The organism is Paracoccus sp. SJTW-4 (genome assembly GCF_047716885.1).
Classification (GTDB): domain Bacteria; phylum Pseudomonadota; class Alphaproteobacteria; order Rhodobacterales; family Rhodobacteraceae; genus Paracoccus; species Paracoccus solventivorans.
Genome location: NZ_CP136681.1, coordinates 2,541,167 through 2,597,403, shown reverse-complemented (window position 1 = coordinate 2,597,403; position 56,237 = coordinate 2,541,167). Strand labels below are relative to the sequence as shown.

Below are 56,237 nucleotides of genomic sequence, written 5' to 3'. Positions count from 1 at the left end.
CTTGACGATCACGTCGTAGTGTTCGGGTTTCGCGCTCATCTCATGCACCTTTGCCCAGACGGGCTTCGAGGGCCTCGACGCCCGCGCGCGTGATCACCAGCGTGTCGCGGCGCAGGATGTCGTAGACGTTGGCGCCCATCGAGGGCAGGACGTCCACGCCTTGCAGGTTGCGGGCGGCGCGGGCGAAGTTCTCGTTCACATCGGCGCCGTCGATGACCAGGACGCGCTTCCAGCCCTGTTCCTTGACCGCCTTGGCGACGGCCGCGGTCTTGGCTTCGGCCAGATCCAGGCTGTCCACGATCACCAGCTTGCCGCGGGCTGCCTTGGCCGACAGCGCATGCTTGAGCCCCAGCGCCCGGACCTTTTTCGGCAGGTCAAACGCGTGGCTGCGCGGCGTCGGGCCGGCATAGACGCCACCCTTGCGGAAGATCGAGGCCTTGCGCGACCCGTGGCGAGCGCCGCCGGTGCCCTTCTGGCGATAGATCTTCTTGGTCGAGTAGCTGACTTCGGACTTGGTCAGCACCGAATGGGTGCCGGCCTGTGCCTTGGCGCGCTGCCAGCGCACCACCCGGTGCAGGATGTCCGCGCGCGGCTCCAGCCCGAAGATGTCGTCGGACAGCTCGATGTCCCCGGCCTTGCCCGAGGAAAGCGAAATCACGTCGAGTTTCATTTGCTCTCGTCTCCCTCAGAGGCAGCGGCCTCGCCCTCGGCGGCGGTCGACGCCTGGGCCTCGGCCAGCGCAGCCTCCTGGGCGGCAGCTTCGGCCTCGGCCGCGGCCAGACGCGCGGCTTCTTCCTCGGCAGCAGCCTGGGCGGCGGCTTCCTCGGCCAGACGCTTGGCCTCACGCTCGGCCGAACGCAGCGCGGCGGGGAAGATGGTGCTTTCCGCGACCGGCTTCTTCACGGCGTCCTTGATCGTGACCCAGCCGCCCTTGGAACCGGGGACCGAACCCTTGACCATGATCAGCCCGCGGTCGGCGTCGGTGCGCACGACCTGCAGGTTCTGGGTGGTGACCCGCGCCGCGCCCATATGGCCGGCCATCTTCTTGCCCTTGAACACCTTGCCGGGGTCCTGGCACTGGCCGGTCGAACCGTGCGAGCGGTGGCTGATCGACACGCCGTGCGAGGCGCGCAGACCGCCGAAGTTGTGCCGCTTCATCGCACCGGCAAAGCCCTTGCCGATCGAGGTGCCGGCGATGTCGACGAACTGACCCGCAAAATAATGCGCGGCGATGATTTCCTCGCCCACATCCACCAGGTTCTCTTCCGACACGCGGAACTCGACGATCTTGCGCTTGGGCGCCACGTTCGCTTTCGCGAAATGGCCGCGCATCGGCGAGCTGACATTCTTGGGCTTCGCGTCGCCCGCGCCCAGCTGCAGCGCCACATAGCCGTCGGTTTCGTTGGTACGCTGCGCGACGACCTGAAGGTTGTCCAGCTGCAGCACGGTCACGGGCACTTGGCGGCCGTCCTCGAGGAACAGCCGGGTCATGCCCAGTTTCTTGGCGATAACACCAGTCCGCATGATGGCCCCCTTACACCTTGATCTCGACATCCACGCCGGCGGCGAGGTCGAGCTTCATCAGGGCGTCAACGGTCTGGGGCGTGGGGTCCACGATGTCCAGCAGCCGCTTGTGGGTGCGGATTTCCCACTGGTCGCGCGACTTCTTGTCGATATGCGGGCCGCGCAGGACGGTGAACTTTTCGATCTTGTTCGGCAGCGGGATCGGGCCGCGCACCTGCGCGCCGGTCCGCTTGGCGGTGTTGACGATCTCGGCGGTGCTGGAATCGAGCACGCGATAATCGAACGCCTTGAGCCGGATACGGATGGTCTGGCTTTGCATCAAGCATCCCTCGGATGGGGATTTCAGTCGAGAGGCTGACAGCGCACCACGCGAAGCCAGCGTCGGACCCTAAACAGAAAAACTGCAAGGCCGCCCCCATAGCGGGCGGCCTGCGCAGATGCAACCGATTCGAGTGCGTGTGGGCGGAACCGGCGGCGATGGCGGCTTATGGCGGTTGGTCGATCAAAGGTCAAGTAGCACTCGGTGGCGAACGTCTCCGGTTGGACCGATACGCTGCTAAATTTCGTTTACTGTTCGTTCATCCAAGAGATGAATTTGTCCCAACTCACGCGAACACCATTCTCCCGACGGACCTTGCCCTCACACCACGTGATACCAGCCTTCGTGATAATGCAATCACCGCGGAACTTGCCATCATTACCATAGACGTCGAACTCGACGCCTTTGTTCTTCACGTCCATCGCGACGTCGAAGCTCTTAATGCTAACTTTCATAATTACCTCTCCCTACACCGGGTTATCTTCTGCCGAGTAGCGACAGGCGCAACATCTTTCAAGAAGGTGCGCATTAGAATCCGAATCACTTGCCGTTTCGTCTACGTGACTTGCACGAAAAAAGCCCGCCCCTTTCGGGGCGGGCCTGTGTCGCGCTGTCCTTGGGGCGGTTGCCCCTTAGATCACTCGATGATCTTCGAGACCACGCCGGCGCCGACGGTGCGGCCGCCTTCGCGGATGGCGAAGCGCAGTTTTTCTTCCATCGCAATCGGGGCGATCAGCTCGACCTCGAACTTCAGGTTGTCGCCCGGCATCACCATCTCGGTGCCTTCCGGCAGCTTCACCGTTCCGGTCACGTCGGTGGTGCGGAAGTAGAACTGCGGCCGGTAGTTGGCGAAGAACGGGGTGTGGCGGCCGCCCTCTTCCTTGGTCAGGATATAGGCCTCGGCCTCGAACTTGGTGTGCGGCTTCACCGAACCCGGCTTGCACAGCACCTGCCCGCGCTCGACGCCGTCGCGGTCGATGCCGCGCAGCAGCGCGCCGATGTTGTCGCCGGCCTCGCCGCGGTCCAGCAGCTTGCGGAACATCTCGACCCCGGTGCAGGTGGTCTTCTTGGTCGGGCGGATGCCGACGATTTCCAGCTCGTCACCGACGTTGACCGCGCCGCGCTCGACCCGGCCCGTCACCACGGTGCCGCGGCCCGAGATCGAGAACACGTCCTCGATCGGCATCAGGAACGGCAGGTCCACCGCCCGCTCGGGGGTCGGGATGTAGTCGTCCACCGCCTTCAGCAGCTCGCGGATCGAGTTCTCGCCGATTTCCGGGTCGCGGCCTTCCAGCGCCGCCAGCGCCGAGCCCTTGATGATCGGCACATCGTCGCCGGGGTAGTCGTAGGAGGACAGCAGCTCGCGCACCTCCATCTCGACCAGCTCCAGCAGTTCCGGGTCGTCCACCTGGTCGACCTTGTTCAGATAGACGACCATGTAGGGGATGCCGACCTGGCGGCCCAGCAGGATGTGCTCGCGCGTCTGCGGCATCGGGCCGTCAGCGGCGTTCACCACCAGGATGGCGCCGTCCATCTGCGCCGCGCCGGTGATCATGTTCTTGACGTAGTCGGCGTGGCCGGGGCAGTCGACGTGGGCATAGTGGCGCGCGTCGGTTTCATACTCGACATGCGCGGTCGAGATGGTGATCCCCCGCGCCTTCTCCTCGGGCGCGCCGTCGATCTGGTCGTAGGCCTTGAAATCGCCGAAGTATTTCGTGATCGCAGCCGTCGTCGTCGTCTTGCCGTGGTCAACGTGACCGATCGTCCCGATGTTGACGTGCGGTTTCGTGCGTTCGAATTTTGCCTTTGCCATCTGCAAAGCTCCTATGATGACGGTGCGTGGACACCACGCACCCTACGGGGTGGGTAGGGTGCGCAGGTTTCCCCACGCACCGCCGGAATTACGCGTATTTCTTCTGGATCTCGTCCGAGATGTTCTGCGGCACGGCCTCGTAATGGTCGAACTGCATCGTGAACACCGCGCGGCCCGAAGACATCGAACGCAGGTTGTTGATGTAGCCGAACATGTTGGCCAGCGGCACCATCGCGTCGATCACGTTGGCGTTGCCGCGGGTATCCTGCCCGCGCACCATGCCGCGACGGCTGGTCAGGTCGCCGATGATCGAGCCGGTGTATTCCTCGGGGGTCACCACCTCGACCTTCATGATCGGTTCCAGCAGCTTGGCGCCGGCCTTCTTCAGGCCCTCGCGCATCGCCGCACGGGCCGCGATCTCGAACGCCAGCACCGACGAATCGACGTCGTGGTAGGCACCGTCGACCAGCGCCACCTTGAAGTCGATCACCGGGAAGCCGGCCAGCGGACCCGAATCCATCACCGACTTGATGCCCTTTTCGACACCCGGGATGTATTCCTTGGGCACCGCACCGCCGACGATCTTGGATTCGAAGGAATACCCCTCGCCCGGTTCGGTCGGCGCGATCTCGAGCTTGACCCGCGCGAACTGGCCGGTCCCGCCGGTCTGTTTCTTGTGGGTATAGTCGATCTCGGTCGCGTGGCTGATGGTCTCGCGATAGGCCACCTGCGGGGCGCCGATATTCGCCTCGACCTTGAACTCGCGCTTCATGCGATCCACGAGAATGTCGAGGTGAAGTTCGCCCATGCCCTTCATGATGGTCTGGCCCGATTCCAGATCGGTCTCGACGCGGAAGGACGGGTCCTCGGCGGCCAGGCGGGCCAGCGCGATCCCCATCTTTTCCTGGTCGGCCTTGGATTTCGGCTCGACCGCGATCTCGATCACCGGATCGGGGAAGGTCATGGTTTCCAGTACCACCGGCTTGGCGGGATCGCAGAGCGTGTCCCCGGTGGTGGTTTCCTTCAGCCCGGCCAGCGCGATGATGTCACCGGCGTGCGCCTCGTCGATCTCCTCGCGCGAGGCGGCGTGCATGACCATCATCCGGCCGACGCGCTCACGCTTGCCCTTGGTCGAGTTCATCATCTGGTCGCCCTTCTTCAGCGCGCCGGAATAGATGCGCGTGAAGGTCAGCGAGCCGACGAAGGGGTCGTTCATGATCTTGAACGCCAGCGCCGAGAACGGCTCTTCGTCCGAGGCATGACGCTCGATGTTGCGGGTTTCCGATTCGTCGCCCGGGGCGAAGCCGACATAGGCCGGCACGTCCAACGGCGAGGGCAGATAGTCCACGACCGCGTTCAGCAGCGGCTGCACGCCCTTGTTCTTGAAGGACGAACCGGCCAGCACCGGGAAGAAGGCCAGCGCCAGCGTGCCCTTGCGGATCAGCGCGCGCAGGGTCGCCTCGTCGGGCTCGTTGCCCTCGAGATAGGCCTCCATCGCGTCGTCGTCCTGCTCGACGGCAAGCTCGATCATCTTGCCGCGCCATTCCTCGGCGACGTCCTGAAGCTCGGCCCGGATCGGCTGACGGATCCAGCTGGCGCCCAGATCGTCGCCCTTCCAGATCCATTCTTCCATCTTCACCAGGTCGACGATGCCTTCCAGCTTGTCCTCGGCGCCGATGGGCAGCGCCACCGGGCAGGGGGTGCCGCCGGTGCGGTCCTTGATCATCTGGACGCACTTGAAGAAGTCGGCGCCGATCTTGTCCATCTTGTTGACGAACACCAGCCGCGGAACCTTGTAGCGGTCGGCCTGGCGCCACACCGTCTCGGTCTGCGGCTCGACGCCGGCGTTGGCGTCCAAGAGCGCGATGGCGCCGTCCAGAACCGCCAGCGAGCGTTCAACCTCGATGGTGAAGTCGACGTGGCCGGGGGTGTCGATGATGTTGAAGCGCAGCTTCTTCGACAGGTCCGGGGTGTAGTCGGCGTCTTCGTGGCGTTCCCAGAAGGTCGTGGTCGCGGCCGAGGAGATGGTGATCCCCCGCTCGGCTTCCTGTTCCATGAAGTCCATGGTGGACGCACCCTCGTGGGTTTCGCCCATCTTGTGGTTCTTGCCGGTGTAGAACAGGATGCGCTCGGTCGTGGTGGTCTTGCCCGCGTCGATGTGCGCCATGATCCCGAAGTTGCGGTAGCGCTCCAGCGGATATTCGCGTGCCATTGTTACCCCCTTACCAGCGATAATGGCTGAACGCCTTGTTCGCGTCGGCCATCTTGTGGGTGTCTTCGCGCTTCTTCACCGCGGTGCCGCGGCCGTTCACCGCGTCGGCAAGCTCGCCGGCAAGGCGCTCTTCCATGGTGTTTTCGTTGCGCTTTTTCGCAGCGTCGATCAGCCAGCGGATCGCCAGCGCCTCGCGGCGGATGGGACGGACCTCGACGGGCACCTGGTAGGTGGCGCCGCCGACCCGGCGGGAACGCACCTCGACCGAGGGCTTCACGTTGTCCATGGCCTCGTGGAAGACCTCGATCGGCTCGCGCTTGAGCCGGGTCTGCACGCGGTCCAGCGCATTGTAGACGATGCGCTCGGCCGTGGATTTCTTGCCGTCAACCATCAGGTTGTTCATGAATTTGGTCAGCACGCGATCGCCATATTTGGCGTCGGGCAGGACTTCGCGCTTTTCAGCGGCGTGACGACGGGACATCTATCTAAACCCTCACTTCGGACGCTTGGCGCCGTATTTCGAGCGGCGCTGACGACGATCTTTGACGCCCTGCGTATCCAGGACACCGCGAAGGATGTGGTAGCGCACACCGGGAAGGTCTTTCACCCGGCCGCCGCGGATCAGCACGACGCTGTGTTCCTGCAGGTTGTGCTTTTCACCGGGAATATAGCTGATGACCTCGAAACCATTGGTCAGGCGCACCTTGGCGACCTTCCGCATGGCCGAGTTCGGCTTTTTCGGCGTGGTGGTGTAGACGCGCGTGCAGACGCCGCGCTTCTGAGGGTTTCCTTGCAGGTGCTGCGACTTGGATCGCTGCACTTTCGGCTGCCGCGGTTTGCGGATCAGCTGCTGGATCGTCGGCATTCGGTTCCCCGTATTGCTTTGCGATACTCGCACCCGGGCCTTGGTGCGCCACTTCTCGACAGCATTCCGCGCCCATCGCGAAACGCCAAACCCATCCGAACCCGGTCAGGGCTGGACGGGACAAATTCCACAGGAGCAAGACAGGCCGCGGTGATGACCTTGCAGGTTCTGGGATTCCCGGGCGCTTTCGCGTCGGGGTGTGCGGCGTATATGGGGAATCGCCCCGCCTGTCAATCTGCGCGCGGGCCGGCGCCGGGGCGGGCGGTCAGCGGCCCCATTTCGGCCGGTCGGCCCCCGGCAGCGCCGCCGCCCGCACCATGAGGTCCAGCGCCGGCAGGTCGACGCCGAAGCGCCGGGCAAGCAGCGGCGCCAGATCCCCGGGCGGGTCGGTCCAGGGGTAGTTCGGCCCCAGCGCGCCTGAATCGTTGTCGTGGTGGACCCCGCGCAGGAACATCGGCCGGTCATTCACGGCAATCCCGTTCATGTGGCTGCCGATGCGCCAGTGCTCATAGTCGATGCAGCTCTGCGGCGCATCCGGCCGCTGCCAGATCACCAGCGCCACCCCGGTGGCATAGACGTGGCGGGGCAGCGGCTCGACCCCGGTTTCCGAGGCGCGCAGGATCACCCCCTTCATATAGTCGCAATAGCCGCGCCCGTCGCGTTTCAGCATCGGAATCAGCAGCCGCAGGTCGCGACGCGCCCGCGCCACGAAATCCAGCGCCACCGCATCGTCGTCATCCTGCTTGAACTGCCCCACCCAGTCGGCCGCGGCCTCGACATGCGGGCGCAGGGCGCGGGCGCAGGCGGCGCGGTGGTGGGGCATGGGGGGCACCAGCTCCACCGCGATCTGCGGGTGGGCGGCGGCGATCTCGTGCAGGCGGCCCAGATACGGCTGCGGCAGGTCGGGGCCGGTCATCACCACCACCCGGTAATCGGGGTCGCTCTGCCCGACCAGCCCCGGCAGGGTCACCGATTCGAACCACGCCCAGCGGCGGGCCAGCCGTGCCGGGTCATAAAGGAACGCCCGGCGGTCCTCGATCGAGCCGTGTTCCACCTGAAAGCCGCGCCCGCCCAGATAGGAAAACCGGCACAGCCCCAGCAGTTGTGCCCGCATCAGGGCCGCACCCCCGGCACCGGCGCCGCCCGCCCCTGCCCCCGCCCCTGACGCAGCCGCGATTCGCGGATGATCGAGTAAAGCCCGGCGCCGACCACCAGCGCCGCCCCCGCCCAGGTCCAGCCATCGGGCCGGATCCCGAACACCGCCAGATCCAGCAGGAACGCGAACACCAGCAGCGTGTAGCGGAAAGGCGACACGAACCCGACCTCGCCCACCCGCATGGCCGAGACCACGGTCAGATAGGCCACGGTCAGGAAACCGGCGGCAACACACAGCGCCGCCAGCTCGGCCGGGGTGGGCAGGCGCCAGTCGGCCAGCCCGCCGGTCAGCGGCGCCGACAGGGTGACGCCGACGGCGGCGCACAGCGCCACGCTGCTCGACCGCACTGCGCGGCTGAAGCCGCGGCTGGCCAGATCGCGCGCCACCACCGCCAGCACCGAGGCCACAGCCAGCAGCGCCACCGGCTCGAACGCCGTGGTGCCGGGGCGCAGGATCAGCAGCACCCCCGCCAGCCCGACCACCGCCGCCGCCATCCGCCGGACCCCCAGCCGCTCGCGAAACAGCAGCGCCGCCGCCACCATGATCAGGATCGGCTGCGCCTGGTTGATCGCCGACAGCTGCCCGATCGACATGAACTGCAGCGCGCTGAGATACAGCAGCGTGGCGGCGACCTCGGCCACGGTGCGGAACGCCAGCAGCCCGCGGTCGCGCCGCCCCTCGGGCAGGGCAAGCCCGCCGTCGCGCCGCACCAGCACGAGCAGCACCAGCGTCACCATCACCCCGCGGATGAAGATCGCCTGCGACAGCGGCAGGGTCTGGATCGCCAGCTTCATCGCGCTGTCGTTCGACACGATCGCCAGCATCGACAGGGTCATCAGCCCGGCGCCCAGCAGGTTTTCGGCATGGCCGGCACGCGGCTGCGGGTCCGGCAGCGGCCCGCGCGTCGGGCCGGTCGAGATCAATGAGGGGCGCATCAGGCTTCCGGGCGGAGAGAGGGACTGTCCGCCCGAGTATCGCCGCGCCGCTGGAATATGGAAGCCTCGCCGGAGAGGCCGCCGCGTATGACCGGACCGGCCGCCCCCTCGCCGCAACGAAGCCGCGCGGCGCAGTCGCCAAGCCGGGCCGCATACGCGGGCGCCAACCGCGTGTCCCGCCGGCAAAACCGCACCCCTGCCGGAACCGCCACCGGGCCCGGGCGCTTTCCCCTCGCGCCGCGGCTCGGCATTGCGGTCCGGCCGCATCATGGTTTTCCCTGCGCCACGATCAGGGTATCAGCGGCACCGGTATCACGGCAGGCGTTCATGTCCGACGAGGCGAATATTCCCGAAAACACCTCGGCTCTGGGATGGCGGCTGCGGGCGGCGGCGCCCTATCTGGCGGCGGTCGCGCTGTTCCTGCTGGGGTTGCTGGCGCTGTATCACCTGCTGGCCCCGGTGGACCTGCACGAGGTCGCGGCCCAGGTCCATGCCACGCCCTGGACGGTAACGGGGCTGGCGCTGGCCTCGACGCTGGCGGGGTATCTGTGCCTTGCCGGCTACGACTGGTCGGCACTGCGCTATCGCGGCAAGTCGCTGCCGCTGCCGGTGGTGCTCAGCGGCGGGCTGATGGCCTATGCCTTTGGCAACACGCTGGGGCTGACGCCGATTTCGGGCGGAGCGGTGCGCTGGCGGGTCTATTCCGGGCTGGGGCTGGACGGCTACGACATCGCCGCGATCTCGACCTTCACCTCGGTGTCCTTCGGGGTGATGACGACGCTGGTCGGGCTGGGGGCGCTGGCGCTGCATCCCACCGCGCTGACGGCGATGGTCCCGGTCGCGCCGGCGACGATCCGGGTCTGGGCGCTATTGGCAATCGCGGCGATCGTGGTGCCGCTGGTCTGGGCCGCCTGGGGCGAGCGTGCGGTGACGCTGGGCCGCTTCACCCTGCGCGCGCCGCGGCTGTCGGTGCTGGCGGGGCAGGTGCCGATCAGCCTGGGCGACCTGACGTTTTCCGCACTGACCCTGTACCTGCTGCTGCCGGACGGGGCGCCGGGCTTCTTCACCTTTGTCGCGGTCTTCGCCGCCGCGACCATGGCCGGGGTGATCAGCCACGTCCCCGGCGGCATCGGCGTGTTCGAGGCGATCATCCTCGCCGCAATGCCCGCCGCAATGCCCGCGGCCCAGGTCGCCGCGGCGCTGCTGCTCTACCGGCTGATCTACTACATGGTGCCCTTTGCGCTGGCGCTGGTCACCATGGCGCTGTTCGAGGGCTGGCGCCTGGTCGGCCGCCCCCTGCCCGGCTCGCGCCTGGGCCGGGCGCTGGCGCTGATCGAGCCGGGGCTGCGCGCGGTCTCTCCGCTGGCGCCGCTGGTGCTGGCGGCGATGACCTTCGGCTCGGGTCTGTGGATGAGCCTGTCGGCGCTGCTGCCGCCGCTGACCGAGGCCGCCGAGACCGCCGAGACCCTGTTCCCGCTGGCCTTCATCGAAAGCTCGGCGCTGCTGTCAAGCACGCTGGGCGCGGCGCTGATCGTGCTGTCGCTGGGGCTGTTGCGGCGCTCGGCCGGGGCGTTCTGGCTGACGCTGGCGGTGATGGCGGGCGGCATCGTGGTGGCGCTGATGCCACCCAGCGACCACCGGCAGGCGGCGACGCTGGCGCTGGCGATCCTGATCATGCAGCCGTTCCGCCGCGCCTTTCACCGCAAGGCGGTGCTGACCCATGCGGTGCTGACCCCGGGCGGGCTGGCGATGCTGGCCATCGCCGCCACCGGTTTCGGCTTTGCGCTGTTCCTGGCCTACAAGAGCACCCCTTATGCCAACGAGCTGTGGTGGCAGTTCGCCACCGACAGCCGCGCGCCAAGGGCGCTGCGCGCCAGCCTGCTGGCGGGGCTGACGCTGGGGCTGGGGGCGCTGGTCATGCTGCTGCGCACGCCGCGCTATCGGCCGCTGCCCCCTTCGGCCGAGGATCTTGCCGCCGCCGGGCGCATCGCCGCCGCCAGCGGCCACCCCGACACGATGCTGGTGCTGACCGGGGACAAGTCGGTGATGTTTTCCCGCGACCGCCGGGCATTCGTGATGTTCGCGCCCTCGGGGCGGTCGTGGCTTGCCTATGGCGGCCCGGTCGGCCCGCCCGACGCCGCCAATGAGATCGCCTATGATTTCGTCGAGGCCGCGCGCAATTCCGGCATGGCCCCGGTGTTCTACGAGATCGGCCCCGACGACGTGACCCTGATGCTGGCGCTGGGGATGACGCTGCACAAGATGGGTGAGGCCGCCGAGGTCGCGCTGCCCGGGTTTTCGCTGGAGGGCCCCGGCCGCAAGCGGCTGCGCGCGGCGCACGCGCGGGGCCTGCGCGACGGGCTGAGCCTCGACCTTGCCGCCTCGCCCCACGATCCGGCGCTGATCGCGGCGCTGCGCGAGATTTCCGACGATTGGCTGGCGGCGCGGAATGCGCGGGAAAAGGGGTTCTCGGTCGGGCGCTTCGACCCCGACTGGCTGGACCGCTGGCCGGTGGCGCTGGTGCGCCAGCACGAGCGCATCGTCGCCTTTGCCAATCTGCTGCCGACCGGGGACGGCCAGGCCGCGACCATCGACCTGATGCGCCACCGCCACGATGCCCCGCCCGAGACCATGGAGTTCCTGTTCACCGCGCTGATGCTGGCGCTGAAGGATCGCGGCTATGCAAGGTTCTCGCTGGGGATGGCGCCGCTGTCGGGGTTGCAGCCGGAACGCAGCCGCCGGCTGTGGGACCGTTTCGGAGCGCTGATCTATCGCCACGGCGGCAGTTTCTACAACTTCGCCGGGCTGCGGGCGTTCAAGGAGAAGTTTGCGCCCGAGTGGCGCCCGCATTACCTGGCCGCCCCCAGCCGCCTGCCGCCGCTGCGCCCGCTGGCCGACGCCGCGCGGCTGATCGCCAGAAAGCCGCCGAACGGACGCGGCTAGCCGGCATAATGGCAGCGCACTTGCCTGCCGCCGGGCAGCGCCCGCAACTCCGGCGCCGCCTGCGTGCACAGCGGTCCTTCCATGAAGCAGCGCCCGGCAAACCGGCAGCGCGTGGCGCAGGGGTTGACCGGGCTCTGCGGCTCTCCGTCCAGCTTGATGCGCCCGGCCCCGCGGGGGCGCAGCGACGGGATCGCCGACAGCAGCGCCCGCGTATAGGGGTGGGCGGGGGCGCGGTAGATGTCGGCCGCCGCCCCTATCTCGACGATCTGCCCCAGATACATCACCGCGATGCGCTGGCACAAAAGCCGCACCACGTTCAGGTCGTGGCTGACGAACAGCAGCGCGATGCCGCGGTCCCGCCGCAGCCGGTCCAGCAGTTGCAGCACCGTCGCCTGCACCGAGACATCCAGCGCCGAGGTCGGCTCGTCCAGCACCAGCAGCTGCGGCTCGACCACCAGCGCGCGGGCGATGCCGACGCGCGCCTTCTGCCCGCCGGAAAGCTGGTGAGGATAGCGGTCCAAGAACTCGAGCGGCAGGTTCACGGCCGCCGCCGCCTCCTCGACCCGCTGGCGCAGGGCGGTTCGCGACAGCGGCCCCAGCAGCCGCCCCGCCGGATCGGCGATCGACTGGAACACCGTCAGCAGCGGATTGAGGCTTTCGGTCGGGTCCTGAAACACCATCTGGATCGCGCGCCGCCGGTCCGAGCGGGCAAAGCGCGACACCGATTCGCGGCTGATCTCGTCCCCGTGCAGGAACAGCTGCCCCCCAGTCGGGTCCAGCAGCCGCGCCAGCAGCCGCGCCAGGGTGGACTTGCCGCAGCCGGATTCCCCGACCAGCCCCAGCGCCTCGCCGGCGTGGATCGTCAGGTCCACCCCATCGACGGCGTGCAGCATTGGCGCCCGGCCGAACAGGGTTTCCCGCCGCAGCCGGAAATGGCGGCTGAGGTTGCGGGCCTGAAGCAGCGCGGTCATGGCAGGTTCCGGCAGGCGGCAAGATGCCCGGGCGCGATTTCTTCCAGCGCCAGCGGCCCGGGCGCATCGCAGCGCGGCAGGCGGCGGGGGCAGCGCTCGGCAAAGCGGCAGGGCGGCAGGTCGGCGCGGCGCAGGTCGGGCAGGCTGCCGGGGACCGCCTGCAACTGCGCGATGCTGCCCGCCAGCGACGGGACCGAGCGCAGCAGCCCCGCCGTATAGGGGTGGCGCGGGCGGCTCAGGATCGCGGCGGTGGGCGCCGCCTCGACCACATGGCCCGCGTGCATGATCACCAGCCGGTCGCAGGTCTCGGCCGCCAGCGCCAGATCGTGGGTGATCAGCGCCACTGCGGTGCCGGAATCGCGCGCGAGGTTGCGGATCAGCTCCATGATCGCCGCCTGGGTGGTGACGTCCAGCCCGGTGGTCGGCTCGTCCGCGATCAGCAGCCGCGGCGCGCAGGCCAGCGCCATGGCGATGCCGACGCGCTGGCACAGGCCGCCGGAAAGCTGGAACGGATAGGCAAGCGCCCGCCGTTCCGGGTCGGGGATTCGGACATGGCGCAGCAGCTCCTGCACCCGCGCGCGGACGGCGCACCGGGACAGGGCGCTGTGGCGGGCCACCACATCGGCGATCTGGTCGCCCACCGTGCGGATCGGGTTCAGCGCCGTGCGCGGGTTCTGAAACACCATCGCCGCACCGCGCCCGCGCCAGGCGTCCCGCGCCCGCGGCGTCATCGCCAGCAGGTTTTCGCCCTGAAACAGGATCTCGCCGCCGGTGATGCGGGCAGCGCGGTCGAGGATCCCCATCACCGCATAGGCCGTCACCGACTTGCCCGAGCCGGATTCGCCGATGATCCCCAGGATCTCGCCCGGCGCGATGTCGAAGAACAGCCGGTCCAGCGCGTGGACGGTGCCGTGGCTGGTGTCGAACTCGACCGACAGGGCGCGGATGGACAGCAGCGGCGTCATCTGCGCAGCCTCGGGTCCAGCAGGTCGCGCAGCGCATCGCCCAGCAGGTTGAAGGCCAGCACCGCCAGCATCAGCGCCAGCCCGGGAAAGGTCACGATCCACCACTGCCCCGAGGCGATGAACCGCGCCCCCTCGGCCACCATAATTCCCCATTCCGGGGTCGGCGGCCGCACCCCCAGCCCCAGAAACGACAGCGCCGCCGCGTTCAGCACCGCCCAGCCCAGATTGACCGAGGCCTGGATCACCAGCGGCGCCGCGATGTTAGGGATCAGGTGGCGCAACAGGATCCGCCAGTCGCCCGAGCCGCCCGCGCGCGCGGCCTCGACGTAGCCCAGCGCCCGGCGCGGACGCACCTCGCTGCGGGCCAGTCTGATGTAGAAGGGCAGGTTCACGATGGCGGTCGCATAGACCACGTTGATGACCGAATTGCCCAGCGCGGCGACCAGCGCCATCGCCAGCACGAACAGCGGAAACGCCATCAGCACATCGACCAGCCGCGACACCACCGTGTCCAGCACGCCGCCCCAATAACCGATGATCGCCCCCAGAGCCGACCCCGCGACCAGCGACAGCGAGACCGCGCCCAGCGCGATCAGCAGGTCCAGCCTCGTCGCAACCACCACCCGCGAAAACAGGTCGCGGCCGATCTGGTCGGTGCCGAACCAGTGCCGGGCCGAGGGCGGCTGCAACGCCGCCGCCGCATCGGTCGCCAGCGGGTCATGCGGAACCAGCAGCGGCCCGAAGGCGGCGGCGAAACACAGCAGCGCGAACAGCACCAGTGCGAACAGGTTCAGCGGGTTGCCCCGCAGCGTGCGGCGCAGCCCGCCTTGCCGCACAGGGTGGACGGGGTGGGTCAATGCCCCGCCCTCGGGTCGATGATCGCCGAGAGAATGTCGACGACCAGATTCACCGCGATGAACAGCGCCGCCATGATCAGCATGAACCCCTGCAACGGCGCGTAGTCCAGGTTGACGATGCTGTCGATCGCGAATGCGCCGATGCCGGGCCAGGAAAACACCCGCTCGACCAGCACATTCGCGCCCAGCATGTAGGAAAACACCATCCCCATGGTGGTTACCACCGGCAGCATGGCGTTGCGCAATGCATAGATCACGACGATCCGGCCCCGCGACAGCCCGGCGGCGCGGGCGGTGCGGATGAACTCGGACCCCAGCGTCGCGATCATCGCGGCGCGGGTCATCCGCGCCAGCGGCGCCAGCGCGAACAGCGCCATGGTCGCCGCCGGCAGCAGCATCTGGTGCAGCGCCGCCCGGAACACCTGCCCGTCCCCGGCCAGCAGCGCGTCGATGGTCAGGAACCCAGTGACGCGCGCCGGCTCGAACAGGAACGGGTCCAGCCGGCCGATGGGCTCGGGAACCACCCCGGCCAGGACATAGAACACATAGATCAGCAGCAGCCCGGTGACGAAGGTCGGCATCGACACCCCCAGCGTCACGACCAGCCGCACCGCATGGTCGACCAGCGACCCCGGCCGCAGCGCCGCCGCCAGCCCCAGCGGCACCGCCACCGAAACCGCCAGCAGGAACGCCAGGCAGGTCAGCTCGGCCGAGGCGGGCAGCCGCCGCGCGAACTCGGCCGCCACCGGCTGCCCGGTCGCGATCGAGCGCCCCAGGTCGCCCTGCACCAGATTGCCCAGATAGATCAGGAACTGTTGGTAAAGCGGCTGGTCCAGCCCCAGGGTTTCGCGCACCGCCGCGATGTCCGCCGCGCTCATCGCCGGGTTCGAGGCAAAGAACACCGCCGGATCGCCGGGCAGCACCCGGGTCAGCAGAAAGGTCACCACCACCACCCCGAACAGCGTCGGAATGGCCGAAAGCAGGCGCAGCCCGACCCGGCTCATGCCGCCCCCCGGGCGCGCGGCGTCGAGGGCGGGGGCGGGGCGGGGCGGGGGCACGTGTCCCGGACAGCGCGGGCAGGCACCGCGTTCGGCAGTTTCCTGCCCCCCCCACCGCCAGCGGGGCGGAACCGGAGAGCCGTTGGCGCGCCCGGGCGCAGGTGCGGAGCCCCCCCCCTTTTGCCAGCGGGCGCGGCAGGGCAGGACCGAAGGGCCGAAATCCGGTGCGGACGCACAGGCCGAACCCGCGCCCCCTTGCCAGCGGGCGCAGCGGGTCCGGAGCAGAGGCCCGATGGCGGGCGCGGGCGCACATTGCCAGCGGGCGCGGCGGGTCGGGCCACGAGAACCGATGGCCGGCCCGCCCGGCCCCGCCCACCGTGCACCCGCCCACCGTGCACCCGCCCGGCCGCGCGCATGGCTCGCGCGACCCCACTCCCTTCGCGCAGCCCCCTGCCCTCGGCCGGCACGGCAAGCGTTGGGCGGGAACCCGAGGCCCGGATGCTGCGCACCGACCCACCCCGTACGCTGCGGGCAGCGGCGGCGGTTGTGCACCTCAATCCCTCGGTCCCTTCGATCATCCCCAGCCCTTGGCATCCACCCCCGATCCGACCGGGGTCTTTTAGCGCGCCTGCCGCGCCGCGGCAAAGCCGGGAATCCGCGGCGACCCAGGCCCGTGCCGGAGCCCCGGCACCCGCCGAGATGCATCAGGGGTTGCCAAGCCTGCCCGCTGCCGGAATGAAAGCGCCACAGTTCTTGCGCCCACCGCGCAGGCCCGGCTGCGGCCGCAACCAGACCAATACGGATGATGCACATGAAACGGCGTGATTTCCTGGCCCTCGGCGGCGCCCTTGGCGCGAGCCTCGTTCTTCCGACGAAATGGGCCCATGCCCAACCGTCGCGCGACGCCATCCTGCGGGTGCTCAGCGAAGGCGCGGCCAATTCCTTCGATACCTTCTCGGTCGGAGTGAACCGCAATTCCATGCAGATCACCTGGAACGTCTATGACCGGCTGGTCCGCTTTGCCTGCAAGGACCGCGGCGACGGCACGGCCATCTACGACTATTTCGACATCGAGCCCGAGTTGGCCGAATCCTATGCGTTTTCCGACGACCGCCGGAGCATCACCTTTCAGCTGCGCCGCGACGCGCTGTTCCATGACGGCACCCCGGTCACGGCCCATGACGTGAAATGGTCGCTGGACCGGGTGGTGGCCAGCCCGATCGGCAAGGCGCAGTTCTCGACCGGCTCGATGACCGAGCCCGACCAGTTCGTGGTGGTCGACGACCACACGCTGCGTATCGAGCTGCCGCAGCCCGACCGCCTGGCGCTGCCCAATCTGGCGCTGCCCTATCCGATCATCGTGAACTCGCGCCTGGCGCTGGAACACGCGACCGAGGACGACCCCTTTGCGATGGAATGGCTGCAGGCCAACCCGGCCGGCGGCGGCGCCTATCGCGTCGCCCGCGCCGAGATGGGGGAACGGATGCTCTTCGAGCGTTTCCCCGACTGGAAATCCGGCCCGCAGCCCGGGTTCGAACAGGTGCTGTGGCAGACGGTGCCGGCCGCCGAAAGCCGCGTCGCCGCCCTGCTGAAGGGCGATGCCGACATCGCCCAGGACCTGCCGCCCAAGGACGTGCAGCAGCTGCTGGAAAATGATGCGGTCAAGGTGGTGGGCGTGCCGACCTCGAGCTTTCAGCTGATCGGGATGAACTGCGGGATGGCGCCCTTTGACGACGTGCGGGTGCGCCAGGCCATCGCCCATGCCCTGCCCTACGAGGCGATGTTCCAGGCGGCGCTGTTCGGCCGCGGCGAGAAGCTGTTCGGCGGCACCCCCGATGTCGCAGAGTCGACCCGCTTTCCGCAGCCGCTGGGCTATGCGACCGACCTTGACCGCGCCCGCGCGCTGCTGGCCGAGGCCGGGCTGGCCGACGGCTTCGACACCAGCTTCTCCTATGAGCTGTCGGTGGCCAGCGTGGCCGAGCCGATCGCCCTGCTCTTGCAGGAAAGCCTGGGCCGGATCGGCATCCGCGTCAGCATCGAAAAGGTCCCCGCCGGGCAGCTGGGCACGCTGCTGCAGGAAAAGAAGGTGCCGTTCTTCTTCGAGGGCTCGATCTCGTATCTGACCGACCCCGATTATTTCTTCCGGGTGTTCTATTCCGGAGAGACGCGCTGGAACTTCGGGTCCTACAACAACCCGGAACTGGACGCGCTGGTCGAGAAGACCCGCTACGAGACCGACCAGGCGACGTATGACGCCGACGTCAGGACCATGATCGAACTGGCCAAGCGCGACGTGCCGGTGATCCTGCTGTGGCACCCGCTGCTGGACGTGGGGATGCTGAAGTCGGTGGAAAACTACAGCTACAGCTTCCACCGCCAGCTGGACTTCCGCCCGCTGCGCCGGGGGTAGCACGGCACGTGGCCGGGAACCCGGAAGCACCGGCGGGCCGCGTCAGCCCGGCGTGGCGATCCGCGCCCGCATGTCCGGCAGGAACCGCGAACCCGACCGGTCGCTGTCTTGGCGCCGCCCCTTGTGACGCCCGCCCCACCCGCCCGGCGGAACCGCGGGGGCTGCCCGGCCATTGATCCCGGGCAGGTTGGGCAGGAGACCGGGCATGGCACCGCGGGCGAACTGGAAGGGCGTGCTGAAGATCGGCGAGGTCGCCTGTCCGGTGGCGCTCTACACCGCGGCCTCGACCTCGGACCGCATCGCCTTTCACACCATCAACCGCGCCACCGGCCACCGCGTCCACCGCGAGTTCGTGGACGCCGAGACCGGCAAGCCGGTCCCGCGCGAGGATCAGGTCAAGGGCTACGCGCTGGCCGAGGGCGAGCATATCGTGCTCGACCCCGAAGAAATCGCCGCCGCCATCCCCGACAGCGACAAGATGCTGGCGGTCGAGGCCTTCCTGCCCTGCGGCGAAATCGACGACGTGTATTTCGACAAGCCCTATTACCTCGCCCCCTCGGACCGCAGCGGGCAAGAGGCGTTTGCCCTGATCCGCGACGGCATGGCGGCGGCAGGGGTGGCGGCCATCGCCCGCACGGTGCTGTTTCGCCGGATGCGCACGGTGCTGATCCGCGCCCATGGGCCAGGGCTGGTCGCCACCACGCTGAACTTCGACTACGAGGTCCGCTCGGCCGAGGCGGCGTTCCGGGACATCCCGGCGCTGGAGATCGGGGGCGAGATGCTCGACCTTGCCCGCCATATCATCGAGACCAAGATCGGCAAGTTCGACCCCGCCGCCTTCGACGACCGCTACGAATCGGCGCTGGAAGAACTGGTGCGCGCCAAGATCGAGGGCCGCGAGATCGCCCCGCGCCCGGCGCCGCGGCGCGAAAAGGTGGTGGACCTGATGCAGGCGCTGCGCGAAAGCGCGCGGCTGGGCGACAAGCCCGCCCGAGGCAAGGCCAAGGCGCCGTCCAAGCGCAAGGCGGGCTGAGCCATGGCGCTGGAAACCTATCGCGAGAAGCGCGACTTCACCGCCACGCCGGAACCCAAGGGACGGCGCGGCAGGAAGGGCGGCAACAGCTTCGTTATCCAGAAACACGCCGCGCGCCGGCTGCATTACGATTTCCGGCTGGAAATGGACGGGGTGCTGAAAAGCTGGGCGGTGACCCGCGGCCCCAGTCTGGTCCCCGGCGAAAAGCGGCTGGCCGTGCATGTCGAGGACCACCCGCTCGCCTATGGCGATTTCGAGGGCACCATCCCCAAGGGCGAATACGGCGGCGGCACGGTGATCGTCTGGGACCGCGGCAGCTGGACCCCCATCGGCGACGCGGCCCGCGGCTATGCCAAGGGGCACATGGAGTTCGAGCTTGCCGGCGAAAAGCTGCACGGGCGCTGGCATCTGATCCGCATGCAGGGCAAGCCCGGAGAGCGGCGCGAGAACTGGCTGCTGATCAAGGGCGACGACGAATTCGCCCGCAACCCGGACGACCCCGACATCCTGACCGAGCGCCCGGAATCGGTGAAGACCGGCCGCGAGATCGCCGAGGTGGCCGGAGAGGAGCCCGGCTGGTCCTCGAAAACCGGGCCGATCCCCAGGCGCAAGCCCCGCGCCCGCAAACCCGAGCCCGAGGAGGAAACCGAAGCCCCGACCCCCGACCCCGGCGCGATCAAGGGCACGGAAAAGGAGCATCTGCCGGATTTCATCGCGCCGATGCTGGCCACGCTGGCGCCCTCGGCCCCCACCGGCAAGCGCTGGCTGCACGAAATCAAGTTCGACGGCTACCGCCTGCAGGCGCGGATCGAGGCCGGGCGGGTAAAACTGCTGACCCGCAGCGGGCTGGACTGGACCGACCGCTTCGGCAAGCAGGTGATCGCCGAACTGCGCGACCTGCCCCTCGGCACCGCGCTGATCGACGGCGAGATGGTGGTCGAGGCGGGCAGCGGCGCCTCGGATTTCTCGGCGCTGCAGGCGGATCTGAGCGAGGGGCGCAGCGATCGTTTCATTTTCTACGGTTTCGACCTGCTGCATCTGGACGGGTATTCCCTGCGCGACCTGCCGCTGGTCGAGCGCAAGGCGCTGCTGGAGAGGGTGCTGGCCGAGGCCGGCGGCCGGCTGCGCTACAGCAGCCATTTCGAGGAAAGCGGCGCCATGGTGCTGCGCCACGCCTGCCGGCTGAGCCTTGAAGGCATCGTGTCCAAGCTGCGCGACGTCCCCTATCGCCCCGGCCGCGGCAAGTCCTGGATCAAGTCGAAATGCTCGGCCCGGCAGGAGTTCGTGATCGGCGGCTATGTGCCCTCGTCCACCGCGCGGCAGGCGGTGGGGTCGCTGGTGCTGGGCGTGTTCGAGGGTGATCGGCTGGTGCATGTCGGCCGCGTCGGCACCGGGTTTTCCACCGCCGTGGCCGAAGAGCTGTTCCAGCGGCTGGAACGCATCCGCGCCGACGCCAGCCCCTTTGCCGGGCGCCTGACCGCCGAGCAGGCGCGGCAGGTGCGTTTCGTGCGCCCCGAGCTGGTGGCCGAGGTCGAGTTCCGCGCCTGGACCGCCGACGGCCATCTGCGCCACGCGGCCTTTCGCGGGCTGCGCGAGGACAAGCCCGCCACCGAGATCGTGCGCGAGACCCCGGCTGAACCAGCCCCGAAAGCCCCGCGCCCGAATGTGATCCTGACCCATCCCGACCGCGTGTATTGGCCCGAACAGGGCATCACCAAGGAGGGGCTGGCCGATTATTACACCCAGGTCTGGCGCCGCATCGCGCCCTTTGTGGTCAACCGGCCGCTGGCGCTGCTGCGCTGCCCCGACGGGATCGACGGCCAGAAGTTCTTCCAGAAACACGCCTGGAAGGGGCTAAACCGCAATATCCGCCTGGTCGAGGACCCCAAGGACCCCGGCGACCCGCTGATCGCCATCGAGGATCTGGACGGGCTGATCGGCCTGGTCCAGTCGGCGGCGCTGGAAATCCACCCCTGGGGCGCGACGCTGGAGGATTGGGAACGCCCGGACATGATCACCATGGACCTCGACCCCGGCGAGGGCGTCCCCTGGCAGCGGGTGATCGACGGCGCGCTGGAACTGCGCGAGCGGCTGCAGTCGGCGGGGCTGGCGGCCTTCGTCAAGACCTCGGGCGGCAAGGGGCTGCATGTGGTCTCGCCCCTGAAACCCCATGCGGCCTGGGCCGAGGTCAAGGCCTTCACCAAGGCGATGGCCGAGGCGATGGCGGCGGACGCGCCCGACCGCTACGTCGCCACGATCAGCAAGGCCAAGCGCAAGGGCAAGATCCTGATCGACTATCTGCGCAACCAGCGCGGCGCCACCGCGGTCGCCGCCTATTGCCCCCGCGCCCGCCCCGGCGCCGCGGTCTCGACCCCGCTGGAATGGGACGAGCTGTCGCCCGAGATCGGCCCGGATCACTTCACCCTGGACAACCTGCCCACAAGGCTGGCAGCCCTGCGCCGCGACCCGTGGGAGGGATATCTGGCCGCCGCGGCACCGTTGAAGCCGGGGAAGTGAGTCCGGGCGGTTTTTGAACGGCAGCGTCGGGGGGCGAACCGGGGGCGCGGCCCCCGGACCCCCGGGATATTTCTGCAAGGAAGAAGGATCATGCGCCCAATTGTTCCGCAGGGTTAACCTGCAGCGCCTGCCATCCTGCGGGATCGAGCGGGATTATCCGGTTGCGGCCAGTTGCTGCTGGGCGGAGGCTGGCTTGGGCGAGAGTGCCGCCCCTGCAAGGCGCGCTGGTCCGGCCATGCTTGATTTCGCTTTCCACCATGGCGATGTTGATCCTGTGGGGTCGTGTGCCAGACTGGTAATGGGGATGAGCCGACAAATAGGCTGATCGATGTTGGTTCGAGGCCAACCCACCCTCACACCCCCTTTGTTTCACGCGCAACCGCTCGATCCGTTCAGCATCTGCCCCGCGCCGTTCCGGTATGCCGCCGCGTGCCGGAGATGGCTGCGCACAGACATATCTGAGGGGCGCGCGAGGCGGGGCCGCATCGGCCCGGTCCGGGCAACGATCAAGCTATTTCTTCCGCTCTGCCGCGAGGCTGCGTTTCAGGGCGTCCATGATGTTGACCACGTTGTCGGGGGGCTCGGCCGCCGTCCTCGCCCTAGCCGGGCGCTTCTGGCGCTTTTTCTTGGCGGCGATGATCTCCAGCAGCCGCTCCTGCACGGGGTCGGTGGCCATCCCGGGGTCCCAGTCGCGCGTGTGTTCGCGGATCAGCTGCTTCATCAGCGCCATCGCCGCGGCGGCGGGTTTTTCCGGCGCGATGGCGTCGAAATAGTCGCGGGGATCGCGCAGTTCGTCGCCATAGCGCAGGGTCCAGACCACGATCCCCCGGCCCCGCGGCTCGAGCATCACCGCGCGTTCGCGCCGGTACAGCACCAGCCGCGCGATCCCCACCATGCCGGTGTCCGCCATCGCCTCGCGGATGACCGAGAACGCCTCTTCCCCGATGCGGTCGGCGGGGGCCAGGTAATGCGGGGTATCGTACCAGATCCAGCCGATGGAATCGGCGGGCACGAACATCTCGATGTCGATGGTGCGGGTGCTTTCCAGCGCGATGCTGTCCAGCTCGTCATCCTCGAGCAGCACGAACTCGTCCTCGCCGCGGGGATAGCCGCGGGCCTGATCCTCGTCGGGGACCGGGCGGGCGGTTACCGCATCGACATAGCGGCTGACCACGCGGTTACCGGTGCGGGCGTTCAGCGTGTGAAAGCGGACCTTGCCGGATTCGCTGGTCGCGGGCGCCATGGTCACCGGGCAGGTGACCAGCGACAGCTTGAGATAACCTCTCCAGAACGAGCGCGGCGCCATGGGTGCAGATCGGTTTGTTGCGGACAGCACCCCAACCCGGCGCGAGGAGGAGTCGTTCCCGGCAACCGTTACTGTCCGACCGGCGAGGCAGGCTCGGCGTCGCGGCGCAGCACCTGCTCGGCGGTGATGTCCCCGCCCCGCTTCAGGATGCGGAAGCTGGGGGCGTCCTCGAGGGTAAAGCTCAGCCGCAGCAGATAGGCGCCGGGCGGGCCGGGAAGTCCCTGATAGGTGACGATATAGCTGCCATTTGGGACCGCGACCGGGGTGGTGTCGAAGATCGTGCCGATCCGCAGCGGCCCGGTCACCCGGAACGGCACCTGCACCGCCCAGAGCGCCTGCGGGTCCAGCGTGGCGGTGGCGCTCAACTCGACCTGGATGCGGGCTTCGCCGTCGTGGTCGGGGACGCCGAAGGACACCAGCCGTTCCGACCAGGCGAAGCCTTGCGCGACGTGATCCTGGGTCCACAGCAGCCCGGGGGCGGGATGGTCGCCGGCCTGCACCACCAGCTGCGCGTGGTCGATGATCAGCGGGAAATCTGCCAGCATCTCGGGGCTCCTTGGTGAAGCGGCGGCGGGCGGGCGGCCGCCATCAGGATTCCGCCAGTGGGGCCACCCCGCAAGCCCTTTTCCACAGGTCCCGCGTCAGCCCGCGCCGAACAGCCGCCCGACCGGCTGCGCCCGGATCGCGCCGTCCTCGCGCAGCAGGAACAGCGCGTCCAGGCCCAGCCGACGCGCCAAGGCCGCGCCGCGCTCTGCCCCCAGCACCAACAGCGCGCTGGCCCAGGCGTCGGCGCTGGCGCAGTCCGGCGCCACCACCGTGACCGAGGCGGGCGGGTCCGGCAGCGGCCCGCCGCGGCGCGGGTCCATGGTGTGCGACAGTTCGCGCGCGCCCACCCGCACCCGGTGGCGATAATCGCCCGAGGTCGCCACCGCCGCGTCCTGCAGCGCAAGCACCGCACGGGCGGCGCGGCGGGCGGGATCGGGGTCCTCGACCGCGATCGGCCAGGCGCTGCCGTCGGGGCGCAGCCCCATGGCGCGCAGCTCGCCGTCGATGCCAACCAGCGCGGCATCGATACCGTGGGCGCGCAGGGTCGCGGCCAGCCGGTCGACGCCGTGCCCCTTGGCGATGCCGTTGAGGTCCAGCACCACCGGCGCGCGCTTGCGGGCGTGGCCGCGGGCTGGGTCAAGCTCCAACAGCTCATGCGCAGGCGGCCGGGGGACGTCCAGCGCGCGGGCGATCCGCTCGGGGTCCGCCGGGGCGGGGCCAAAGCCCCAGGCGGCGACCGCATCGCCCACGCCGATGTCGAAGGCCCCGCCCGAGGCGCGCCCGATCCGCAGCGCCAGCGCCAGCACCGCCATCAGCTGCGCCGGCAGCGCCACCCAGTCGCCGGGCGGGGCGGCGTTCAGGCGCAGCAGGTCGCTGTCCGCCCGCCACAGCGACATCTGCGCATCGACCTCATCGACCGCGCGTTGCAGCGCCGCGGCGACCGGGCTCGGGTCGAACCCGGACGGGGCGAAGAACAGCGCCGACCAGCGCGTGCCCATGGTGGGGCCGTTCAGTGCGTGGCGGCAGGGGTCAGAACACGTCTTCGGCATAGCGTCCCTCGGCTTTCAGCAGCGCCGGGGTCAGCCCGGCGGGGGCAAGGATCTCGGCCAGCGCGGCCCGCACGCCCGCAGCCATGTCGCGGCCGCCGCAGACCATCACCTGCGCACCCTGCCGGACCAGGGCCGCGACCTCGGCCGCGTCCCGGCGCAGCGCGTCCTGGACGTAATGCGGCTGCGGGCCGCGCGACTGCGCGGTGGACAGCCGCGCCAGCCGCCCCTGTTCCTGCCAGCGCGCCAGATCCTCGCGATACAGGAAATCGCTGTCCTCCTTGCGCATCCCGAAGAACAGATGCACCGGGCGGCGGCGGCGGTTGCCGCGGATGAAGCCGGCCAGCGGCCCGATGCCGGTGCCCGCACCGATCAGGATCAGCGGAGAGCGGCCGCGGGGGGCGCGAAAGCCCGGGTTCGGGCGCAGGAACGCCGCCACGCTGTCGCCCGGCGCCAGATCGCACAGCTGCCCCGAGCACAGCCCGCCGGGCTGCTTGCGCACCACGATCTCGACGAACCCGTCGCCCGCGCCCGAGGCCAGCGAATAAAGCCGCGGAACGGAAGAGCCCTCGGGCAGGATCCCCAGCAGGTCGCCGGCGCGATAGCGGGCCAGCCCCTGCCCGGTCAGCCGTTGCCACAGCGTCGGGCGCGGGCGGGCAAAGCGCAGGACCACCGTCGGCGCCTGCACCTCGGCCCCATAGTCGCGGCGCGACAGCAGCCGCAGGGTCTCGGTGCGCGGCACCACCGGCTGGTGGACCAGCTCGAGCGGCCGCCCCAGCGCCTGCCCAAGGTCGCGGCCCCAGCGGGCGAAGTCCTGCGGCGACTGCCGGTCCACCGTGGCCAGCGGCAGCAGCTGCGGCCAGCCCTTGGCGTGGGCGGCCTCGGCCACCGCCTCGGCATAGGCGCAATAGTCCGGAAAGCCGCGGTCGCCGAAGCCCAGCACCGCCAGCGGCGCGTCCGGCGCGCGGTCCAGCTGCGCCAGCCGATCCAGGAACCCCTTGGCCGAGGAAGGCGCGGCGCCGTCGCCATAGGTCGCGGCCAGCACGATGAACCGCGCCGCCTGCGGGTGGCGCGTCGGGTCGAAACCCGCCATCGGCGCCACATGGACGCTGTGGCCCGCCGCGGTCAGCGCCGCGTGCAGCGTGGCGGCAAAGCCCCAGGTGGTGCCGCCCTCGCTGCCGACCAGCAGCACGGTGTCGGCGCGCGCGGCCGGGGCGTTGCCGCGGATGCGCGGGCGGGCGCGGCGGGCGGCCAGCCACAGCACGCCGCCCGTCGCCGCCATCACCGGCACCCCCAGCGCCATCAGCCCCAGCAGCAGCCCCAGCACCGCCGCGCCGCGCCCGGTGTGCAGCATCTTCACGATGCCCGACAGGCGCTGCCAAGGCGACAGCGCCACCCAGGACAGCATCTCGCCATTCCCCTGGTCCAGATAGCCGCTGCCCGCGCTGGTCTTGAGCAGATGCGCATCGGTCGCATCCGCCGGATCGGCCAGCGACAGGCTGCCAAGCTCGGCCACCGGCAGCGCCTGCAGGGCGGGGATGGCGGCAAGCTGCATCCCGGTAGCGCCGCTGACCTCGGCCGGGAACACCGGGGCCGAGGCGCCGTCCGGCAGCAGCTCGAAGGTCGAGGCACTCATCCACAGCGCCGTGGCCGAGGACAGCACCAGCCCCACCACCGCGACGCGGGCGATCTCGACATGCAGCCGGCCGGACAGCGGACCGCGCAGCCGCGCGAACCAGTGCCGCCAGCCGCCGACGCGCCGCGCCACCAGCAGGATGCCCGAGCCCGACAGCAGCAGCATCGCCGCCGCCCCCGCCGCCGCCACCATCCGCCCGGCATCGCCCAGAAACAGCGAGCGGTGCAGCCCGGTCAGCCAGCGCTGCACCGGGTTCGGGTCGGCCGAGCCGACATCCAGCCCGGTCGCCGGGTCGATCACCGCCGATTGCGGCTGGCCGTCGGCGAACCACCAGGCGGTGATGCGTCCCGAGGGCGCGCGGCGGATCTGTTCCAGCCCCGGATGGCTGGCGGCGATACGGCCGGAAAGCTCGGCCACGGTCAGGCCGGCTTCGGCCTGCGGGGCGGCAAGGCGCTCGGCCGCCGGGAACAGCGACAGCGCCGCACCGGAAAGCGCCAGCAGCGTCACCAGCAGCGCGGCGACCAGCCCCGGCCAGCGATGGAATGCGCGGGTCATGGCGAGATCCTGTCCTAGCGGTACGAAAAGCTGGCGATGTAGCGCGTGCCCGCCGCGCTGCCCCCGGCCGAGGTGATCGGCACCGCGATTTCGCCGGGGCTGTCGCGCATGTCCTCGACCGCGGCGTCGATGTGCAGGACGTAGCCCGCGTCGAACAGCGCATCGGCCAGATCGAGGGTGATTTCCAGCGTGCGCCCCGCGCCGACGCTGGCCCCGGTGATGCCGGCGACCTGCGCCGTGTCACCGCCGGTGGCGCGATACCAGCCCGACAGGTGGTCGTAGTATTTCGACTTGGCCCCCGCCATCCACAGGCTGCCCGCATAGGCGCCCTGCGCATCGGTGACGTAAAGCGCCAGATAGGCGCCGTCGCCGCCATAGTTGTTCATGGTGGTGGTCAGCGTGACCGGGCGCGCCAGCGCCAGCCCGGGCAGCACCAGCGCCGTGGTCAATGCCAATGTCGCCAGAAGCGGTTTCATGGTCCTGTGCCTTTCCTTGATCGGCGATTGCCTAGGGCTGCAATGCTGACGCCCCCGGCTGAGCCGTTCCTGACGGCGCCGCGATTTCCGCTTCAGGAAGCCGTCAGGAAAGAAAAAACCGCCCGGCCTGCGGGGGACCGGGCGGACAGGCGGGGCAGGACCCGCCGCCGGAAAGGATGCGAGAACAGCGCCTCGATGGCTTTCCCCCGGGCATCGACGCTCACCCGCGCGCCTCTTCCATGCGAAACCGGCCGGAGCCTGGGGCTCCGGCCGGTCTGCGTGTCCCTGCAATGCCGGCCCCGGGGCGGTCTGGACCGCGCCAGCTTCGCGGCCATGCCGCCCCCCGGATCGTGCCCGGACCCTGCCTTTCCGCCGGCACGATCCGCCGGCCGGCGATTGCCGGGACCGCAGCCCTAGCGCACCGTCGCCGCGGGCGGCGCGCCGGTGCCGAAGACCCCGCCCGCGGGCGGATTGGCCGGGGCGCGCGTCTCGGGCAGCAGCGGCTGCCCGTCGCGCCCGGCGTCGCGCCGGTGGTCCCGGTGCCGGTCGCGGCGGCGATCATCGTCGTCGTCACGGTCGACGTCGCGCCGGTCCTTGCGCTTCCACTCGACCACCTCCAGCGTCTGCGGGTCGAGCTTGGCCTTGAACCGCGCGCCCTGGGCATTCACGCCCCGGATCTCGTAGCAGCCGTCGTCGATCTTGATGCGGTCGACCTGCCAGCCCTGAGTCCGGGCCATCTGCTCGACCGCGGCGCGCGGCTGCCAGCGGTCCATCGGGACCTGGCAGTCGTCGTCATCGGCGAATGCCGCGCCGCCCACGCCGGCCAGCCCGGCGACCACGGCCATCATCAGAATCCGCTTCTTCATTGTGTTTCCCCTTGCGGTAGCTCATCTGTCCGCAAAGATGGCACCCGATCCTGACAGCAGGCTGACAGGAGGGTCACACCAACGTCAGCATCCCGTCAGCGGCGCCGCGGACAGCAGGCCCAACGGGGCCTGGCTGCGACAAGGGCGACGACATGCGGATTCTGCTGGTCGAGGACGACACCATCCTGGGCGCCGCGGTGCGCGACCACATCAGCGCCGACGGCCATTCCACCGACTGGGTGACCCGGCTGGACGAGGCGGCCGAACATCTGGCGGCGGTGCCCTATGATCTGGTGCTGCTCGACCTGATGCTGCCGGACGGGCGCGGCATCGGGTTCCTGCGCGGGATGCGGGCGCGGGGCGACGTGACCCCGGTCATCATCCTGACCGCGCTCGACCAGATCTCGGACCGGATCGAGGGGCTGAACGCGGGCGCCGACGACTATCTGACCAAGCCCTTCGACCTGGCCGAGCTGTCGGCGCGGCTGGCCGCCGTCGCCCGGCGCTATTGCGGCAACCCCAACCCCCTGGTGGAGCTGGGCGAGCTGCAGATCGACCTGGCCACCCGCGGCATCTGGCGCGCGGGCAAGCGCATCGACCTGACCGCGCGGGAATGGGCGCTGTTCGAGGCGCTGCTGCAGCATCCCGGGCAGGTGCTGTCCAAGGGCCAGCTCGAAGACCGGCTCTATGCCTTTGGCGCCGAGGTCGAAAGCAACACCATCGAGGTCCACGTCAGCCGCCTGCGCAAGAAGTTGGGCGCGCGGGTGATCGAGACCATGCGCGGGCTGGGCTACCGGCTGGGGGACGGGCGGTGAGGGCGCCGGCCAGCCTGCAGGGGCGGCTGGCGCTGTGGCTGACACTGGGCGCGGTGGTGCTGTGGGGGCTGGCGCTGGTGGCGGCCGGCCAGCAGCTGCGCCGCGAGATGGGCCAGGTCTTCGACAGCGCGCTTGAGGAAACCGGGCAGCGGCTGCTGCCGCTGGCGGTGGTGGAAATCATCGGCCGCGACGAGGACGACGACGGCGAGCCCGACGAGGAGGAGTGGGAGCCCGGCGACGAGGCCGACGACCCAAGCGATGCCCGCACGCAAAGCGTGGCCACCCTGCGCGCCCATGACGAATATTTCACCTATCTGGTGCGCGACGCCTCGGGGCGGGTACTCATCCGCTCGCACCAGGCCGATCTGGCGGTGTTTCCGCCCTATGCCGGGATGGGTTTTGCCGAGACCGCCACCCACCGCATCTATTCCGACGCGGCCCTGCAGGGCACGATCACCATCTCTGTGGCCGAGCCGCTGGCCCACCGCCGCCAGACCGAGCGCGAGCTGCTGCTGCGACTGGCGCTGCCGCTGGTGCTGATCGTGCCGTTCAGCCTGATCGGGGTGTGGCTGGCGGTGCGCACCGCCATGGCGCCGGTGCAGCGCTTCCGTACCGGGATCGAGGCGCGCAGCGGCACCGACCTGTCGCCGATTTCCGACGCGGGGCTGCCGTCCGAGTTCCGCCCCAACGCCCGCGCCGTCAACCGCCTGCTGGCGCGGCTGCGCAATGCGCTCGAGGCCGAGCGCAGCTTTACCGCCAACTCGGCGCATGAGCTGCGCACCCCGGTCGCCGCGGCGCTGGCACAGGTGCAGCGGCTGGTGATCGAGGCCCCGGACGAGGCGACCCGCGCCCGCGCCCGCCAGGTCGAGGCCGCGCTGCAGCGGCTGGCGCGGCTGTCGGAAAAGCTGATGCAGCTGGCCCGGGCCGAGGGCGGCCGCCTGCAGGCCGAGGCGCCGGCGGATCTGGTGCCGGTGCTGCGGCTGCTGGCGGCCGAGATGGGCCGCGACCCCGCGCACCCGGTGGCGCTGACCCTGCCCGACACCCCGGTCATGGCGCCGATCGACCCCGACGCCTTCGCCATCCTGGTGCGCAACCTGATCGAAAACGCACAGCGCCACGGCCAGGGCGCGGGCACCGACGGCGCCGCGCCCGAGCCGGTGCAGGTCGCGCTGTCCCCGGCCGGTGTGCTGCGCGTCAGCAACGCCGGCCCCGCCGTGCCGCCCGAGCAGCTGTCCCGCCTGCTGCGCCCCTTCGAGCGCGGCACGACCAGCGCCAACGGCAGCGGGCTGGGGCTGGCCATCGCGCACGCCATCGCCAGCGGCAGCGGCGGCACGCTGGAACTGCGCTCTCCCGCCAGCGGCCGCACGGACGGGTTCGAGGCGATATTTTCCGCCGCCCTCGCTCCCCCGGCCCCCACAGCCCGCAGCACGTGAGCCGGGAAGCTGAAGGAAGCCCGAGGGTGACCGAGACGCCGGACACTAACCGGACCGCGTGCGCCGGTCTGGCGCCGGGGCGTCGGCTGTCGCCTGCGATGGAACCCGGCACCGTGAGCCCGAGGCCGAAGGGCCCGAAGGTCAAGCATCGGGGAGCATGGGGCCAACAGAGATTGCGGAGCCGAGAGGGATCGAAATCGAAGGTCGGGCACCATCAGAGCCCATGACCCAGTTTGGAGCCGGGACCCCGGCCCTTGCCTGGGCTGGACCCGGCACCGTGAACCGGGGTCGAAGGAACCGAGGGCCAAGCATCGAGGACCGGGGCCAAGCGTCGGGGAATAGAGGACCAGGCATCGAGGACCCGAGCCAAGGGACCGCGAGGCCGGAGGAACTCAGGGCCGGCAAACGGCGGACCGGAAGCCGGGTAACCGGCCAGGGGACTGGAACCAGACACCGTTGAACCGGAGCCGAAAAACGAAACGCCCCCTCCCGCTGCGGGCGGGAAGGGGCGCTGGAAGGGGCTTCGCCGCCGCCCGTGGGCGGGGCGGGACCCGCAGTGCGGGCGGTTACTGGCGCGGGGCCTCGGTGCTGAACCGCTTGACCTTGCCCTCGACCACGTCGAGCGTCTCGGGGTCCAGCGTGACCTTGAGCACATTGCCGCCCTGGTCGGTCACCCGCAGCTCGTAGCAGCCGTCGTCGATCTCCATCTTGTGGATCGACCAGCCGAAATCATCGGCCAGCTCGGCCAGCGCCACGAAGGACTGCCGCTGTTCCGGCGGGACGTTGCATTCCGCATCGGCCAGCGCGGCGGTGGCCGGCAGCGCAGCGATCAGGGCGAGGGTGGCGAGCGTCGTCTTCATGGGGCATCTCCTTGATCCCGGTTATCCATGAGACGAATATTGGCGCCCGAAACTTGCGCCCCGCTGACGGCGATGCGGAAATCGCTTCAGCCCGGCGTCAGGAAACCCCGCCTTTTCAGGGCGCTTGCCCGGCGCGGGCCCGTCAGACGCAGGCCCGGCCCTCCGGCGCAGGCTCGCCATGCATAGGCCTATTCAGGCGAGGGGCAGCGGGTCAGGCCAGCGACTGCGCATCTCCGTCGATGGCAATCGCCTGCCCCGAGATGGTCCGCCCGCGCGGCGAGCACAGAAAGACGATCTGGTCGGCGATTTGCTGCGGGGTGACCGCGGTGCGCAACGAGATATTGCCCAGGAACTCGGCCCGCATCTCCTCGATGCTGATGCCGCGGGCCTCGGCCTTGCTGGCGATGATACGGTTCACGCGCTCGCCCTCGACCACGCCGGGCAGGATCGCGTTCACCCGGATGCCCTGGGGGCCCAGCTCGATCGCCAGCGTCTTGGTGAAGCCCACCACCGCCCATTTCGATGCGGAATAGGGCGAACGCAGCGGAAAGCCGAAGCGCCCCGCGGCCGAGGACAGGTTGATGATCGAGGGATTCGCGCTTTCCAGCAGATGCGGCACCGCCAGCCGCACGCAGTTGAACTGTCCGGTGATATTGACCGCAAGCGTGCGGTCCCAGTCTTCGGGGTCGACCTCTTGCACCGGGGCGGTTGGGCCGGAAATCCCGGCGTTGTTGACCAGCACGTCCAGCCCGCCCAGCGCGGCGGTGGCATCCGAAAACAGCTGCGCAACGCTGCCGCGGTCGGCCACGTCCGCATGGGACTGCGATATCCCGGGGTCGCTGTCCGCCAGCCGGTCCAGCGCGTCACGGTCCACGTCGCAGACATGCACCCGCGCGCCCTCGGCCCGGAACGCCCGCGCGATCTCGAGCCCGATCCCGCCCGCGCCCGCCGTCACCAGCACCCGCAGCCCCGTGACGCCCAGCTCCATCGTCATCCCCCCTGAAAGCCGTGGAAGAACCGCGTGGCGCAAGCACGCGCCACGCGGCAGCGGATCAGTTCTGGACCAGCGGGCAGCCGCCTTGGTCCAGCGGGCGATAGATCTCGTCGCCCGGCAGCGTGGTCAGGACCTTGTAGTAATCCCACTCGCCGCTGGATTCCGCGGGGGATTTCACCTGCATCAGATACATGTCGTGGACCATCCGCCCGTCGGCGCGCAGCGTGCCGTTCAGGGCAAAGGCGTCGTTGACCGGCGTCTTGCGCATCTGCTCAAGAACCGCCGTGGCCTCGTCCGAGCCCAGGTCCTGGATCGCCTGCAGGTAATGACGCGCGGCCGAGTAGCTGCCGGCCTGGATCATGCTGGGCAGCGTGCCGTGCCGCTGGATGAAGGCGTCGGCAAAGGCGCGGCTCTGCTCGTCGCGGTCGGCATAGAAGCCTTCGACCAGCGCCATGCCCTGCGCGGCCTCGAGCCCCAGCGAATGCACGTCGGTCGGGAACATCAGCAGGTTGGCCAGCGTCTGCCCGCCCTGCGTCACCCCGAACTCCTGCGCCTGCTTGATCGAGTTGATGGTGTCGGCGCCCGCATTGGCCAGCGCGATCACCTTGGCGCCCGAGGACTGCGCCTGCAGCACAAAGGACGAAAAATCCGAAACCCCCAGCGGGTGCCGGACCGCGCCGACGACGGTGGCGCCGCTTTCCTGAAGCACCCGGGTGACCGAGGCTTCCAGCGCGTGGCCGAAGGCATAGTCCACGGTCAGGAAATACCAGCTGTCGCCCAGGGTTTCGACGCCGTATTTCCCCATGCCCTGCGCCTGCCCGTAGGTGTCATAGGCCCAGTGCGCGGTGGTGGGGGAACAGGCCTCGCCGGTCAGCTGCTCGGCCCCGGCGCCCGAGATCAGGAAGGCGCGGTTCTTTTCGCGGGTGATTTCCTGCACCGCCAGCGCCACCGACGAGGTCGGCACGTCCACGATCACGTCCACCTGTTCGGTGTCGATCCAGCGGTTGGCGATCGAGGCGCCGACGTCGGGCTTGTTCTGGTGGTCGGCATAGACCAGCTCGATCGGCATCCCGGCCACCTGGCCGCCGAACTCCTCGATGGCCATGCGCACGGCCTCGACGCTGCCCATGCCGGTGGCATCGGCATAGGCGCCGCTCATGTCGTTGAGAACGGCGATCTTCACCTTGCCGTCCGAAATCTCGGCGCCCGCCGTGGTCGCGGCCAGCGCGACGGCGCAGGCGGCAGCAGCTGCAAAGCTGGTCTTCATGGTCAGTTATCCTCCCGTGGTGTATGACCTGTTCGTCAGAATGCGGCGTCGTCGCCGCCCTTGGCCTGCAATATCGCGCGCGTCCGGGGGGCGGTCGCGCGCTGCAGCCCCAACTCCTCAAGGCTGCGGCGGGTTCGGGCCGGCAGCCCGGCGCGGACACCGCCGCTGCCGGCCGGCACGAGGCGCGTCCGGTGGCGCCCTGCCGCCGGCGCCGGCGGATGATCATCGGCGCCGGACAGCCGGTCCGCCGGGGCGTTCATGTGCATCGGTTTTTCCGGATCCATCCCCATCCCGCCCCTGATCCCGAAGACGTTCCGGGCCAGAAAGGGCAGCTTGACGCAGCCACGATCCGCGAAACGCGGCAGAGTGTAAAGATGGCTCATGCAGTGGCATCCAAACGCCGGCGCACGGGCAGATGCCGCGAGATCTTGGGCCCGTGGACCGACCCGGTGACCGCGCAGAGGGCCGTCGTCGTCCGCTTCATCGGGGCTTGGCCGATGCGTCCGGCAGTGGGGCGGCATCGCGATCGCGAAAACTCTCGATCAGCGCCAGCAGCAGCCGGTCGCGTTCCTGCGCCAGCTCGGCGCCAGAGCGTCCCTGCCGCGCCTCCTGCGCGCCGGCGATCAGCTGGGCGCGGACCTCGGGCGTCAGCTCGGGGGCGCCGAGATCGGCCCACCAGCCCTCCATCGCCGGGCCGATATGGTCCAGAAAATGCGCCATGCCGCCGGCGCCGCCGGCCAGGTCAAAGATCATGTTCGGCCCGAAGATCGCCCAGCGCAGCCCCGGCCCCTGCGCGATCGCGGTGTCCACGTCGCTGACGCTGGCCAGCCCGCTGGCGACGGCGTGCACCGCCTCGCGCCACAGCGCGGCCTGCAGCCGGTTGGCCAGATGGCCCAGCACCTCGCGGTGCAGCCGGATCGGGCGCTTGCCCAGCGCCGCGTAGAACGCCATCAGCCGCGCGATCACCGCCTCGTCGGTGGCCTTGCCGCCCACCACCTCGACCAGCGGGATCAGATGCGGCGGGTTGAAGGGGTGGCCGATGGCAAAGCGCCCGGGCAGGCGCAGCCCCTGCTGCAGGTCGGACATGATCAGCCCCGAGGTGCTGGAGGCGACGATGGCGTCGTCGCCGATCACTTCTTCCAGCGCCGCAAAGATCGCGCGCTTGACGTCCGCGCGCTCGGGGCCGTTTTCCTGAACCAGCGCCGCACCGGCCGCAGCTTCGCGCGGGTCGGCGTGAAAGCTCCAGTTGCCGGGATCGGCGGCGGGGGACAGGCCCAGCCGGTCCAGCGCGGGCCAGGCGCCCTCGATATAGGCGCGGACCTGCGCCTGCGCGGCGTGGTCGGGGTCGCTGACCGCGACCTGCATCCCGCGCGACAGGAACAGCGCCGCCCAGCTGGCCCCGATCGTCCCGGCGCCGATCACCGCCACCCGCATTCCCGCCAGCGGCATCGGTTCAGTATCCACGGTCATGCTGATCGCCTCTTCCCACCCGCAGCCTGTTTGCGGAACTTGTCGCCGTTCGACGGCGGCTTGGCAACCATGCCGCCGCCGGAGGCTGCGGACAATTGCCACCGGCCGGAAATGCACAGACCGGCCACGCGCAACGCCCGGCCGGCCTGCCTGTCATCCGTATGGGCGACCTCGCCCGCGGGACCTTAGCCGTTGACCAGATAGCAGGTCGACTGCTCCAGCGGGGTCGCGGTTTCTTCCGCGGGGATCGTGGCCAGGATCTTGAAGTAATCCCACTCACCCGAGGATTCCGCCGGGGTCTTGACCTGGAACAGATACATGTCGGTGACCATGCGGCCATCCTCGCGGATGCGGCCGTTCGGTGCGAAGGCGTCGTTGACCGGGGTCTCGCGCATCTTGGCGGCGACATCGGTGCCCACGTCGCTGTTCAGCGCATCCACCGCCCGCAGGTAGTGCAGCACCGAGGAATAGGTGCCCGCCTGGATCATCCCCGGCATCCGGCCGGTCCGCTCCATGAAGCGCTGCGCGAATTCGCGGCTGGCGTCGTCGCGGTCATGATAGAACGAGGTGGTGCCGGTCAGCCCCTGCGCGGTTTCCAGCCCCATGGCGTGCACGTCGCTGATCACGATGTTCAGCGCGGCGATGGTCTGGCCCGCCTGGGCGATGCCGAACTCGGCCGCGCCCTTGACCGCGTTCACCGTGTCGGTGCCGCCGTTCGCCAGCCCGACCACCTGCGCGCCCGAGGCCTGCGCCTGCAGCAGGAAGGACGAGAAATCCATGGTGTTCAGCGGGTGGCGCACATCGCCGATGATGTTGCCGCCGTTGGCCTTGACGGTATCGGACAGGCTGGCAGCCATCTGGTGCCCGAAGGCATAGTCGGCGGTGATCAGGAACCAGTCCTTCAGCCCCTGCCCGACCAGCGCCGAGGCGGTGCCCACGGACTGCGAATAGGTGTCCCAGCCCCAATGGAAGCCGGTGGGGGAACAGGCGGCGTTGGTCAGCTCGGTGGTGGCCGGGCCGGTCATCAGCGTGACCTTGCCCAGGTCCTTGGCCATGGTGGTCACCGCGATGGCGGCGGCCGAGTTGGTCATGTCGGCGATCGCGTCGACGCCCTGGGTGTCGAACCACTGCCGCGCGGTCGAGGCCGCGATGTCGGCCTTGTTCTGGTGGTCGGTGGCGATGATCTCGACCTTGAGGCCGTTGGTGCCGCCGTTGAACTCCTCGACCGCCAGCCGCGCCGCCTCGACCGAGGTGGGGCCGCTGAAGTCGGAATAGGGGCCGGACATGTCGGTCAGCACCCCGATGCGCACGACGCCATCCGAGATCTCGGCCTGGGCCAGGGCAGTCGTCGCCAGCAGCACCGCTGCGAAACTCACCGTAGTCTTCATTTACAAGTACCTCCCGTTGGTGGCCGGAAAAACCCCTGCCCCGGCTTGGGGCGGAACTGCCGGCGCCGCATCGGCCGTAACGGCGGCGCCGGCAATATCGGATCAGCTGTTGCTGGGGAAGGACATCGACAGACCTTCGTCCACCGATTCCGGTTCCGGCCAGCGATGCGAGACCGTCTTCATCTTGGTATAGAACCGCGCCGCATCGGGACCGAACATATGCGCCTCGCCGAACTTCGAGCGGCGCAGGCCGCCGAAGTTGTGATAGCCGACCGGGATCGGGATCGGAACGTTGACCCCCAGCATCCCTGCCTCGACTTCGTTGGCAAAGCGCTGCGACGCGTAGCCGCTGCGGGTGAAGATCGCGGCGCCGTTGCCGTATTCATGGGCGTTGACGATGGCGATCGCCTCGTCCAGGTCCTGCGCGCGCATGATGGCGCGGACCGGGCCAAAGATCTCTTCCTGCCACAGCTGCATGTCCATGGTCACGCGGTCGACCAGCGAGGGGCCGCAGAAGAACCCGGCCTCGTGGCCCTCGACCTGCAGGCCGCGGCCGTCGACGACCAGCTCGCCGCCCTCGGTCACGGCGCGCTCGATCGCGTCGTTGACGGTCTTCTGCGCGGCGGCGGTGACCACCGGGCCGTAATCCGCGCCCTTCATGTCATAGGGGCCGACCCGCAGCTTGGCGGTCTGGGCGACGATGCGCTCGCGCAGCTTGTCGGCGGTTTCCTCGCCCACCACCACGCAGACCGAAATCGCCATGCAGCGCTGCCCCGCCGCGCCGAAACCGGCGCTGACAAAGGCCGAGGCCGCCTGGTCCAGATCGGCGTCCGGCAGCACGATCATGTGGTTCTTGCCGCCGGTGAACGAGGCCACACGCTTGTTGTGCGAGGTGCCTTTCTTATAGACGTATTCGCCGACCCGGGTCGAGCCGACAAAGCTGATCGCCGCGATCGCCGGGTGTTCCAGGATCGCGTCCACGATCTCGGCATCGCCGTTCACCACGTTCCACACGCCGGCGGGCAGGCCGGCCTCGGCCCAGAGCTTGCTCAGATGCGCGGCCGCGCCCGGCACCCGTTCCGAGGGCTTCAGGATCACCGCGTTGCCGGTGGCGACCGCCATCGCGGTCATCGCCAGCGGCACCATCACCGGGAAGTTGAAGGGCGAGATACAGGCGACGATCCCGACCGGCTGGCGGAACGAGAACATGTCGATGTTGCCGCCGACGTTGCGGGTGAACTCGCCCTTGGTGACATGCGGCTCGGCGGCGGCGAACTCCAGCGCCTCCAGCCCGCGGCCGATCTCGCCCTTGGCGTCGTCCAGGGTCTTGCCGTTCTCGCGGCCGATCAGCTCGGCCAGGATCTCGGTGTCGCGGATCACCAGCTCGCGCATCTTGAAGATGACCTGGATGCGGCGGGCGTGGGACTGGTTGCCCCATTCGCGCCCGGCCGGGCCGGCGATCTCGCACAGGCGGTCCAGCGTGGCGCGGTCGGCGTAATGCAGCTGATAGGCCACGTCGCCGGTGGCGGGGTTGTAGACGGGGCCGGTGCGCTGGCCGAAGCCGGGCTCGAAGGCTCCGCCGATATATTGCATGGCGCTTTCCATGGTGTCTCCTCCGTTGCGGCTCTCAGCAGGGCCGGGTGAAAATCGTCTGGATGCTGGAAAAATCCGCCCGGCCCGCGTCGGGGCTGCGGCGGTTCTGCAGCATGTACAGGCTTTGCGCCAGCGCGCCGAAGGGCACCGAGGCGCCGGCGTCGCGGGCATTGGCGATGGCGAGGTTCAGGTCCTTGAGCATCAGCCCCAGCTGGAAGCCGCCGGTATAGCCGCGGCTTGCCGGGGCCTCGGGCATCACCCCCGGCCAAGGGTTCCAGCGGTCCAGCACGAAGCTGGCGGCCGAGCTGTTGGCCATGATCCCGGACAGTTTCGCCGGGTCGAGCCCCTGCGAGATGCCCAGCGCCAGCGCCTCGGCCGTGGCGGCCATCACCACCGCGGCGGTCATGTTGTTGCACAGCTTGGCCACCTGCCCGGCGCCGCTGTCGCCGGCATGGACGATCATCCGCCCCATCGCCTGCAGGATCGGCTCGGCGCGGGCGAAATCGGCCTCGCTGCCGCCGACCATGAAGGACAGCGTGGCATCAGTCGCGCCGCCGGGGCCGCCCGAAACCGGCGCGTCGATCATCGCGAAACCCCTGGCCGCGGCTGTGCGGGACAGCGCGCGGCTGGTGTCGGGGCTGATGGTCGAGCAGTCGATCAGCAGCGGCCGCGCCGCCAGCGTCTCGATCAGCCCCTCGGGGCCCAGATGCACGGCCGAGACGATGGCGTCGTTGGGCAGCATGGTGATGACGAACTCGGCGCCCTCGGCGGCCGCAAGCGCGGTGTCGGCGGGAACGGCCCCGGCCTCGGCCAGCGCCGCGCGGGCCTCGGCGCTGACGTCGAAGACGCGCAGCGCGTGCCCCGCCTTCAGAAGGTTGCGCGCCATCGGCGCCCCCATGGTCCCCAGACCGATAAACCCGACGACGGCCATGCGCTCTCCCTGGCAGGTGATCCGACGGCCGCGGCGCGGATTGCCGGGGGCCCCTCCATCCTTCGGGCCGTCCCGGCCGCGACTCTCGCGGCCTCCTGTGTCGTTTCGACCAAGTTAACATCCCGCCCGCCCCGTGGTAGACGGGAAACGTGCAGGTAGGCTGTGCGCAAATGCACACGAGGGGGCGCGCGATGGACTGGGACGACCTGCGCTACTTCGTCGAGCTGGTGCGCGCCGGCACCCTCAGCGGCGCCGCCCATCGGCTGGGGGTCACCCACACCACCATCTCGCGCCGGTTGCAGCGGCTGGAACAGCGCATCGGAGAGCCGGTGTTCAGCCGCAGCTCGCAGGGCTATGCGCTGACCGCCCGCGGCCAGACGCTGTGGACCGAGGCGCAGCGGGTCGAGGCGGCGTTCATGCGCATCGGCGAGCAGCTGCCCGAAAGCCCCGCCACCCTGTCGGGCACGGTCCGCATCGGCTGCACCGAGGCGTTCGGGTCCAAGGTGATCGCGCCGCTGCTGGCCGCGCTCAGCGACCGCTATCCGGCGCTGCACATCGACCTGATCGTGCAGCCGCGCCCGATCCTGCTGGCCAAGAACGAAGCCGACATCGTGATCACCATCGACCGCCCCGAACGCGGCCCCTACACGATCATGCGGCTGACCGATTATTCGCTGCATTTCTACGCCTCGCCCGGCTACCTGGCCAAGGCGGGGCCGGTCGCCCGGCTCGAGGACCTCGAATCGCACCGCATGATCAGCTATGTGGGCGAACACAGCCCGGCGCGCGACCTGCCGATGGTACCGCAGTTCGGGGTGCATGGCGCGGTATCGCTGCGCAGCACCAGCATCGCGGCGCAGGCCGAGATGGTGAAATCCGGCGCCGGCATCGCGGTGCTGCCCGATTTCCTGGTGGGCGAGGACGACAAGCTGGTGCAGGTGCTGCACGAGATCGGGTTCTTCCGCAGCTTCTGGATCATCGTGCCCACGGCGCTGCGCAAGCTCAGCCGGATCCGGGCGGTGTCCGAGGCGATCGTGGCGCTGATGCGCGAACAGCGCCCGGTGCTGATCCGCAAATAAGCGCCCGCCGCCGCGCGCGCTCTTTCATCTTGCCGAAAATATCCCGGGGGCGCGTGGGCTGGCCCACGCTGCGGCCGCGGCGAAAGCAGAACCGCCGCGGATTTCCCCGCGGCGGCTGTCGGTCGATGGTGCGGCCGCAGGCTCAGCCCGGCGGGCGCAGCCCCATGGCGCGGCCAAAGCGGGAATGGGCGAATTCGCCGATCAGGCCGCGGCGGAACAGCATGACGCAGACCATGAACACCAGCCCGGTGATGATGGTGACCGGAAACGCCGAGGTCGCCAGCTGGTTCTGCAGCCCCACCACGATGCCGGCGCCAACCAGCGGCCCGACCATGGTGCCGATGCCGCCGATCAGGGTCATCAGCACCACCTCGCCCGACATCTGCCAGGCCACGTCGGTCAGGGTGGCGAACTGCATGACCAGCGCCTTCAGCCCCCCGGCCAACCCGGCCAGCGTCGCCGACATCACGAAGGCGCCCAGCTTGTACTGCGCCGTGGCATAGCCCAGCGAGGTCGCCCGCGCCTCGTTTTCCCGGATCGCCTTGAGGATCATCCCGAAGGGCGAGTTCACGAAGCGCCAGATGATCAGCAGCCCGATCACGAACACCGCCAGCACAAAGAAATACATGGTGGTCATGTCGTTGAGGTCGAGCACGCCGAACAGCCGCCCGCGCGGCACCGACTGGATGCCGTCCTCGCCATGGGTGAAGGGCATCTGCAGGCAGGCAAAGAAGAACATCTGCGACAGCGCCAGCGTGACCATGGCGAAATAGATGCCCTGGCGGCGGATGGCGATGGCGCCCATCAGCAGCCCCAGCGCCGCGCCGCCGGCCACGCCCACCAGCAGCGCCAGTTCCGGGGACCAGCCCCAGACCTTGGCCGCGTGGGCGGTGAAATAGGCCGCGCCCCCGAAGAAGGCGGCATGGCCGAAGGACAGCAGCCCCGTATAGCCCAGCAGCAGGTTGAAGGCCGCGGCGAACAGCGCAAAGCACAGGATCTTCATGATGAAGACCGGGTACATCACGAAGGGCGCCGCGATCAGCAGCACCGCCGCCCCCAGCAGCAGCGCCAGCTGCAGGTTGCGGCTCATCACCGGGGCCGCGCTCGGCGCGAGCTCGGTGGCCGGCGGCAGTTCCGAGGTTCTGGCCATCTCAGCCCTCCTTCCCGAACAGACCTGCGGGGCGCAGGATCAGCACGATCGCCATGATGACGAAGATCACGATGTTGGATGCCTCGGGGTAGAAGACCTTGGTCAGCCCCTCGGCGATGCCCAGCAGATAGCCGGTGACGATGGCGCCCATGATCGAGCCCATGCCGCCGACCACGACCACCGCGAACACCACGATGATGATGTTCGAGCCCATCAGCGGCGACACCTGGTAGATCGGCGCCGCCAGCACGCCGGCCAGCGCCGCCAGCCCCGCGCCAAGCGCATAGGTCAGCGTCAGCAGCATCGGCACGTTGATGCCGAAGCTCTGCACCAGCGACGGGTTTTCCGTGGCCGCGCGCAGGGTGGCGCCCAGCCGGGTCTTTTCGATCAGCGCCCAGACCGCCAAGCAGACGACCAGCGAGGCCACGATCACCCAGGCCCGATAGATCGGCAGCACCATGAAGCCCAGGTTGAACACCCCGGTCAGCGCCGCCGGCGTCGCATAGGGCTGCCCCGAGGCCCCGAAATACCAGCGGAAGCTGCCCTCGATCGCCAGCGCAAGGCCAAAGGTGAACAGCATCCCGTAGAGATGGTCGAGGTCGTAGAGCCGCGACAGCAGCGTCCGCTCGATCAGCGCACCGACGGCGCCCACCACCAGCGGCGCCACCACCAGCGCCCCCCAATAGGGGACGCCCAGGAATTTCAGCGCCAGGAAGGCGACGAAGGCGCCCAGCATGTACTGCGCCCCATGGGCGAAGTTGATGACCCGCAGCAGGCCGAAGATCACCGCCAGCCCCAGCGACAGAAGCGCGTAGAACGAGCCGTTGATCAACCCGACCAGCAGCTGGCCCAGGAATGCCTGCAGCGGGATTCCGAAGATCATCGTCATCTCAGACCCCCAAAGTTTCTTGCAGCATCCCCATGCGGGCATCCAGCTCGCCCACCGGGAATTCATGCGTCATCACGCCGTGGTCCATGACGTAGAACCTATCGGCGACCTTGGACGCGAAGCGGAAGTTCTGTTCCACCAGCACTACCGTCATCCCGCGCGACTTGAGCTCGCGCAGCACCGCGCCGATGGCGTCGATGATGACCGGGGCCAGCCCCTCGGTCGGCTCGTCCAGCAGCAGGCAGCGCGCGCCGGTGCGCAGGATGCGCGCCATCGCCAGCATCTGCTGCTCGCCGCCCGACAGCTTGGTGCCCGGGCTGTTGCGCCGTTCCAGCAGGTTGGGGAACAGCTGGAAGATCTCGTCCAGCGTCATGCCGCCCGGCGCCACCACCGGCGGCAGCATCAGGTTCTCGTCCACCGAGAGCGAGGCGAAGATGCCGCGTTCTTCGGGCACGAAGCCCAGCCCCGCCCGCGCGGTGCGGTGCAAGGGCATCGCCATCACATCCTGCCCGGCAAAGGTGATCGCGCCGGTACGCTTGCGCACCAGCCCCATGATCGAGCGCAGGGTGGTGGTCTTGCCCATGCCGTTGCGGCCCAGGATGCAGACGGTCTCGCCCTCGGTCACATGCATGTTCACGCCGTGCAGGATATGGCTTTCGCCATACCAGGCGTTCAGGTCCGAAACGTTCAGAAGCGCGCTCATGCCTCGCTCCCCATATAGGCCGTCCGCACCCGCGGGTCGGCGGCAACGGTGGCGTAATCGCCCTCGGCCAGGATCTCGCCCCGCTGCAGCACGGTGACGCGGTGGCAGATGTCGGCCACCACCGACAGGTTGTGTTCCACCATCAGCACCGCCCGGTCGCGGGCGACGTCGCGGATGATCTCGGCCACGGTATGCACGTCCTCGTGGCCCATGCCGGCCATCGGCTCGTCCAGCAGCAGCACCTTGGGGTCCAGCGCCAGCGTGGTGGCGATTTCCAGCACCCGCTTGCGGCCATAGGAAAGGTCGGCGGCGCGGATGTCGCGCCAGGGCATCAGCCCCAGCCCCTCGATCAGCTCGTCCGCGCGCCCGTCCAGCCGCCGCAGCGACGACAGCGGCCGCCAGAACTGCGTGGCCAGCCCGGCCGGGCGCTGCAGCGCGACGCGCAGGTTTTCCAGCACCGTCAGATGCGGGAACACCGCCGAGATCTGGAACGAGCGCACCAGCCCCATCCGCGCCACCGCGTCGGGTTTCATCGCGGTGATGTCGGTGCCCAGCAGGGTGATCCGGCCGCGGGTCGGCGGCAGGAACTTGGTCAGCAGGTTGAAGACCGTGGTCTTGCCCGCCCCGTTCGGCCCGATCAGCGCATGGATGCGGGCGTGGTGGATGTCGAGATTCACGTTGTTGACCGCGGTGAAGCCCGAAAAATCCTTGCCGAGGCCGCGGGCGCTCAGCACCACCTGCGGCTCGGGCGCTGTTTCGGCAGCTCTAGTCATCTTTGATCCGCATTCCTACATCCCATTCTGCGATGACGACGCCGGCAGCCGCCCGGGACAAGGGGCGGCCTGTGATCCGCCGGCTTCTGTCCTGTCCTCGATCCACCCGCGTCTCCTCTGTCCTGATGCCGATACCGGGCGCGTGCCAGCCGGCGCGGCCACGGCCGCCCGGTCCCCCCGGGTCGCCGCAAGGCCATGACCGTCCTGGCAGCCACGGTGATGTCCATCATCCTCCCGCCCCGTGCCGGGGCCGCTTCCTCGGGCACGCGGGAGCGCATCCGCCGACGCGCCGCCCGCCTCCACGCAGCAACGTGACAGGCGCGATACCACACAAGAGCGGCGGGGTGTAGATGCTATGGCGCGCAGGCTTCCTGTGCAAAAATGCGCAGGGGCGGGGGGCGGCAAAAACCCGCCTTGCCCCCTACCCCGCCGCGCCCGCGCGGGGTTGCCGGGGGGCGGGTTGCCGGGCGGGCAGCATGACGGCGGCGGCGGCGGTGGTCATCAGGACCAGGCCCAGCATGTCGGCCAGGGTCGGGCGCTCGGCCAGCAACAGCACCGAGGAGACCACCCCGATCGCCGGGACCAGCAGCAGCGCCAGGGCGACGGTGCCGGCGGGCATCCGGGCCAGCAACCAGTACCACAGCAGGAAGGCCAGCGCCTGCGAGAACACGATGTGATAGCCCAGCCCCACCCAGGTGCTGGCGTGCCAGCCGGCGGGGTCCAGCCCCGCGCGCAGCAGCTGCGGCTCGAACAGCGCGGCGCCGGCGGCGGCGACCAGCGCGCCGGCGACCAGCTGCCACAGGGTCATGGTGATCGGCGGCGCGGCGACCGGAAAGCGCTTGATGACCACGGTGCCCAAGGCCCAGCTCATCCCCGCCAGCAGCGCCAGCACCAGCCCGTAGCCAAAGCTGCCGCTTTGCACCAGCGGCCAGCCCAGGCAGGCCAGCCCCAGGCTGCCCGCGGCCAGCCCGGTCCAGCGGCGGCGGTCCAGCCGCTCGCCCAGCACCGGCCGGGCAAAGATGATGGTCCAGATCGGCATGGTGAAGGTGACGATCACCGCGCGCGAGGTGGGCGCCGCCAGCTGCGCAAAGGACAGCAGTAGGTTGAAGGCGGTGATCGACAGGAACCCCGAGCCCAGCACCGGCAGCCACTCGCCGCGCGCCAGCCGGCAGCGCTTGCCGGTCAGCCGGGCCAGCGCGAACAGGAACAGCGCGCCCGAGCCCATCCCGATCGCCCGCAGCGTCCAGGGCGGGATCTCGTTCAGCGCCGTGCGCACCGCGGGCCAGTTCAGCCCCCAGCACAATGCGACCAGCAGGATCGCCAGCGGCTCGAGCCCGCGCCTCGGCATGTCCCTCCGCCCCCCTCCCCGTCAGCCGGCCAGCGCCAGCACGCTGTCCAGCAGCACCTGCGCCCCGGCGGCGCAGTCCTCGGGGCTGGTATATTCGGCCTCGTTGTGGCTGATGCCGTTGGCCGAGGGCACGAAGATCATCCCCGCCGGCAGCACCCGGGCCATGTTGCAGGCGTCATGCCCGGCCCCCGACACCATCCGCCGCCCGGGATAGCCGTTCCTGATACGCGCCGCCTCGATCGCCGCGATGACGGCGGGGTCAAAGGGCACAGGCGGGGAATCGGCGGTGTTCTCGCTGGAAAACCCGACACCCAGCGCACGGCACTGCGCCTCGATCTCCCCCAGCACCCGGGCCGAAAGCGCGTCGAGCTGCGCCAGATCCTCGTGGCGCAGGTCCAGCGTCAGCTCGACCTGCGAGGCCACCGTCACCTGCGAGCCGTTGGGGCTGGCGATGCGCCCGCAGGTGCCGCGGCCGCCGGGCAGCGCGCGGGCGGCGCGGTCGGCGATCAGCACCGCATGGGCGGCGGCGACCATGGCGTCCTTGCGTGCCTCCATCGGGGTCGGGCCGGCATGGGCGTCCTGCCCGGAAAACCGCAACAGCCAGCGGCAAAAGCCGATGCCGGCGGTGACCACGCCGATCACCTCGCCCGCCTGTTCCAGGATCGGGCCCTGCTCGATATGCAGCTCGAGATAGGCGTGGACGGGGAAGCCGGGGCCGCCGGGGCCGGCGCCGTTTTCCAGCGCGTCCAGCATATCGCCCAGGCGGCGGCCGCGGTGATCGACCATCGCCCGCGCCTGATCCAGCGGCAGCGCGCCGGTGAACACCTCGGATCCCATCATCGGGCGGATGATCGCGCCTTCCTCGTTGGTCCAGTTGACCAGCGTCACCGGGCGGCTTGTGCGGACCCCGCCCGCGTTCAGGCAGCGCATCACCTCGAGCCCGGCCAGAACCCCCAGCACCCCGTCGAAGCGCCCGCCGGTCGGCTGGGTGTCCAGATGGCTGCCGATCAGCAGCGGCGGCAGGTCCTCGGTCCCTGCGCGGGTGGCGAACTGGTTGCCGAAGCGGTCGGCGGACAGCGCCAGCCCCTCGGCCTCGCACCAGCGGCGGAACAGGCCGCGCGCGGCGTCATCCTCGGGCGAAAAGGCCAGGCGGTTGTTGCCGCCCGCCACGCCGGGGCCGATCTCGGCCATCTGCATCAGGCTTTGCCACAGCCGCCCGCCGTCGATCCTGAGCGCGGCCGTCACAGCGGCTCGAGCCCGCACCAGTCGGCGATGAACAGCGCATAGGCGCGGGTCGCCTGTTTCAGGCTGTCCAGCTCGACATATTCGTCGATGCCGTGGGGCTGGCCGCAGACCGCGCCATAGACGATCGAGGGCGTGTCCTGATACAGCCCGAAATACCGCGCATCCGTCACGGCCGAGCTGATGGTGCTGGTGACGGGCGTGCCGAACACCGCCTCATGCGCGCGACCCATCGCAGCCTCGATCTCGCTGCCGGGTTCCAGCACATAGCCGTCGGCCATGAAGCCGTGGAAGGTCGCCTTGGGCGGGTGGTCGCGCAGATAGGGGTCGGCGGCGCAGGCCTCGGCCACGCAGTCCAGGATTTCCTGCCGGATCTGCGCCAGATCCTCGCCCTCGAGCACGCCCAGCCGCACCTCCATCCTTGCCGTGGCCGGGACCGAGGACACCCAGTCGCCGCCCGACAGCTTGCCCAGGTTGACCCGGATCGGGTGCGGATGGTCGCGATAGACCGGGTGGTCGGCCTTGCGGGCGTTCCATTCGGTTTCCAGCCGCTTGAGGAACGGCCAGATGTGGATCGCCTTTTCCAGCGCATTGGCGCCGACGTTCTGGAACGCGGCCGAGGCGTGCTGCGGGTCGCCCTCGATGTCGAGGCACAGCCACATCAGCCCGACCTCGGCCCGCATGATCGAGGGGCCGAAGGGCTCCGGCACCAGCGCGCCGTCAGCCTTGTAGCCGCGCTGGATACAGGCCAGCGCGCCGTTGCCGGTGCATTCCTCCTCGACCACCGATTGCAGATAGACCGGGGCAGCGGGGCGGAAGCCGGCGGCCTTCAGCGCCTCGATGGCGTAGATCCCGGCGGCCAGCCCGGATTTCATGTCGCCGGCGCCGCGCCCGTACATGCGCCCGCCCTCGATGCGGGGCTCGAACGGGGGCGTGGTCCAGCGCGCCGCATCGCAGGGCGGCACCACGTCGATATGCCCGTTGATGATCAGCGAGCGGCCGGTCGCCTGTCGGGGCGTCAGCGTGCCGACGACATTATAGGCCTGCGCGTAATCGACGAACTCGACCGGGGCAAAACCGCGCATGTCGCTTATGTCGTCGACCTCGATCTTCCAGTGGTCCACGTCATAGCCGCGCTCGCGCAGGGCGGCGGCCATGAACTCCTGCATCGCGGCCTCATTCCCGCGGGTGGAATCGAAGCGGACCATCCGGGCGGTAAAGTCCAGCTGCGCGTCGAACCCCGCATCCACGGCGTCGAGGATGCGCTGGCGGGTGGTTGCGTCAACGGCCATGGTCGGCTTGCTCCTGTTGGCGGAAGGTCAGGCGTTCCCGCAGGGTGACGATGCCGCGCGGCAGGAACATCACGATCAGCACGATCAGCAGGCCATAGCCCAGCAGGCGGTAGTTCTCGAGATCGCGCAGCGCCTCGATCAGCACGGTCAGCACCAGCGCCCCGGCCAGCGGCCCCGAGAAGGTGCCAAGCCCCCCCACCAGCACCATGGCGATGATCGAGATCATCAGGTCGACCCCCACCGCCGACTGCGGGGTCAGGATCGACAGGTAATGCGCATAGAACCCCCCGGCGATGCCGACGATGAACGCCGACAGCCCGAACACCATCAGCTTGAGCCGGGTCAGGTTCACGCCCAGGCTTTCGGCGGCATCCTCGCCGTCGCGCATGGCCAGCATTGCCAGCCCGGTCTTGGAGCGCATCAGCCGCACGATGACGAACAGCGTCAGCACGGTCAGCGCCAGCGCCAGGTAATAGAAGGACACCTTGTCCGCGGGGGTGAAGCTGACCTTGCCGACGACCGGCAGGGTAAAGCCCTGGAACTGCGGGATGCCCCACAGCCCCATCTCGCCCCGGGTCAGGCCGGACAGGTTGGCGATGCAGATGCGCACGATCTCGGCAAAGCCCAGCGTCACGATGGCGACATGCGGCATCGAGCGGATGCGCAGGATCGGGGTGCCGATCAGCAGCCCGGCGGCGCCGGCCAGCAGCCCGCCCAGCCACAGCGTCAGCCAAGGCGACAGCCCCAGGTGGATCGACATCAGCGCCGAGCCATAGGCGCCCAGCCCGAAGAACGCATGGTGCCCGAAGGTCTTGAGCCCCGCAAAGCCGGTGACAAGGTTCCAGGCCGAGGCGAAGATCCCGAAGATCATCACCAGCACCATGACGTGCATCAGATAGGGGTCGGTGCTGAGCAGCGGCAGCAGCAGCATCGCGGCCAGCGCGGCAATCATGCCAAGCAGCGCCTGCGGGGTGAACGGCCTGAACATCAGCGGGCTCCGGCGAAATTGGTTGCGGGGGTGGGGCGGGCGGCGGTCAGGCGCATGTCATTTCGTCCCGAACACGCCCCAGGGGCGCCACCAGATCACGGCGATCATCAGCGTGAACGAGATCACGTCGCGCCACTCGGACGAGGTGAGCTGCACGCCTACCGCCTCGACCACGCCAAGGAACAGCCCGCCGATGATGGCGCCAGGGAACGAGCCGAGCCCGCCCAGGATCACCACGACGAAACCCTTCAGCAGGATCGGCATCCCGGCCCAGGGGTTGATGGCGTTGATCGGCGCCAGCATCGCCGCGGCCAGCGCCCCCAGCGCGGCGGCCAGGCCAAAGCAGATCATGTAGACCCGGCGCACCGGGATGCCGACCACCTGCGCCGCATCGCGGTCCTGCGAGGTGGCCCGGATCGACCAGCCCAGCCGGGTGTATTTCAGCAGCCAGGTCATGCCCCCGATGGTGGCCAGCGCCACCAGGAAGATCAGCACCCGCTGCCACGGCAGGCGGATGTCGCCGATCGCCAGCACCCCCGAGACGTAATAGGGCACGGTGTTGAACTGTTCGCCGAACATCAGCAGCGCGGCGTTCTGCAGGATGATCGACAGCCCCAGCGTCGCGGCGATGGTGGTAAAGGCCCAGTTCTCGCGCACGATCAGGTATTCGATGGTCAGCTTCTGGATCAGCATCCCCAGGCAAAAGGCGATGGCCACCGCCAGCGGGATCGCCACGATAGGGGCAAGCCCGATCTGCACGATCAGGTAATAGGTGAAATACCCGCCCAGCATGTAGAACTCGCCATGGGCGAGGTTCAGGACCCGCATGGTGCCGTAGACCAGGGCGATGCCCGATCCGATCAGCGCATACATCGAGCCGGAGATCAGCCCGTTGAGGATCTGTTCAAGGAAGATGGCAAGGTTCATGTCGTGCGCTTTCCCTTACTCGCCCAGATAGACTCGGCGGATCACGTCCGAGTTCATCATTTCGTCCCCCGTGCCGTTCAGCATCACCCGGCCGCTTTCCAGCAGATAGCCATAGTTCGAGATGCCGAAGGACAGCTTGACGTTCTGTTCGTTGAAGACCACGGCGATGCCCTCGGCATTCACCTTGCGGATGATGTCGGCGATCTGGCCCACGATGCGCGGGGTCAGGCCCAGATAGGGCTCGTCCATCAGCAGCAGCCTGGGGCGCGACATCAGCGCCCGGGCGATGGCGACCATCTGCTGTTCGCCCCCCGACATCTTGCCGGCGATCTGGTCGCGGCGCTCGGCGATGATCGGGAACAGGCTTTCCACCCACTCCAGCCGCTCTTTCGCGTGTTTCTGGACGCTTTTATGATAGGCGCCCAGCATGACGTTTTCATAGACGGTCATGCCGGTGAACAGGCGGCGGCGTTCCAGCACCATGGACATGCCGCGCTCGATCATCTCGTGCGCGGGGCGGTTGGTGATGTCCTCGCCGTTGAAGATCACCCGGCCTGACCGCACCGGGGTCAGCCCCATGATCGCCTTGAGGATTGTGGACTTGCCCGAGCCGTTCGGCCCCAGCACCGCCACCACCTGCCCGGCATGGGCCTGCATCGAGACGTCCCACAGCACCTGGTAGCTGCCATAGACAACGCTGACGTCCTGCACGTCGAGCATGAGCGGATCAGTGGTCATCGGCTTTCGCCTCTCCGAGGTAGAGTTCGACCACCGCCGGGTCGGTCGCCACCTGATAGGGGGTGCCCGACACCATGCGGGCGCCGCGGTTCATGAAAATCGCCTCGTCGGCCAGGTCGTTGATGACCTTCATGTTGTGTTCGATCAGCACGATGGTCAGCCCGCCCTGGCGCAGCGACTTGACCAGCTCGATCAGCCCGGGGATCGACTTCATGTCGACGCCGCCGGTCACCTCGTCCATCAGCAGCAGCTTGGGGCGGGTCGCCATGGCGCGCGCCAGCTCCAGCCGCTTGCGCTGGCCGGTGGACAGGCCCTTGGCCGGCGTATCCAGCCTGTCGCCCAGCCCCACCTGGTCGGCGAACGCCTCGGACGCCTTGCGCAGTTCGGCCATCGAATGGTGGAAGGGTCGCGCCCCCACCATGATGTTTTCGGTCACCGACAGCTGCTCGAACGGCTGGGTGATCTGGAAGGTCCGCGCCACCCCCGCCCGGCAGCGCCCGTCGGGGCGCATGGCGGTGATATCCTGGCCCTGGAACAGGATCCGCCCCGCCGTGGGCTTGTGGACCCCGGCGATGACATGAAACGTGGTCGTCTTGCCCGCGCCGTTCGGCCCCATCAGGGCCAGGATCTGGCCCTGCTTCACGTCAAGGGACAGGTTGTCGATGGCCACGATCCCGCCGAAGCGCATCGTGATCGCGTCCACCTGCAAAAGCGGCGCGCTCGCCACATTCGTCATGTATCCGACTCCGGTTGTCGTTGAGGAGGGGGACCGGCCTGCGCAGCCGCGGCAGAGCCCCCGCCGGGCACGAAAGGCGCCCGGTGGGGATTTCGGTCAGACGCTCATTTGAACTCGGCCGTGGCCGAGGTTTCCGGCCAGACCGCCTTGCTGACGCCGTCCTGCACCTGCGCCACCGCGACCGGCAGGAACTCGGCGCCGATCTTGGGGGTGTGGTTGGCGGTGTCGTAGACGAAGCGCCCGGTGTAGCAGTCGAAATCGGTGGTGGCGAAGGCCTCCGACAGCTTCGCCGGCTCGACGGTGCCCGCGCGCTTCATGTTGTCCACCAGCATCGCGAACTGGCAGTAGCCCTGCGCGTGGTCGCCGTTGCCGGTGATGCCCTTGGCGCCCAGCAGCTCGTACAGCGCCTTGTGCTTTTCGTTGTTCACCGGGTCGAACAGCATCGGCGTCCACAGCATGTTTTCGGAATCGGCGCCGACGCCCTCGTGGAACTCGGGGCGCAGCGGGTAATAGATCGCCACATGCAGGGTCTCGAGGCCGGTTTCCTTGATCTGCTTGGTCAGCGCGATCCCCGAGTTGACCGAGGTGAAGATCGACACCAGCACGTCAGGCGCATTGCCGCGCAGCTTGGACAGCTGCGGGTAGAAATCGGAATGGCCCAGCGGCACCGCCTCGTGCCCGGTCTCGGTCCAGCCCGCGTCCTTGAATAGCGGCAGCGCGTATTCGGTGTTGGACTTGCCGTAGTCGGTGTCCTCGAACACGAAGGCGATCTTCTTGTCACCGGGCGAGAACTTGCCCGCCTCGGTCAGCCCCTCGACCGCCTCGAACACCGCCTGCGCATAGGCGTCCGAGTTCCAGCTGGATTTCCAGAAATTGGCGAACTGCTCGGGGTTGCTTTCGACCTTGCGGGCGATTTCCGAGGACACCGGCTGCCCGCTCATCACGAACTTGCCGTAGGAGGCGGCGACATCCATCAGCGCGATGGTCACCGACGACGCAAAGGTGTCCCCGATCAGCAGGTCCACGTTGTCGCGGGTCAGCAGCTTCTGCGCGGCGGACACCCCCATTTCGGGACGCGAGGCGCTGTCCTCGAAGATCAGGTTCAGCGAGTGCTTTTCGCCGTTCATCTCGACGCCGCCCTCGGCGTTCACCTGATCGGCGACGAACTGATAGGCCTCGCGCATGGCGATCCCCGAGGTCGCGGCCGGGCCGGTCAGCGGGCCGACGACGCCGATCTTGATCTCATCGGCCAGCGAAGGCGTGGCGAGCAGTGTGGCCCCCAGCAGGGCGGCAAGGATGGTTCTGGTCTGTTTCATGGTCTTCCCTGTGGTTATGGCCGTCCGGTCTGGCGCCGGACGGGTTGGTGAAGGACGGTTTCAGACAGGTTCGGTGCCGCACCAGTCGGCAATGAACAGCGCCATGGCCTTGGTGACGCTGCGCAGGGATTCCAGGCTGACATATTCGTCGAACCCGTGGATGTTGCGCGAGACCGGCCCGTAGCACAGGGTCGGCACGCGGTTGTAAAGCGCATAGACCCGCGCATCGAGATAGGCCGGCGTGGTCAGCGTCTCGAGGGGCGCGCCAAAGGCGTTCTCATGCGCCCGCGCCAGCGCCGCCTCGGCCTCGGACCCGGGCTCGAGGTAATAGCCCTCGGCGTTGAAGCCGTTCTGGGTCACCCTGGGCGGGTTCTGCGCCAGGAAACGGTCGCCGCGGGCGAATTGCGCCACGTGGTCGGTGATCTCGCGCAGCTTGTCCTGCGCCTTCTCGCCCGGGTAGATCGACACCCGCACCTGGAACCGGCACCACGCCGGGACCGAGGACCCCCAGTCGCCGCCCTCGATGATGCCGATGTTCAGGTTGATCGGCTTCGGTTCGGTCTCATAGCCGGGGTGCTGGTGCTTTTCGGCGTTCCATTTCGCCTCGATCTCGCGCAGTGCGCCGATCACGCGGATGGCGGCGTCGATGGCGTTGGCGCCCTCGCCCATCTCGCGGACATGGACCGGGATGCCGCGGACCTCGACCTCGAACCACAGCACGCCGCCGCAGGTGCGCACCAGCTTGTTGTCCTCGGGTTCGGGGATCAGCACCGCATCGGCGGTATAGCCGCGCAGAAAGGTCTGCATGGCGCCGTTGCCGGTGGATTCTTCCTCGACCACCGATTGCAGATAGACGGTGGCCGCCGGTTGCAGCCCGATCCGCCTGAGCGCCTCGAGCGCAAAGACGTTGGCGCCTGCCCCGGCCTTCATGTCGCCGGCGCCGCGGCCATACATGCGGTCGCCCACCACCGCGCCGCCATAGGGCGCTTGTTCCCACATGTCCTCGGGGCCGACCGGCACCACGTCCAGATGGTGCTGCAGGATCAGCGAGCGGCCGGTTTCCTGTTTCGGATGGTGGATGCCCACCACGATCGGCGCGCGGGAATGGTCGCTGGAAAACGGCGCCCCGCCCTCATGCGCGGTCAGCTGCGCCTCGTCCATGTCGAAGCGGTCCATCTTGAAGCCGCGCGCGGCCAGGTCGCGATACATGAAATCCTGGATCGCGAACTCTTCCCCCCGCTGCGAGGGGTAGGACACCAGCTTCCGGGTATAGGCGATCTGCTCGTCGAAACCCTCGTCAACGGCACGCATGATCGCATCACGCAGTTCTGCGTTCAAAATCGACCCTCCCCCCTTGGTCGTTTCAGTTTTCTCCCGGACCCAGAAAGATCGAATTGACCTTTCCAAGTCAATAGGCGAGTTATCAGTATCAACAGGTGATACATTGCCATGAACAAAGCCGACCGCCCGCTGGATGCCGCCCCCCGTCCCCCGCAGGAAATGCGGGCCGTGGAACGTATTGCGGCGATCCTGCGCAGCTTTTCGATGGCGCAGCCGATGCTGTCGCTGACCGAGGTCGCGCGGGCCGCCAATCTGGACAAGAACACCACCCGCCGGCTGCTGCTGGCGCTGGCGGCCGAAGGGCTGGTGCGCCGCGACGAATCGGAACGCAGCTGGGGGCTGGACATCGGGGTGATGAAGCTGCAGCCCGCCGTGCTGGGGCCGCGCACCCTGCGCGAGACCGCTGCCCCCTTCCTGCAATGGCTGACCGAGCGCAGCGGCATGACCAGCTTTTTCTGGATCGCCGATCCCGACGGCGCGATCTGCATCGACCGGGTGCGGGCAGGGGGCGAGTTCCGCGACGTGTTCTGGTCCACCCCCGGCACGGTGCTGCCGATGAACGTCGCCTCGGGGCCGCGGGTGGTGCTGGCCCATCTGGGCGACGCCGCCCGCACCGCCTGGTTGGCGCGCCCGCAGCCACGCTTCACCGGCGCGACCCAGACCGACCCGGCCGGGCTGCTGCGCGCCGCCGCGCGCATCCGCGCGCAGGGGCACGAGCTGGCGGTGAACGACTATTACGTCGGCATGGCGGGGCTGGCCGTGCCGGTGACCGACCGCAGCGGCGGCTTTATCGGCGCGATCTCGGTCACCTCGAGCGCGGCCGAGTTCGCCGCCGAGGACCGCCAGCAGGAACTGCTGGCCGTGCTGCGCGAGGCCGCGGTGGCGATCGGGGTGCGGCTGGGGCCAAATCCGGGCGTGCCGCTGCATCCGGCGGGCTAGGGCGCGCATCGCTCAGCGCCCCGCCGGACTGTCGGGCCAGAAACGGGTGCCCGCCCGCGCCAGCCCGCCGCCCAGCCCGATGGCCATGCCGTCGGCGCGCCAGCAGGCCGCGCCCTCCATCCCGTCGTCGTCAAAGGCAATGGCACACATGCCGCCGCCGACATGCGGCAGGCGCAGCACCTGCCAGCCCTTGCCGCGCAGCGCGTCCTCGACCGCGGCGGGGAAGCCCTCTTCCAGCTCGAGCTCGGCGCCCTGGGTCCACAGCCGCGGCGCCTCGACCGCCTCTTGCAGGGTCATGCGGTATTCCAGCAGGTTCAGCAGCCCCTGCATGACCGAGCCGAAGATGCGCAGCCCGCCCGGCAGTCCCAGCGCAAAGCGCGGGCGGCCGTCCCGGGTCACGATGGTCGGCGCCATCGAGGTGGTGACCCGCTTGCCCGGCGCGATGGAATTGGCGCGGCCGGGAACCGGGTCGAACAGCGCCATGTAGTTGTTGGGGATGATGCCGGTGCCGGGGATCACCATTCGCGCCCCGAACAGCGCGTTGATGGTCTGGGTGGTGCTGACGATATTGCCGTCGCGGTCGGCGGTGGTGACATGGGTGGTGTGCGCTTCGGCCGGGGCCGCGCCGGGGGCGACGCCAGGCTGCCAGTCCAGCGTCCGGTCCGGGTCGATGCGGCCCCGGCGGTCGGCGGCATAATCACCCGAGATCAGCCGCTCCACCGGCACCTGCACGAAGGCCGGGTCGGCGGTGGCGGCGGCGCGGTCGGCAAAGGCGATGCGCAGCGCCTCGGCGGTCAAATGCGCCGCGGGTGCCGAGCCGAACCCCATGCCGGCCAGGTCGTAGCCCGACAGGATGTTCAGCATCTGGATCACATGCACGCCCCCGGCCGAGGGCGGCGGCGGGCCGAAGATGCGGTGGCCGCGGAACTCTCCCGACACCGGCTCGCGCGCGATGCTGGCGACCCGCGCCAGATCCTCGCGCGTCATCACCGAGCCCGCCGCCTGCAGCTGCGCGACGATGCGGGCGCCCAGCTCGCCCGCGTAAAGCGCCTCGGGGCCCTCGGCGGCGATCTGCGCCAGCGTCTGCGCGTAATCCGCCATCACCAGCCGCTGCCCGGCACGCAGCGGCGCGCCGTCGTTGGTCAGCAGCCGCCGCGCCTCGGGATCGCGGCCAAGGTCGGGGCAGGCCTCGCCCGCGCAGGCGGCCAGATAGGGGGTGACGACAAAGCCGCGGCTTGCGTGTCGGATTGCGGGCTCCATCACGTCGGCCAGCGCCATGGTCCCGAACCGCGCCAGCGCGTCGCACCAGCCGCGCAGCGTGCCGGGGGTGGCGACCGCGGTGGCGCCATGGGTGTTGGCGCGGCCCTCGACCTCATACCCCAGCCCGGTGGGGCGGAACATGTCGGGGCGCGCCGCCGCGGGCGCCTGGCTTTGCCCGTCCAGCACCAGATGGCGCCCGTCGGCCATGCGGATCTGCGCCATGCCGCCGCCGAAGATGCCGACCATCATCGGCTCGACCACGCTCAGCGTGAACAGGGTGGCGATGGCGGCATCGACGGCATTGCCACCGGCGGCCAGCATCTCGGCCCCGGCGGCGCTGGCCAGCGGGTGGTTCGACACCACCATGCCGTCGCGCGACCGCGCCGGGTGCTTTTCCACCTCGAACCGGGCCACGGCCCGCGCGCGCCACTGCAGATGCGTCATTGCAGCCCCTCCAGAACCCGGTCCAGCGTCTCGACGAAATGGTCGACCTCGGCGGGGCCGACGATCAGTGGCGGGCGGATCTTCAGCACGTTGTGGTTCTTGCCGCAGGAGCTGATCAGCACCCCTTCGCGCCGCAGCCCGTTGACGATGGCGGCCGTGGCCGCCCGGTCGGGGTGGCCGTCGCGGCGGATCTCGGCCCCGATCATCAGCCCGGCCCCGCGCGGCGGCGACAGCAGCGCACGGCGGCCGGACAGCCCGGCCAGCCCCGCCATCAGCCGCGCGCCCATGCGCAGGGCGTTGTCCTGCAAACCCTCGTCCGCGATCACCTGCAGCACCGCCAGCGCCGCGGCGCAGGACACCGAATTGCCGCCG

The 56,237-nt window shown here is 69.3% G+C and carries 52 protein-coding genes (2 of these 52 running past the window's edge); 8 read left to right on the top strand and 44 right to left on the bottom strand.

Going from position 1 to position 56,237, the window contains the following annotated elements; all coding sequences use genetic code 11:
* From RSP45_RS12700 to RSP45_RS12650, 11 genes are all read right to left on the bottom strand, one after another.
* Window positions 1-39, bottom strand: the 5' portion of a protein-coding gene (locus tag RSP45_RS12700) for a 50S ribosomal protein L23 (RefSeq protein ID WP_415392207.1). Its footprint begins 261 nt before the window's first position; the window shows 39 of its 300 coding nt (coding positions 1-39); the start codon lies at window positions 37-39; its stop codon lies beyond the left edge, outside the window.
* 1 nt (window position 40) lies between these two features.
* Complete coding sequence (gene rplD / locus RSP45_RS12695; RefSeq protein WP_303729005.1) at window positions 41-670, bottom strand: 50S ribosomal protein L4; 630 nt, start codon at window positions 668-670, stop codon at window positions 41-43.
* Entirely contained in the window at window positions 667-1,527 is an 861-nt protein-coding gene (rplC, locus tag RSP45_RS12690; RefSeq protein WP_415394063.1) for a 50S ribosomal protein L3, read from the bottom strand. The genes rplD and rplC overlap by 4 nt, the downstream gene beginning before the upstream one ends.
* 7 nt (window positions 1,528-1,534) lie before the next feature.
* Entirely contained in the window at window positions 1,535-1,843 is a 309-nt protein-coding gene (gene rpsJ, locus RSP45_RS12685; RefSeq protein ID WP_073067250.1) for a 30S ribosomal protein S10, read from the bottom strand.
* A 248-nt stretch (window positions 1,844-2,091) separates the two neighbouring features.
* Window positions 2,092-2,265 carry a hypothetical protein gene (locus RSP45_RS12680; RefSeq protein WP_415392206.1) on the bottom strand — a complete coding sequence of 58 codons (174 nt, stop codon included), beginning with the start codon at window positions 2,263-2,265 and terminating at the stop codon, window positions 2,092-2,094.
* Window positions 2,266-2,480: 215 nt separating this feature from the next.
* Window positions 2,481-3,656, bottom strand: coding sequence for an elongation factor Tu (gene tuf, locus RSP45_RS12675; protein WP_415391763.1), 1,176 nt, complete (start codon window positions 3,654-3,656; stop codon window positions 2,481-2,483).
* 88 nt (window positions 3,657-3,744) lie between these two features.
* Window positions 3,745-5,868 (bottom strand): elongation factor G, encoded by a 2,124-nt coding sequence (gene fusA / locus RSP45_RS12670; protein ID WP_415392205.1) that lies wholly within the window; start codon window positions 5,866-5,868, stop codon window positions 3,745-3,747.
* Window positions 5,869-5,878: 10 nt separating this feature from the next.
* The gene (gene rpsG, locus RSP45_RS12665; RefSeq protein ID WP_073068259.1) at window positions 5,879-6,349 is read right to left on the bottom strand and encodes a 30S ribosomal protein S7; all 471 of its coding nucleotides are present in this window, start codon (window positions 6,347-6,349) and stop codon (window positions 5,879-5,881) included.
* A gap of 12 nt (window positions 6,350-6,361) precedes the next feature.
* Complete coding sequence (rpsL, locus tag RSP45_RS12660) at window positions 6,362-6,733, bottom strand: 30S ribosomal protein S12 (RefSeq protein WP_073068257.1); 372 nt, start codon at window positions 6,731-6,733, stop codon at window positions 6,362-6,364.
* 265 nt (window positions 6,734-6,998) lie between these two features.
* Complete coding sequence (locus tag RSP45_RS12655) at window positions 6,999-7,847, bottom strand: glycosyltransferase (RefSeq protein WP_415392204.1); 849 nt, start codon at window positions 7,845-7,847, stop codon at window positions 6,999-7,001.
* Window positions 7,847-8,824 carry a DMT family transporter gene (locus RSP45_RS12650; RefSeq protein ID WP_084732181.1) on the bottom strand — a complete coding sequence of 326 codons (978 nt, stop codon included), beginning with the start codon at window positions 8,822-8,824 and terminating at the stop codon, window positions 7,847-7,849. The genes RSP45_RS12655 and RSP45_RS12650 overlap by 1 nt, the downstream gene beginning before the upstream one ends.
* 327 nt (window positions 8,825-9,151) lie before the next feature.
* Here RSP45_RS12650 and mprF point away from each other — a divergent pair, with 327 nt between their 5' ends.
* Window positions 9,152-11,767, top strand: coding sequence for a bifunctional lysylphosphatidylglycerol flippase/synthetase MprF (gene mprF, locus RSP45_RS12645; RefSeq protein WP_415392203.1), 2,616 nt, complete (start codon window positions 9,152-9,154; stop codon window positions 11,765-11,767).
* Here mprF and RSP45_RS12640 read toward each other — a convergent pair.
* From RSP45_RS12640 to RSP45_RS12625, 4 genes are read right to left on the bottom strand one after another with little or no spacing between them, the layout of a single operon-like run.
* Complete coding sequence (locus tag RSP45_RS12640) at window positions 11,764-12,738, bottom strand: oligopeptide/dipeptide ABC transporter ATP-binding protein (RefSeq protein ID WP_415392202.1); 975 nt, start codon at window positions 12,736-12,738, stop codon at window positions 11,764-11,766. The two genes, mprF and RSP45_RS12640, sit on opposite strands and share 4 nt — an antisense overlap.
* Complete coding sequence (locus tag RSP45_RS12635; RefSeq protein WP_415392201.1) at window positions 12,735-13,703, bottom strand: ABC transporter ATP-binding protein; 969 nt, start codon at window positions 13,701-13,703, stop codon at window positions 12,735-12,737. The genes RSP45_RS12640 and RSP45_RS12635 overlap by 4 nt, the downstream gene beginning before the upstream one ends.
* Window positions 13,700-14,560, bottom strand: coding sequence for an ABC transporter permease (locus RSP45_RS12630; RefSeq protein ID WP_415392200.1), 861 nt, complete (start codon window positions 14,558-14,560; stop codon window positions 13,700-13,702). Before RSP45_RS12630 ends, RSP45_RS12635 begins: the two co-directional genes overlap by 4 nt.
* A complete protein-coding gene (locus tag RSP45_RS12625; protein WP_415392199.1) occupies window positions 14,557-15,564 on the bottom strand; it encodes an ABC transporter permease in 1,008 nt (335 codons plus the stop codon). Before RSP45_RS12625 ends, RSP45_RS12630 begins: the two co-directional genes overlap by 4 nt.
* An 805-nt stretch (window positions 15,565-16,369) precedes the next feature.
* On the opposite strand from RSP45_RS12625, the gene RSP45_RS12620 reads away from it, so the two are divergent.
* The 3 genes from RSP45_RS12620 to ligD all read left to right on the top strand — a co-directional run bounded on the left by RSP45_RS12620 (window position 16,370) and on the right by ligD (window position 21,518).
* Window positions 16,370-17,968 carry an ABC transporter substrate-binding protein gene (locus RSP45_RS12620; protein ID WP_415392198.1) on the top strand — a complete coding sequence of 533 codons (1,599 nt, stop codon included), beginning with the start codon at window positions 16,370-16,372 and terminating at the stop codon, window positions 17,966-17,968.
* Window positions 17,969-18,173: 205 nt separating this feature from the next.
* Complete coding sequence (locus RSP45_RS12615) at window positions 18,174-19,001, top strand: Ku protein (protein ID WP_415392197.1); 828 nt, start codon at window positions 18,174-18,176, stop codon at window positions 18,999-19,001.
* Window positions 19,002-19,004: 3 nt separating this feature from the next.
* Window positions 19,005-21,518, top strand: coding sequence for a DNA ligase D (ligD, locus tag RSP45_RS12610; protein ID WP_415392196.1), 2,514 nt, complete (start codon window positions 19,005-19,007; stop codon window positions 21,516-21,518).
* 511 nt (window positions 21,519-22,029) lie between these two features.
* On the opposite strand, the gene RSP45_RS12605 is transcribed toward ligD, so the two are convergent.
* The 6 genes from RSP45_RS12605 to RSP45_RS12580 all read right to left on the bottom strand — a co-directional run bounded on the left by RSP45_RS12605 (window position 22,030) and on the right by RSP45_RS12580 (window position 27,949).
* Window positions 22,030-22,824: a Ku protein gene (locus RSP45_RS12605; RefSeq protein ID WP_415392195.1), complete on the bottom strand. Its 795-nt coding sequence runs from the start codon at window positions 22,822-22,824 to the stop codon at window positions 22,030-22,032.
* A 68-nt stretch (window positions 22,825-22,892) separates the two neighbouring features.
* A complete protein-coding gene (gene comJ / locus RSP45_RS12600) occupies window positions 22,893-23,369 on the bottom strand; it encodes a competence protein ComJ (protein WP_415392194.1) in 477 nt (158 codons plus the stop codon).
* Window positions 23,370-23,465: 96 nt separating this feature from the next.
* On the bottom strand, window positions 23,466-24,419 hold the full coding sequence (locus RSP45_RS12595; protein ID WP_415392193.1) for an FAD:protein FMN transferase: 954 nt from the start codon (window positions 24,417-24,419) through the stop codon (window positions 23,466-23,468).
* A complete protein-coding gene (locus RSP45_RS12590; protein ID WP_415392192.1) occupies window positions 24,400-26,607 on the bottom strand; it encodes a PepSY domain-containing protein in 2,208 nt (735 codons plus the stop codon). The genes RSP45_RS12595 and RSP45_RS12590 overlap by 20 nt, the downstream gene beginning before the upstream one ends.
* A gap of 14 nt (window positions 26,608-26,621) precedes the next feature.
* A complete protein-coding gene (locus RSP45_RS12585; protein WP_415392191.1) occupies window positions 26,622-27,083 on the bottom strand; it encodes a DUF2271 domain-containing protein in 462 nt (153 codons plus the stop codon).
* A 413-nt stretch (window positions 27,084-27,496) separates the two neighbouring features.
* Window positions 27,497-27,949, bottom strand: coding sequence for a PepSY domain-containing protein (locus RSP45_RS12580; RefSeq protein WP_415392190.1), 453 nt, complete (start codon window positions 27,947-27,949; stop codon window positions 27,497-27,499).
* Between the two features lie 152 nt (window positions 27,950-28,101).
* On the opposite strand from RSP45_RS12580, the gene RSP45_RS12575 reads away from it, so the two are divergent.
* Together RSP45_RS12575 and RSP45_RS12570 are read left to right on the top strand one after the other, a co-directional pair.
* Entirely contained in the window at window positions 28,102-28,764 is a 663-nt protein-coding gene (locus RSP45_RS12575; RefSeq protein WP_324327291.1) for a response regulator transcription factor, read from the top strand.
* Window positions 28,761-30,197, top strand: a complete 1,437-nt coding sequence (locus RSP45_RS12570) for a sensor histidine kinase (RefSeq protein ID WP_415392189.1) — start codon at window positions 28,761-28,763, stop codon at window positions 30,195-30,197. The genes RSP45_RS12575 and RSP45_RS12570 overlap by 4 nt, the downstream gene beginning before the upstream one ends.
* A gap of 566 nt (window positions 30,198-30,763) precedes the next feature.
* Here the strand turns inward: RSP45_RS12570 and RSP45_RS12565 are convergent.
* The 8 genes from RSP45_RS12565 to mmsB all read right to left on the bottom strand — a co-directional run bounded on the left by RSP45_RS12565 (window position 30,764) and on the right by mmsB (window position 38,700).
* Window positions 30,764-31,057, bottom strand: coding sequence for a PepSY domain-containing protein (locus RSP45_RS12565; RefSeq protein WP_415392188.1), 294 nt, complete (start codon window positions 31,055-31,057; stop codon window positions 30,764-30,766).
* A 211-nt stretch (window positions 31,058-31,268) separates the two neighbouring features.
* Window positions 31,269-32,051 (bottom strand): SDR family oxidoreductase, encoded by a 783-nt coding sequence (locus RSP45_RS12560; RefSeq protein WP_415392187.1) that lies wholly within the window; start codon window positions 32,049-32,051, stop codon window positions 31,269-31,271.
* Window positions 32,052-32,109: 58 nt separating this feature from the next.
* Window positions 32,110-33,318 carry an ABC transporter substrate-binding protein gene (locus RSP45_RS12555; RefSeq protein ID WP_415392186.1) on the bottom strand — a complete coding sequence of 403 codons (1,209 nt, stop codon included), beginning with the start codon at window positions 33,316-33,318 and terminating at the stop codon, window positions 32,110-32,112.
* A gap of 35 nt (window positions 33,319-33,353) precedes the next feature.
* The gene (locus tag RSP45_RS12550) at window positions 33,354-33,701 is read right to left on the bottom strand and encodes a 3-keto-5-aminohexanoate cleavage protein (protein ID WP_415392185.1); all 348 of its coding nucleotides are present in this window, start codon (window positions 33,699-33,701) and stop codon (window positions 33,354-33,356) included.
* A gap of 97 nt (window positions 33,702-33,798) precedes the next feature.
* On the bottom strand, window positions 33,799-34,788 hold the full coding sequence (locus tag RSP45_RS12545; RefSeq protein WP_415392184.1) for a 3-hydroxyacyl-CoA dehydrogenase NAD-binding domain-containing protein: 990 nt from the start codon (window positions 34,786-34,788) through the stop codon (window positions 33,799-33,801).
* 185 nt (window positions 34,789-34,973) lie between these two features.
* Window positions 34,974-36,176, bottom strand: coding sequence for an ABC transporter substrate-binding protein (locus tag RSP45_RS12540; protein WP_415392183.1), 1,203 nt, complete (start codon window positions 36,174-36,176; stop codon window positions 34,974-34,976).
* Between the two features lie 102 nt (window positions 36,177-36,278).
* Window positions 36,279-37,781 carry a CoA-acylating methylmalonate-semialdehyde dehydrogenase gene (locus tag RSP45_RS12535; RefSeq protein ID WP_415392182.1) on the bottom strand — a complete coding sequence of 501 codons (1,503 nt, stop codon included), beginning with the start codon at window positions 37,779-37,781 and terminating at the stop codon, window positions 36,279-36,281.
* 22 nt (window positions 37,782-37,803) lie between these two features.
* The gene (gene mmsB / locus RSP45_RS12530; protein WP_415392181.1) at window positions 37,804-38,700 is read right to left on the bottom strand and encodes a 3-hydroxyisobutyrate dehydrogenase; all 897 of its coding nucleotides are present in this window, start codon (window positions 38,698-38,700) and stop codon (window positions 37,804-37,806) included.
* A 191-nt stretch (window positions 38,701-38,891) separates the two neighbouring features.
* Here mmsB and RSP45_RS12525 point away from each other — a divergent pair, with 191 nt between their 5' ends.
* Window positions 38,892-39,779, top strand: coding sequence for a LysR family transcriptional regulator (locus RSP45_RS12525; protein WP_415392180.1), 888 nt, complete (start codon window positions 38,892-38,894; stop codon window positions 39,777-39,779).
* 142 nt (window positions 39,780-39,921) lie between these two features.
* Here RSP45_RS12525 and RSP45_RS12520 read toward each other — a convergent pair whose 3' ends face one another.
* From RSP45_RS12520 to RSP45_RS12460, 13 genes are all read right to left on the bottom strand, one after another.
* Window positions 39,922-40,929: a branched-chain amino acid ABC transporter permease gene (locus RSP45_RS12520; RefSeq protein WP_415392179.1), complete on the bottom strand. Its 1,008-nt coding sequence runs from the start codon at window positions 40,927-40,929 to the stop codon at window positions 39,922-39,924.
* 1 nt (window position 40,930) lies between these two features.
* On the bottom strand, window positions 40,931-41,818 hold the full coding sequence (locus tag RSP45_RS12515; RefSeq protein ID WP_415392178.1) for a branched-chain amino acid ABC transporter permease: 888 nt from the start codon (window positions 41,816-41,818) through the stop codon (window positions 40,931-40,933).
* A 1-nt stretch (window position 41,819) separates the two neighbouring features.
* Window positions 41,820-42,521 (bottom strand): ABC transporter ATP-binding protein, encoded by a 702-nt coding sequence (locus tag RSP45_RS12510; protein WP_073068204.1) that lies wholly within the window; start codon window positions 42,519-42,521, stop codon window positions 41,820-41,822.
* Window positions 42,518-43,294, bottom strand: coding sequence for an ABC transporter ATP-binding protein (locus RSP45_RS12505; RefSeq protein ID WP_415392177.1), 777 nt, complete (start codon window positions 43,292-43,294; stop codon window positions 42,518-42,520). Before RSP45_RS12505 ends, RSP45_RS12510 begins: the two co-directional genes overlap by 4 nt.
* A 421-nt stretch (window positions 43,295-43,715) precedes the next feature.
* Entirely contained in the window at window positions 43,716-44,642 is a 927-nt protein-coding gene (locus RSP45_RS12500; protein ID WP_415392176.1) for a DMT family transporter, read from the bottom strand.
* A 21-nt stretch (window positions 44,643-44,663) separates the two neighbouring features.
* Window positions 44,664-45,887 carry a Zn-dependent hydrolase gene (locus RSP45_RS12495; protein WP_415392175.1) on the bottom strand — a complete coding sequence of 408 codons (1,224 nt, stop codon included), beginning with the start codon at window positions 45,885-45,887 and terminating at the stop codon, window positions 44,664-44,666.
* Window positions 45,884-47,176, bottom strand: coding sequence for an ArgE/DapE family deacylase (locus RSP45_RS12490; RefSeq protein ID WP_415392174.1), 1,293 nt, complete (start codon window positions 47,174-47,176; stop codon window positions 45,884-45,886). The genes RSP45_RS12495 and RSP45_RS12490 overlap by 4 nt, the downstream gene beginning before the upstream one ends.
* A complete protein-coding gene (locus RSP45_RS12485) occupies window positions 47,166-48,164 on the bottom strand; it encodes a branched-chain amino acid ABC transporter permease (RefSeq protein ID WP_303730040.1) in 999 nt (332 codons plus the stop codon). The genes RSP45_RS12490 and RSP45_RS12485 overlap by 11 nt, the downstream gene beginning before the upstream one ends.
* Before the next feature lie 57 nt (window positions 48,165-48,221).
* The gene (locus RSP45_RS12480) at window positions 48,222-49,091 is read right to left on the bottom strand and encodes a branched-chain amino acid ABC transporter permease (RefSeq protein WP_073068185.1); all 870 of its coding nucleotides are present in this window, start codon (window positions 49,089-49,091) and stop codon (window positions 48,222-48,224) included.
* A 15-nt stretch (window positions 49,092-49,106) separates the two neighbouring features.
* A complete protein-coding gene (locus tag RSP45_RS12475) occupies window positions 49,107-49,829 on the bottom strand; it encodes an ABC transporter ATP-binding protein (RefSeq protein WP_073068183.1) in 723 nt (240 codons plus the stop codon).
* A complete protein-coding gene (locus RSP45_RS12470) occupies window positions 49,819-50,565 on the bottom strand; it encodes an ABC transporter ATP-binding protein (RefSeq protein ID WP_415392173.1) in 747 nt (248 codons plus the stop codon). The genes RSP45_RS12475 and RSP45_RS12470 overlap by 11 nt, the downstream gene beginning before the upstream one ends.
* Window positions 50,566-50,669: 104 nt before the next feature.
* Window positions 50,670-51,881, bottom strand: a complete 1,212-nt coding sequence (locus RSP45_RS12465; RefSeq protein WP_415392172.1) for an ABC transporter substrate-binding protein — start codon at window positions 51,879-51,881, stop codon at window positions 50,670-50,672.
* A 60-nt stretch (window positions 51,882-51,941) separates the two neighbouring features.
* Entirely contained in the window at window positions 51,942-53,192 is a 1,251-nt protein-coding gene (locus RSP45_RS12460) for an ArgE/DapE family deacylase (RefSeq protein WP_415392171.1), read from the bottom strand.
* 138 nt (window positions 53,193-53,330) lie between these two features.
* Here RSP45_RS12460 and RSP45_RS12455 point away from each other — a divergent pair, with 138 nt between their 5' ends.
* Window positions 53,331-54,161, top strand: a complete 831-nt coding sequence (locus RSP45_RS12455) for an IclR family transcriptional regulator (protein ID WP_415392170.1) — start codon at window positions 53,331-53,333, stop codon at window positions 54,159-54,161.
* A gap of 12 nt (window positions 54,162-54,173) precedes the next feature.
* On the opposite strand, the gene ggt is transcribed toward RSP45_RS12455, so the two are convergent.
* Both ggt and RSP45_RS12445 read right to left on the bottom strand, forming a co-directional pair.
* Window positions 54,174-55,865, bottom strand: coding sequence for a gamma-glutamyltransferase (gene ggt / locus RSP45_RS12450; protein ID WP_415392169.1), 1,692 nt, complete (start codon window positions 55,863-55,865; stop codon window positions 54,174-54,176).
* Window positions 55,862-56,237: the 3' end of an aspartate aminotransferase family protein gene (locus RSP45_RS12445; RefSeq protein ID WP_415392168.1), read on the bottom strand. It continues 938 nt past the right edge of the window; the window shows 376 of its 1,314 coding nt (coding positions 939-1,314); its start codon lies beyond the right edge, outside the window — the gene reads right to left on this strand; it ends in the stop codon at window positions 55,862-55,864. Before RSP45_RS12445 ends, ggt begins: the two co-directional genes overlap by 4 nt.

Bases quoted from the DNA above. Each gene is read 5' to 3' on its own strand.
- RSP45_RS12490 (WP_415392174.1), bottom strand. From the start codon at position 47,176: ATGGCCGTTGACGCAACCACCCGCCAGCGCATCCTCGACGCCGTGGAT.
- RSP45_RS12585 (WP_415392191.1), bottom strand. From the start codon at position 27,083: ATGAAACCGCTTCTGGCGACATTGGCATTGACCACGGCGCTGGTGCTG.
- RSP45_RS12595 (WP_415392193.1), bottom strand. From the start codon at position 24,419: ATGCCGAAGACGTGTTCTGACCCCTGCCGCCACGCACTGAACGGCCCC.
- RSP45_RS12470 (WP_415392173.1), bottom strand. From the start codon at position 50,565: ATGACGAATGTGGCGAGCGCGCCGCTTTTGCAGGTGGACGCGATCACG.
- RSP45_RS12655 (WP_415392204.1), bottom strand. From the start codon at position 7,847: ATGCGGGCACAACTGCTGGGGCTGTGCCGGTTTTCCTATCTGGGCGGG.
- RSP45_RS12545 (WP_415392184.1), bottom strand. From the start codon at position 34,788: ATGACCGTGGATACTGAACCGATGCCGCTGGCGGGAATGCGGGTGGCG.
- RSP45_RS12555 (WP_415392186.1), bottom strand. From the start codon at position 33,318: ATGAAGACCAGCTTTGCAGCTGCTGCCGCCTGCGCCGTCGCGCTGGCC.
- RSP45_RS12650 (WP_084732181.1), bottom strand. From the start codon at position 8,824: ATGCGCCCCTCATTGATCTCGACCGGCCCGACGCGCGGGCCGCTGCCG.
- RSP45_RS12505 (WP_415392177.1), bottom strand. From the start codon at position 43,294: ATGACTAGAGCTGCCGAAACAGCGCCCGAGCCGCAGGTGGTGCTGAGC.
- mmsB (WP_415392181.1), bottom strand. From the start codon at position 38,700: ATGGCCGTCGTCGGGTTTATCGGTCTGGGGACCATGGGGGCGCCGATG.
- RSP45_RS12565 (WP_415392188.1), bottom strand. From the start codon at position 31,057: ATGAAGACGACGCTCGCCACCCTCGCCCTGATCGCTGCGCTGCCGGCC.
- ligD (WP_415392196.1), top strand. From the start codon at position 19,005: ATGGCGCTGGAAACCTATCGCGAGAAGCGCGACTTCACCGCCACGCCG.
- RSP45_RS12605 (WP_415392195.1), bottom strand. From the start codon at position 22,824: ATGGCGCCGCGCTCGTTCTGGAGAGGTTATCTCAAGCTGTCGCTGGTC.
- RSP45_RS12455 (WP_415392170.1), top strand. From the start codon at position 53,331: ATGAACAAAGCCGACCGCCCGCTGGATGCCGCCCCCCGTCCCCCGCAG.
- RSP45_RS12560 (WP_415392187.1), bottom strand. From the start codon at position 32,051: ATGACGATGGAGCTGGGCGTCACGGGGCTGCGGGTGCTGGTGACGGCG.
- RSP45_RS12520 (WP_415392179.1), bottom strand. From the start codon at position 40,929: ATGGCCAGAACCTCGGAACTGCCGCCGGCCACCGAGCTCGCGCCGAGC.
- RSP45_RS12590 (WP_415392192.1), bottom strand. From the start codon at position 26,607: ATGACCCGCGCATTCCATCGCTGGCCGGGGCTGGTCGCCGCGCTGCTG.
- RSP45_RS12485 (WP_303730040.1), bottom strand. From the start codon at position 48,164: ATGTTCAGGCCGTTCACCCCGCAGGCGCTGCTTGGCATGATTGCCGCG.
- RSP45_RS12500 (WP_415392176.1), bottom strand. From the start codon at position 44,642: ATGCCGAGGCGCGGGCTCGAGCCGCTGGCGATCCTGCTGGTCGCATTG.
- fusA (WP_415392205.1), bottom strand. From the start codon at position 5,868: ATGGCACGCGAATATCCGCTGGAGCGCTACCGCAACTTCGGGATCATG.
- RSP45_RS12460 (WP_415392171.1), bottom strand. From the start codon at position 53,192: ATGCGTGCCGTTGACGAGGGTTTCGACGAGCAGATCGCCTATACCCGG.
- comJ (WP_415392194.1), bottom strand. From the start codon at position 23,369: ATGCTGGCAGATTTCCCGCTGATCATCGACCACGCGCAGCTGGTGGTG.
- RSP45_RS12640 (WP_415392202.1), bottom strand. From the start codon at position 12,738: ATGACCGCGCTGCTTCAGGCCCGCAACCTCAGCCGCCATTTCCGGCTG.
- RSP45_RS12575 (WP_324327291.1), top strand. From the start codon at position 28,102: ATGCGGATTCTGCTGGTCGAGGACGACACCATCCTGGGCGCCGCGGTG.
- ggt (WP_415392169.1), bottom strand. From the start codon at position 55,865: ATGACGCATCTGCAGTGGCGCGCGCGGGCCGTGGCCCGGTTCGAGGTG.
- rpsL (WP_073068257.1), bottom strand. From the start codon at position 6,733: ATGCCGACGATCCAGCAGCTGATCCGCAAACCGCGGCAGCCGAAAGTG.
- RSP45_RS12615 (WP_415392197.1), top strand. From the start codon at position 18,174: ATGGCACCGCGGGCGAACTGGAAGGGCGTGCTGAAGATCGGCGAGGTC.
- RSP45_RS12510 (WP_073068204.1), bottom strand. From the start codon at position 42,521: ATGAGCGCGCTTCTGAACGTTTCGGACCTGAACGCCTGGTATGGCGAA.
- tuf (WP_415391763.1), bottom strand. From the start codon at position 3,656: ATGGCAAAGGCAAAATTCGAACGCACGAAACCGCACGTCAACATCGGG.
- RSP45_RS12680 (WP_415392206.1), bottom strand. From the start codon at position 2,265: ATGGACGTGAAGAACAAAGGCGTCGAGTTCGACGTCTATGGTAATGAT.
- RSP45_RS12540 (WP_415392183.1), bottom strand. From the start codon at position 36,176: ATGAAGACTACGGTGAGTTTCGCAGCGGTGCTGCTGGCGACGACTGCC.
- RSP45_RS12635 (WP_415392201.1), bottom strand. From the start codon at position 13,703: ATGACGCCGCTGCTGTCCATCCGCGCCCTGTCGGTCGAGTTCGACACC.
- RSP45_RS12625 (WP_415392199.1), bottom strand. From the start codon at position 15,564: ATGAGCCGGGTCGGGCTGCGCCTGCTTTCGGCCATTCCGACGCTGTTC.
- RSP45_RS12475 (WP_073068183.1), bottom strand. From the start codon at position 49,829: ATGACCACTGATCCGCTCATGCTCGACGTGCAGGACGTCAGCGTTGTC.
- RSP45_RS12620 (WP_415392198.1), top strand. From the start codon at position 16,370: ATGAAACGGCGTGATTTCCTGGCCCTCGGCGGCGCCCTTGGCGCGAGC.
- RSP45_RS12465 (WP_415392172.1), bottom strand. From the start codon at position 51,881: ATGAAACAGACCAGAACCATCCTTGCCGCCCTGCTGGGGGCCACACTG.
- rplD (WP_303729005.1), bottom strand. From the start codon at position 670: ATGAAACTCGACGTGATTTCGCTTTCCTCGGGCAAGGCCGGGGACATC.
- RSP45_RS12535 (WP_415392182.1), bottom strand. From the start codon at position 37,781: ATGGAAAGCGCCATGCAATATATCGGCGGAGCCTTCGAGCCCGGCTTC.
- RSP45_RS12480 (WP_073068185.1), bottom strand. From the start codon at position 49,091: ATGAACCTTGCCATCTTCCTTGAACAGATCCTCAACGGGCTGATCTCC.
- RSP45_RS12525 (WP_415392180.1), top strand. From the start codon at position 38,892: ATGGACTGGGACGACCTGCGCTACTTCGTCGAGCTGGTGCGCGCCGGC.
- rpsJ (WP_073067250.1), bottom strand. From the start codon at position 1,843: ATGCAAAGCCAGACCATCCGTATCCGGCTCAAGGCGTTCGATTATCGC.
- rpsG (WP_073068259.1), bottom strand. From the start codon at position 6,349: ATGTCCCGTCGTCACGCCGCTGAAAAGCGCGAAGTCCTGCCCGACGCC.
- RSP45_RS12580 (WP_415392190.1), bottom strand. From the start codon at position 27,949: ATGAAGAAGCGGATTCTGATGATGGCCGTGGTCGCCGGGCTGGCCGGC.
- RSP45_RS12515 (WP_415392178.1), bottom strand. From the start codon at position 41,818: ATGACGATGATCTTCGGAATCCCGCTGCAGGCATTCCTGGGCCAGCTG.
- RSP45_RS12550 (WP_415392185.1), bottom strand. From the start codon at position 33,701: ATGAGCCATCTTTACACTCTGCCGCGTTTCGCGGATCGTGGCTGCGTC.
- mprF (WP_415392203.1), top strand. From the start codon at position 9,152: ATGTCCGACGAGGCGAATATTCCCGAAAACACCTCGGCTCTGGGATGG.